Source organism: Sphingobacterium sp. UBA7038, assembly GCF_002494055.1.
Taxonomy (GTDB): Bacteria; Bacteroidota; Bacteroidia; order Sphingobacteriales; family Sphingobacteriaceae; genus Sphingobacterium; species Sphingobacterium multivorum.
On sequence record NZ_DLAV01000012.1, the window covers coordinates 57,672 to 115,342 of the forward strand.

The 57,671-nt window shown below is 42.6% G+C and carries 32 protein-coding genes (2 of these 32 cut by a window edge); 3 read left to right on the forward strand and 29 right to left on the reverse strand.

Annotated elements, in window-relative coordinates; all coding sequences use genetic code 11:
* Positions 1-2,373: the 5' portion of a SusC/RagA family TonB-linked outer membrane protein gene (locus B3H30_RS06595; protein WP_046674242.1), read on the reverse strand. It extends 612 nt beyond the left edge of the window; 2,373 of the gene's 2,985 nt are visible here — the first part of the coding sequence; its start codon is at positions 2,371-2,373; its stop codon lies off the left edge, out of view.
* Positions 2,374-2,806: 433 nt separating this feature from the next.
* On the opposite strand from B3H30_RS06595, the gene B3H30_RS06600 reads away from it, so the two are divergent.
* Entirely contained in the window at positions 2,807-6,763 is a 3,957-nt protein-coding gene (locus B3H30_RS06600) for a hybrid sensor histidine kinase/response regulator transcription factor (RefSeq protein WP_254667730.1), read from the forward strand.
* 220 nt (positions 6,764-6,983) lie between these two features.
* Here B3H30_RS06600 and B3H30_RS06605 read toward each other — a convergent pair whose 3' ends face one another.
* From B3H30_RS06605 to B3H30_RS06685, 17 genes are all read right to left on the reverse strand, one after another.
* Positions 6,984-8,309, reverse strand: coding sequence for an MFS transporter (locus tag B3H30_RS06605; RefSeq protein WP_112374269.1), 1,326 nt, complete (start codon positions 8,307-8,309; stop codon positions 6,984-6,986).
* A gap of 100 nt (positions 8,310-8,409) precedes the next feature.
* Positions 8,410-10,719, reverse strand: a complete 2,310-nt coding sequence (locus tag B3H30_RS06610) for a family 65 glycosyl hydrolase domain-containing protein (RefSeq protein ID WP_070567638.1) — start codon at positions 10,717-10,719, stop codon at positions 8,410-8,412.
* Positions 10,720-10,819: 100 nt separating this feature from the next.
* The gene (gene pgmB, locus B3H30_RS06615; RefSeq protein ID WP_286833750.1) at positions 10,820-11,467 is read right to left on the reverse strand and encodes a beta-phosphoglucomutase; all 648 of its coding nucleotides are present in this window, start codon (positions 11,465-11,467) and stop codon (positions 10,820-10,822) included.
* 33 nt (positions 11,468-11,500) lie between these two features.
* Entirely contained in the window at positions 11,501-13,360 is a 1,860-nt protein-coding gene (locus B3H30_RS06620; RefSeq protein WP_115047572.1) for a glycoside hydrolase family 13 protein, read from the reverse strand.
* Positions 13,361-13,366: 6 nt separating this feature from the next.
* The gene (locus tag B3H30_RS06625) at positions 13,367-14,386 is read right to left on the reverse strand and encodes a SusE domain-containing protein (protein WP_070567640.1); all 1,020 of its coding nucleotides are present in this window, start codon (positions 14,384-14,386) and stop codon (positions 13,367-13,369) included.
* Positions 14,387-14,551: 165 nt separating this feature from the next.
* Positions 14,552-16,147, reverse strand: a complete 1,596-nt coding sequence (locus B3H30_RS06630; protein ID WP_070567387.1) for a RagB/SusD family nutrient uptake outer membrane protein — start codon at positions 16,145-16,147, stop codon at positions 14,552-14,554.
* 11 nt (positions 16,148-16,158) lie between these two features.
* Positions 16,159-19,128: a SusC/RagA family TonB-linked outer membrane protein gene (locus tag B3H30_RS06635; RefSeq protein WP_070567389.1), complete on the reverse strand. Its 2,970-nt coding sequence runs from the start codon at positions 19,126-19,128 to the stop codon at positions 16,159-16,161.
* A gap of 11 nt (positions 19,129-19,139) precedes the next feature.
* Positions 19,140-21,725, reverse strand: coding sequence for an alpha-amylase family glycosyl hydrolase (locus tag B3H30_RS06640; RefSeq protein ID WP_070567391.1), 2,586 nt, complete (start codon positions 21,723-21,725; stop codon positions 19,140-19,142).
* Between the two features lie 195 nt (positions 21,726-21,920).
* Entirely contained in the window at positions 21,921-22,931 is a 1,011-nt protein-coding gene (locus tag B3H30_RS06645; RefSeq protein ID WP_286709858.1) for a LacI family DNA-binding transcriptional regulator, read from the reverse strand.
* 201 nt (positions 22,932-23,132) lie between these two features.
* Entirely contained in the window at positions 23,133-24,416 is a 1,284-nt protein-coding gene (locus B3H30_RS06650) for a Gfo/Idh/MocA family protein (RefSeq protein WP_070567396.1), read from the reverse strand.
* A gap of 109 nt (positions 24,417-24,525) precedes the next feature.
* Positions 24,526-26,367: an alpha-L-fucosidase gene (locus B3H30_RS06655; protein ID WP_083296005.1), complete on the reverse strand. Its 1,842-nt coding sequence runs from the start codon at positions 26,365-26,367 to the stop codon at positions 24,526-24,528.
* 53 nt (positions 26,368-26,420) lie between these two features.
* Positions 26,421-27,386, reverse strand: a complete 966-nt coding sequence (locus B3H30_RS06660) for an SGNH/GDSL hydrolase family protein (RefSeq protein WP_083296006.1) — start codon at positions 27,384-27,386, stop codon at positions 26,421-26,423.
* A gap of 29 nt (positions 27,387-27,415) precedes the next feature.
* Positions 27,416-30,058, reverse strand: coding sequence for an alpha-L-fucosidase (locus B3H30_RS06665; RefSeq protein WP_070567400.1), 2,643 nt, complete (start codon positions 30,056-30,058; stop codon positions 27,416-27,418).
* A 27-nt stretch (positions 30,059-30,085) separates the two neighbouring features.
* Positions 30,086-31,846, reverse strand: a complete 1,761-nt coding sequence (locus tag B3H30_RS06670) for a RagB/SusD family nutrient uptake outer membrane protein (RefSeq protein ID WP_286709860.1) — start codon at positions 31,844-31,846, stop codon at positions 30,086-30,088.
* 17 nt (positions 31,847-31,863) lie between these two features.
* Positions 31,864-35,367 carry a SusC/RagA family TonB-linked outer membrane protein gene (locus B3H30_RS06675; protein WP_286778387.1) on the reverse strand — a complete coding sequence of 1,168 codons (3,504 nt, stop codon included), beginning with the start codon at positions 35,365-35,367 and terminating at the stop codon, positions 31,864-31,866.
* 253 nt (positions 35,368-35,620) lie between these two features.
* Complete coding sequence (locus B3H30_RS06680; protein ID WP_286833757.1) at positions 35,621-36,847, reverse strand: FecR family protein; 1,227 nt, start codon at positions 36,845-36,847, stop codon at positions 35,621-35,623.
* An 85-nt stretch (positions 36,848-36,932) separates the two neighbouring features.
* The gene (locus B3H30_RS06685) at positions 36,933-37,532 is read right to left on the reverse strand and encodes an RNA polymerase sigma-70 factor (RefSeq protein WP_075991620.1); all 600 of its coding nucleotides are present in this window, start codon (positions 37,530-37,532) and stop codon (positions 36,933-36,935) included.
* A 156-nt stretch (positions 37,533-37,688) separates the two neighbouring features.
* Between B3H30_RS06685 and B3H30_RS06690 the strand changes: the two genes are divergently transcribed.
* Positions 37,689-38,837: an alginate lyase family protein gene (locus tag B3H30_RS06690; protein WP_145327667.1), complete on the forward strand. Its 1,149-nt coding sequence runs from the start codon at positions 37,689-37,691 to the stop codon at positions 38,835-38,837.
* A 59-nt stretch (positions 38,838-38,896) separates the two neighbouring features.
* Here the strand turns inward: B3H30_RS06690 and B3H30_RS06695 are convergent, their stop codons facing one another.
* The 7 genes from B3H30_RS06695 to B3H30_RS06725 form a co-directional block, all read right to left on the reverse strand.
* Positions 38,897-40,402: a glycoside hydrolase family 32 protein gene (locus tag B3H30_RS06695; RefSeq protein WP_208734162.1), complete on the reverse strand. Its 1,506-nt coding sequence runs from the start codon at positions 40,400-40,402 to the stop codon at positions 38,897-38,899.
* 66 nt (positions 40,403-40,468) lie between these two features.
* On the reverse strand, positions 40,469-42,073 hold the full coding sequence (locus B3H30_RS06700) for a glycoside hydrolase family 32 protein (protein WP_145327668.1): 1,605 nt from the start codon (positions 42,071-42,073) through the stop codon (positions 40,469-40,471).
* Positions 42,074-42,150: 77 nt separating this feature from the next.
* Positions 42,151-43,263 (reverse strand): hypothetical protein, encoded by a 1,113-nt coding sequence (locus B3H30_RS06705; protein ID WP_075991618.1) that lies wholly within the window; start codon positions 43,261-43,263, stop codon positions 42,151-42,153.
* Between the two features lie 43 nt (positions 43,264-43,306).
* Positions 43,307-44,989, reverse strand: coding sequence for a RagB/SusD family nutrient uptake outer membrane protein (locus tag B3H30_RS06710; protein ID WP_286833761.1), 1,683 nt, complete (start codon positions 44,987-44,989; stop codon positions 43,307-43,309).
* Positions 44,990-45,033: 44 nt separating this feature from the next.
* A complete protein-coding gene (locus B3H30_RS06715) occupies positions 45,034-48,159 on the reverse strand; it encodes a SusC/RagA family TonB-linked outer membrane protein (RefSeq protein ID WP_286833764.1) in 3,126 nt (1,041 codons plus the stop codon).
* 86 nt (positions 48,160-48,245) lie between these two features.
* Positions 48,246-49,196: a carbohydrate kinase family protein gene (locus B3H30_RS06720; protein WP_070567649.1), complete on the reverse strand. Its 951-nt coding sequence runs from the start codon at positions 49,194-49,196 to the stop codon at positions 48,246-48,248.
* A gap of 198 nt (positions 49,197-49,394) precedes the next feature.
* Entirely contained in the window at positions 49,395-50,717 is a 1,323-nt protein-coding gene (locus tag B3H30_RS06725; RefSeq protein WP_070567416.1) for a sugar porter family MFS transporter, read from the reverse strand.
* Positions 50,718-51,009: 292 nt separating this feature from the next.
* On the opposite strand from B3H30_RS06725, the gene B3H30_RS06730 reads away from it, so the two are divergent.
* On the forward strand, positions 51,010-53,763 hold the full coding sequence (locus B3H30_RS06730) for a hybrid sensor histidine kinase/response regulator transcription factor (RefSeq protein ID WP_083296011.1): 2,754 nt from the start codon (positions 51,010-51,012) through the stop codon (positions 53,761-53,763).
* Between the two features lie 29 nt (positions 53,764-53,792).
* Here B3H30_RS06730 and B3H30_RS06735 read toward each other — a convergent pair whose 3' ends face one another.
* From B3H30_RS06735 to B3H30_RS06750, 4 genes are all read right to left on the reverse strand, one after another.
* Positions 53,793-54,563: an ABC transporter permease gene (locus B3H30_RS06735; RefSeq protein ID WP_286833765.1), complete on the reverse strand. Its 771-nt coding sequence runs from the start codon at positions 54,561-54,563 to the stop codon at positions 53,793-53,795.
* Positions 54,556-55,461, reverse strand: coding sequence for an ABC transporter ATP-binding protein (locus B3H30_RS06740; RefSeq protein ID WP_070567420.1), 906 nt, complete (start codon positions 55,459-55,461; stop codon positions 54,556-54,558). The genes B3H30_RS06735 and B3H30_RS06740 overlap by 8 nt, the downstream gene beginning before the upstream one ends.
* Before the next feature lie 5 nt (positions 55,462-55,466).
* A complete protein-coding gene (locus B3H30_RS06745; RefSeq protein ID WP_286833766.1) occupies positions 55,467-56,738 on the reverse strand; it encodes an erythromycin esterase family protein in 1,272 nt (423 codons plus the stop codon).
* 220 nt (positions 56,739-56,958) lie between these two features.
* On the reverse strand, positions 56,959-57,671 hold the final stretch of the coding sequence (locus B3H30_RS06750) for a RagB/SusD family nutrient uptake outer membrane protein (RefSeq protein ID WP_286776988.1). It continues 904 nt past the right edge of the window; the window shows 713 of its 1,617 coding nt (coding positions 905-1,617); its start codon lies off the right edge, out of view — the gene reads right to left on this strand; its stop codon occupies positions 56,959-56,961.

Consider the following 57,671-nt stretch of genomic DNA (forward strand, 5'->3'; position numbering starts at 1 on the left):
ATTGACCATTCGTTGTCCCAATACACCAGAAAAACCTTGTCCGCGGAGTGCTCCTGTCTCATAATAACCAACAAGGCCACTTACACTATTCTTAAGAAATGTTGCATTACCTGTCAAATCCCAAGTCCAATTGTCATTTTTAATAATTGTACCTGTCAACGCGACCTCTACCCCTTTATTGACAATCTCACCGTCCAAATTTACCCAAATACGTCCCGCAGGAGCTGGCTGTGCAAGCGTTTGCTCAAATAGCGCATCTGTGGTCTTTTTATTAAAATAATCAATGGATCCATATAGACGGTTGCCCCAGATTCCGAAATCTATACCCGCATTGATCGTCGTCGAAGTTTCCCATTTCAAGTCAGGATTTCCATAGTTAGCCTGGCTTACACTCTGATTACCGAAGACCAATCTATTCAATGAGGCACCAGAAGGGAATTCTTGGTTACCTGTTTTTCCCCAACCCAATCGCACTTTCAATTGGTCAAAGATACCGGAAGACTTTAAAAACTCTTCCTGATTAACATTCCAGGCTACGGCCAACGAAGGGAACATGGCGTATTTGTTGTTTGAACCAAATTTCGTTGAACCATCCCTTCGCACTGTTGCAGTGAATAAATAACGGTCTAAGTAATTGAAGCCGCCCCGTAAAAAAAGCGATTGCAATTGGTTTGTTGGACTTCTATACGACGATATTTCACGCGTGGAAACAGGCGTATATTGTAGATAGTCAAAATAATCTAACCCCAGGTAGCGAAATCCACCGCCAAAGGAAATGTTATTATTATAATTATAATCCAAATACTCGTAGCCTGCTACTGCATTGACACTCCAATCTGAATTGATTTGTTTATTGTAGGAGAGCATATGCGTCATTTGCAAGTTGGTTTCCCCGTTATTGGAGATAAAAGCCTGCTCATTGTTCACAGCAGAAGGATCAATAAGCCCGGCGCGGTACATACCCTCGCGGTTTCCTGTTTGTCGCATCGCACTATAAATAAAGCGATACTCTAAATCATCTGTAATTTTATAATATGGCGCCAAATTGACCACCATTGTATTGGTTGTCGCCAAGTCCTTAAAGGCTTCAATGCTTGTCAATGGATTTCGTGTGGTTGAACTCACAAAGGTCAAATTACCTTGCTCATCGCGTAATGGTCGCGTTGGATTCCATTGCAGTGCTTGGGAAATCACATTTCCTTCAGAACCTACCATCGCATTGATCGGTGCGTATTTATTATCCATTTGCGTCAAAAAGACTGCAAAATCCAATCCCAATCGTTTGTTTTCCAAAAAACGGAAATTCCCGTTAAAATTGGCTGTATATTTCTTCAGTTGTGAGCCACGAATAATACCATTTTGGTTTAAATACCCACCCGAAAGACGGTATTTACCATGTTCGGTTCCGCCCGCCACGTCAGCATAGTAATTTTGCGTGATGGCTTTTCTTGTGATTGCTTTAAAAGCATCCTCATTACCACCAAAATCAGCATTTGCCACTTCAGATGGTGTATAATATTTCAACGCCTCTCTGAATCGCGCTGCATCCAATACATCAGGATATTCCCGCATGGTAGAAACACCTGCAGAGGCTCCCACAGAAACCTCGGGCTGTCCTACTTTACCTCTTTTCGTGGAAATAATGACTACACCATTTGCCCCACGTGATCCATAAATTGCCGTAGCCGAAGCATCTTTAAGGATGTCCATACTAGCAATGTCACCCGGATTTAAGTAAGTTAAAGGATTTCCTCTGTCGGAAGAAAAACCTCCTCTTCCTTCGGGCAGAGGGGAGTTGCCCGACATCGGCACACCATCGAGCACAAATAACGGGTTGTTACTGGCGCGGATCGATGAATTCCCACGAATACGTACTGTGGTTGATCCCCCAGGTTGCCCCGTATTGTTAATCACCATCACCCCTGGTGTCTTTCCTTGTATGAGTTGGTCGGGACTGGTCATGATCCCCTTATTGAAGTTTTTTGCTCCAATAGTGACCATAGACCCCGTTAGATCTTTTTTACGGGCCGTACCATAACCGATCACAACGACTTCATCTAAGCCCTGACCGGCACTAGGTTCAAGCGCTACCGTGATATCGCTCCCCACAATAGGTACTTCTTTTAAAGTATATCCGATAAAGGATACTTCCAGCGTTTTAGCTTCACTGGGAATAGTCAATGTAAAGGAACCTTCCGTGTCTGTTGTGGTAGCCGCGGTACCCCCTTTTACTTTGATCGTAGCTCCTGCCAATGGACTTTGAGTCTCATCTACAACCTTCCCCTTCAAGACTTTCGTCTGGGCAACTACAATAAAAGATACAAGCAGAAATGTGAGCGTCATTACGCATTGTGCAAGTAGTTTATTTTTCATACGCTTTTTGATTGGTGGTTTAATTGATTTTTTATCGTGTGCAATAGATACACAGCTGATAATAAGTGATTTTTAATGGTTTATTTTTAGTCCTAAAACTCATTTGAAATGAGTATGGTCTTTCCCGATTATTGCAAATACGTAACGATCAGTATCAAAATCGTTAACGCCCAAATGGAATACCAAATCATCGTGAAGATATTGCCGCACCTGTAAAAACAAAAACCTAACAAACTGAAAAACAAGGATACAGGATATACCTGTCATAATTCTAGGGCGAAACATACGTTTATATTTGGTTATTATTGTTTTATAAAAATGCGCAAATCCTTGTATCTCGTCCAATCAGAGCGTCTCAATTTTATATCAAAGCGTATCAGTAAAACTCTTTTTTATCTTTTAATTGCCTATTTTTAGTTCAACGTAATCAGTTTTGAAAAGAATAACCACCATACTCCTTTTGTATATCTTGCTGGCAGTTATCAACCTGCAGGCACAATCGATCTATTTTAAAAACTATCAGACCCACGATGGCCTTTCCAATAGTACGGTCAAATGTATTACACAAGATATTCAGGGTTTTCTGTGGCTAGGAACGAGGAATGGCCTTAATCGTTTTGACGGTAATCAATTTAAAATATTTCGACACAATGCTTCAGATTCGACAAGTATCGGAAGTTCTTCTATTTTAAGCCTCCTCACAGATAGCAAAGGTGTCCTATGGGTGGGTACCACACGGGGTGCCTATCGTTACGATCCCATAAAAGAAGATTTCAAACCATTCAAGCTCATATCCATCGGTGAAGTAAATGCCATACACGAATACGCAGGCTTTATATGGTTGCTTTCCAATGGAAAACTGTACCGTTACAATTCTTATACAGGAGAAATATCCCCATTTGATCTCAACAAAAATACCCTAGTAGCGATCACCAGCAGTAAGAAAGGTGGGTTGTGGGTAACAGACAATAACAGTACAATACTACGGTATCAGGTTAATACGGGTAAATTTTTCCCTGTTGATCTTAAAAAGATCGATCGACAAACACTAGCGAATACCAAAACCGTATATGCGATCAACGATTCATTGCTAATGGTCGGAACAATCAATTCGGCTTATTTGTTTGATTTCAAAAATGGCACATTAAAAAATCTATTTGCAAGTCATTACCCCAACAAAGTCATTCAGGCAAACTGTATTATTCAACAAACAGAGTCGACATACTGGATTGGAACTGAAACCGGAATATACACCTATGATATTCACACAGGCCAGAGCCAACACATCAAAAAAGACCTGCTCAATCCATTTGCCATTTCTGACAATGCTGTCCTGAATTTCTATCGGGACCGTGAAGACAATATCTGGTTTGGAACATTTTTCGGTGGCTTTAACCAATACAGCAACCAATTCGACAATTTCAAGAAGTATTTGTCCGGATTTGGAAAATCAGCCCTATCAGGTAATATTGTACACGATATCAAAAAAGATCGCTATGGAAATTTCTGGATCGGAACAGAAGATGGCGGATTGAACAAAATAGATGCCCAAACACAACAAATCCAGCATTTCATTGCCAACGGAAAAAAAGGCAGTATTGCGCATAACAATGTCCATGGCTTGGCAACAATCGGCGACGATCTTTGGGTAGGATCCACCACACATGGACTTGACATTCTCGACGTAAAGACTGGAAAATTAAAAAAGCACTATGACCGCATCGGCCAAGGTCCCTTACAAAGTAGCTTCGCCGTATGCATTTATAAGTCCAAAGACAATACGATGTTTGTTGGCACAGACCGCGCTTTATACGCCTACAACAAAAATAAGGACAGTTTTGATCTCCTTCCTATTCAAGCATGGATACAAGGCATTTATGAAGATGAATATGGTATACTCTGGATCAATACCTATGGCAGTGGGATCTTCCAGTATAACCGCAGCTCGGGAGAAATACAGCATTTGCTGTCCGAACAAGGTAAACAAAATACACTCGTCAATAATTACGTCAACGGCCTATTTGAAGACAGCAAAAAGAATTTATGGTTTTGCACCGAAAGCGGCCTTTCGAAATACCGCCGTGATGGACGTTTCACCAACTACCTGACCGAATCCGGTTTACCTTCTAATCAAGTATTCAAGGTCTTGGAAGACGACAACAACAGCATCTGGATATCGACCGGCGGTGGACTGGTCCGGCTGGACGAGGGTGTCCCTCGAAGGGTCATCTATACCTCCAGAGATGGGCTTCCCGCAGATCAGTTTAATTATAATTCGGCTTTTAAAGATAGCGACGGAACTTTATATTTCGGGACTATCAAAGGAATGGTAAGCTTCAACCCCACAAAATCCATTAAGAACAGTTTTATTCCACCCATATTCATCAGCGGCATTCAGATCAACAATGTCAGTGTGCCGGTTAGTGAAAATGGCATACTCAAAGAATCCATCTCCCTATCAAAAGAGATACACTTAACCTACGACAATTCCAATATCAGCTTCCATATAGCAGCCTTGAGCTTTGTTTCCCCAAAGAGCAATCCCTATCGTTATATTATGGAAGGTTATGATAAAGGCTGGACCGATATTACGGGAAATCAAAAAATATATTACAATAAACTTCCACCAGGTACGTATACGTTTAAGTTCAGGGGTGCAAATAACAACAGCGTCTGGAATCCGACAGAAAAAAAACTGCTCATCATTGTTTCGCCCCCCTGGTGGCAATCAAGCTGGGCGTACTTACTTTATTTTGTGAGCTTTGGTACGATTATACTGCTCGTATTACGGTATTATTTTCTACTTATAAAGGCCAATAATGCTCAAAAGATGGATAGCTATGAACGAAAAAAAGAACAGGAAATTTATAATCTCAAACTGGAGTTCTTTACCAATCTGGCCCACGAAATTCGTACGCCACTCACCCTGATCAAAATGCCCCTTGAGAAAATAATAAACCAACAAAAATTTACCGATAGCGACACAGCCAAGGATCTCGCATTAATTGAAAAGAATACAGCGCGTTTAATTCGCCTGACCAACCAACTACTGGATTTTAGAAAAGCAGAAACCAACAATATGAGCCTTATTTTTACTAAAACGGACATCAACACACTCCTATCCGAAGTATTCCACGACCTAAATTATCTTGCAAAAGATAAACAGTTGCATTATGAGCTTAGCCTGCCACGTATCAGTCTCGCTGCTTATGTGGATGAGGAAGCTCTCCGAAAAATCTTTACTAATCTTATTCACAACGCCATCAAATATGCAGATGAAGAAGTCTATGTTAGGCTCCTCCCTTTTAATAGCGATGATATTATGTTCAATATCGAATTTAAGAATGATGGTGAGCTTATTCCTTATGAAAAAAGAGAAAAAATATTTGAACCATTTTATCGATTGAACGAATCCGATAAAGATACGGGGACAGGTATTGGCCTTCCCCTATCCCGCTCCTTGGTCGAATTGCACCAAGGAACCTTGTCACTTGTCTATCTGGAAGAAAACCGCAATATATTCCTGCTGTCTGTACCGATTTTTCAAGAACAATCACTGGACATCAAATCTTTTCAGGAAGATAATGACGATCATGTATTAAATGATAAACCAGACGAGCAGGAGGAAGAAAAACCGGTGATTCTACTCGTCGAAGACAATAAAGAAATTCTCGCCTACCTCAATAAAGAATTAAAAACCAGCTATATAATCCTACGAGCTGGCAATGGTGCCGAAGCGCTCGAAATATTAGACCAGGAGAATGTACAACTGGTACTGACAGACATCATGATGCCTATTATGGATGGCCTAGCTTTATGCAGACGTATCAAAACAGATATTCTCTATAGTCATATTCCCGTGATCTTTCTGACCGCAAAAAATGCATTGGATTCCAAAATTCAGGGATTAAAAAATGGTGCCGATGCTTATATCGAAAAACCTTTTTCGCTTGAATTCCTCATGGTACAAATACGCAATATTCTCAAGAACCGAAAAATTATCAAGAATTACTTCACTAACACCCTCAGCTCCAACTTAATAGATATCAACGTTTCGGGTCCTGACAAAGATTTCATCAGTCAGCTCAATACGGTTATTTATGAGAATATTTCAGCGATAGACCTTAATGTGGATGAACTGGCCAAACTGATGCATATGAGTCGTCCGACCCTTTACCGTAAAATCAAAGGACTCTCCGACCTAACACCCAATGAATTGATCAATATTTCACGATTAAAAAAAGCGGCAGAACTGCTTACCCAGAAAGAATACAACATTACCCAAGTATCAACGATGGTAGGTTACACCGTGCAATCCAATTTTTCCAGGGACTTCCATAAACATTATGGTATGTCGCCGAGCAACTATATTCTTGAAAACAGTAAATAATGTATACGTGTTCAGCAAATGATGGTGCATTTTTCAGCAATTGATACGCACAAGTTTTAGTAAATCGAACGAAATTATCCCGCTGTGTAAAAGCGAGCCGTGCTAACTAAAGCAAATTAGTATACTTAAGGAGATGATGAAAATCCAATTGCAGGAGCTGGGCCAAGTGAGCAGAAAATCGTAGACGTAAGCTCTATTTACTACGTCTACGATAATGATCTTAGCGTTTACTCTTGGGAACAAAGAATGCAGCCAGCAGCATAAATACACCGGCCAACAACAAGCCATAAATGGATTGGCTATGAAAAAAATATTTGATGATCATTCCTCCAAAAAATCCACATACAATCTGTGGTAAGGTAATGAAGAAATTGAAAAGCCCCATATAAACCCCCATTTTCCCTGCAGGCAGGTGATCGCTCAAAATGGCATAAGGCATCGCTAAAATACTTCCCCAAGCGATACCAATACCGATCATGGGAAGAATCAGCAGATTAGCATCTTTAATCAGAAACAATGAAATCAACGAAAGTCCTCCAATGGAAAGCCCAAGCGCATGCGTTTTTCCACGCCCGAGCTGTTTGGCTATCCGCGGAATAAACAAAGCATATAGAGCCGATACCCCATTGTAAATACCAAAAAGCACGCCCACCCAATTGGCCGCCTCCATATAAAGATCCTGCCGATTTCCTTCCCGCAGGTAAAAAACCGAATCTGCAATCGCAGGAGTTGTATATACCCACATCATAAAAAGGGCAAACCAGGAAAAGAATTGAACCCAACCGAGTTTGCGCATGATCAATGGCATCTTACCAATATCGCTGGCAATAGCGCGCAAACCAAATTTTGGCGCTGTCTCCTGTTCAACCACCAGGGTATCGGAAAATGACCGTAATTCCTGTGGCGTATATTCCTTCGTTTTAAACACCGACCACAACACCGTTAGAAGCAGTACAAAACCACCAAAGTAAAAAGAATATATCACATTGTTTGGCACCTGACCAGCTTCGGAAGTTCCCTGCACATGAAAATATTTTGTCAGTATAAAGGGAAGTAACGATCCCAATACGGCTCCAATACCGATCAGAAAGGTTTGTACGGAGAATCCAAGACTACGTTGGTTACTCGGTAGATTATCGCCAATTAAGGCTCTAAAGGGCTCCATTGTCACATTGATGGAAGCATCCATAAACATTAATAGTCCTGCTCCTATCCAAAGTGGTGCTAGCAATGTGGTAAATACTGCTGCATTCGGCATCAAAAACAGGGTTATGGTGGTCAGCAGTGCACCCACCAAAATATAAGGCCGACGACGCCCCAATTTATTCCAGGTTCGATCGCTATAATGCCCGATAATTGGCTGCACAATCATCCCCGTAATCGGAGCTGCAAGCCAAAACAGCGACAGGTGTTCTACATCAGCACCAAATGTCTGTAGAATACGGGAAGCATTGCCGTTTTGTAAGGCAAACCCCATTTGTATGCCCAAAAACCCAAAACTCATATTGATGACCTGGCTAATGCTTAATTCAGGTTTATTTCCCATAATAGGCTATCAAAATTTAAGACAAAATACAATTTAATTATCACTTAATCCCTATTTTCAGCAGGATAAGATTGGTTCTTACGCTGCTGAAAGCAGGGGCTTACCGAACCTGAAACACCTGCTTTTTGCTTTGTGCAGCCAGAATGAAAGCTTCTGCCTCCGTCTGGATATGGGCCGCAGTGTCACTGTCATTTTCGATCGTAAATCCATCCGACCGTACCGTAATCAACAAGGTCGCACCGCGAAATAAGACACGGAATTTATACCCTTCCCACTCTTTAGGCAACATTGGATTTAAATACAGTTTTCCGTCCTTAATCCGCATTCCTGCAAAGCCCTCTACGATTGTCATCCAGGTACCCGCCATGGAAGTGATATGTAAACCGTCTTCGGTATCGTTATTATAATCATCCAGATCCAAACGAGAGGTCCGCAGATAGAATTCATAGGCTTTTTCTGGTTTATTCAACTTAGCAGCCAATATCGCATGGACGCAAGGAGAAAGCGAGCTTTCATGTACCGTAAACGGCTCATAGAATTCATAATGTCGCCTTAAGGCTTCAAGATCAAACTGGTCTTCGAGAAAGTAAAAGCCCTGCAGCACATCGGCCTGTTTGATGTAACAGGAACGTAGAATCCTATCCCAGCTCCAACGCTGGTTGATCGGTCGTTGAGCCGGATCAAGTTCGGCCACAGGAATTAACTCTTTGTCGAGGAAACCATCCTGTTGCAGAAACACCCCGCGCTGCGCATCAAAAGGATAATACATGTTATCGATAATATGCTGCCATTTTTCCTGTTCCTCCGCTCCTATGGCTAACTTCGTTTTTAATGCGTCAGCAATGTCGGAGTTCAGCTGCGCCAGCTTGTTTAAACAGTCCAGTGTATATTCTAGGCACCAGGAAGCAATCCGATTGGTATACCAGTTGTTGTTCACGTTGTTTTCATACTCGTTTGGTCCCGTCACCCCCAACATGACATATTGCTGGCGCTCAGCGCTCCAATTAACGCGCTGTGCCCAGAATCGGCTTATCGCAATCAAGACTTCCAAGCCGTGTGACCAGATGTAGTCCTGATCACCGGTGTAACGGACATAGTTATAAATCGCGAATGCAATAGCTCCATTGCGATGAATTTCCTCAAACGTAATTTCCCATTCATTATGGCATTCCTCACCATTAATCGTCACCATGGGATAAAGTGCAGCTCCATTGGTAAAGCCAAGTTTAGCGGCGTTTTCGATGGCTTTACCCAATTGCTGATGACGATAAATCAACAAGTTACGCGCAATATTTGGAGATTGTGTTGCGAGGTAAAAAGGAATACAATAAGCTTCAGTATCCCAATAGGTGACACCGCCATATTTTTCTCCGGTAAAACCTTTCGGACCAATATTGAGTCGCTCATCTTCGCCGGTATAGGTCTGGTTGAGCTGAAATATATTATAGCGTATAGCCTGCTGCGCAGCAACATCACCACTGATTTCAATGTCACTTTCTGCCCAGATCGCTTGCCAAGCTGCTGCTTGTTTCTCCTTTAGTTGCTCATAGCTCAGTGCATCTAGCTTATGTAAATTGACCGAAGCAGCCACTTCTAGCTCTGCCGACACATGGTTCTGTGATGTAACAATGGAAACTCGCTTTTCAACGCGACAAATTTGAGATTCGCTTAGCTCGGTCTTATAAATTTCTGCTATACAGCCTCGACTTGTCACCGTATCTTGCACTTCGACAACGGCTGTAGGTCCTGTCACGGTAGTTGTAAGCAGGGCGTACACCTCAAAGCCAGTTTTCTTGGTACGCGCCGCCACAAAGGTATTTTCACCATCTCTTCCCTGCGCTGTGCTTTCCCAAAATTGCTCGTCGTAGTTACTGTCTCGATTGACAACTTCAGCATTTAAATGCGAGCGGACCTCCAAAGCAATCGGACCGGAAAGTGCCTGTATGTTGTACTGTAATGAAGCTGTTTCCGAAGCAAACAGATGATACATCCGGCTTGCTTCAACCTTCAACTGTGCCCCATCGGGCATTTCCACAATAAAACTGCGGTATAAAACCCCATTTTGCATATCCAGGCGACGTTCAAAAGATTTGACCGCAACTTTGTTTAGGTCGAGAACCTGCCCATTCACTAGAATATGTAGGCCTATCCAATCGATGGAATTGATGACCTTGGCAAAATATTCGGGATACCCATTTTTCCACCAGCCCACGCGTGTTTTGTCAGGATAATAAATACCCGCTAGGTACGATCCCTGTAACGACTTCCCGCTGAATTCTTCTTCAAAATTAGCCCTCTGCCCCATCCGACCATTACCAATAGCGAAGATACTTTCCGAAAATTCATTATGTTCGGGACGAAAGGTGTCTTCGATAATTTGCCAAGGGTTATGTTTGATATATGTTTTCATCTTTATATTTTTTTCAATGCGCGACGGATACTCTGCCTCAATCATTCTGGTCTTCTTTGCCAATATGATCTACGCCTTGCTTCCATCACTTGAATTGCTCTTAAAATTTATCGACTAAGGCTCCTAAATCGGCTACCACTAAATCTGCTCCGTTAAGATGTTCAGCCTGCCCAATCCCTATGACCTGCATGCCGGCTGCCCTTGCCGCATCGATCCCCGCCTGGGCATCTTCCAGCACGAGACAGCATGCCGGCTCAATTCCCAAAGCCTCAGCTCCCTTCAGGAAAACTGCTGGATTAGGTTTAGACAGTTGCACCACATTTCCATCAATCAATACGTCGAAATAGCTGATAATCCCCGTTTTTTCAAGGATGCCCTTCGCGTTCTTGCTGGCTGACCCCAATGCAATCTTAATTCTCTTTTTCCGGAGTTTTTCTAATAGATCCAAACTACCTGAAAGCAAGTGGTCAGGGCTGAGTTGTTCAATCAGCTCCAAGTACCATTTGTTTTTAAGTGACAGCAAATCCGCTTTTTCAGCATCGGATATTTTCGCCCCCGCCCATTTTAAAATAAGCTCGAGGGATTCAATGCGACTGACCCCTTTCAACTGTTCATTGTCAACAAGAGAAAACGAATAACCCAAGCCTTCTGCCAATCTGTGCCAGGCTTGAAAATGGTAGACCGCCGTATCCACCAACACACCGTCCAAATCAAATATTACGGCTTTTACAGTATTATAATTAATCATCGAAAAATGAATTCTATAGAATTTTAAATTGTGTTAAAACTTAAGCTCAAACACTTTAGTCTCGTAAGCGTCCAACTTCAAGCTATGGTCAACTGGATTGGTCTCTTGCTTTTGAATAATATCGAAATAGGACTTCACCTGGTTATTTCGTTCCCTAAAGCGATCGAGTTTAAGTTCCTTCGCGACATCATTGCAATTCATCACGACCATAACAGTTTGCTTTTCGTTGTAACGGAAATAAACATATACGCCATCTTCGGGCACATATTGCATCGTTTTACCGGTTTGCAGAACGGTATGTTGTTTTCGGTAATTGGCTAAGGTCTGCACATAACTCCACATATCCTGCTCGGCTTTCGTTCTTCCGTCAGCTGTAAATTTATTCGATTTGTCACCTATAAAACCACCCTGAAAGTCTTCCCTTAGCAAGCCGTCGGGATTAGAGAAATTCTTCATCAGAATTTCAGCTCCATAGTACAACTGTGGGATACCCCTTGTTGTCATAAGCCAAGCCATTGCTGATTTATATTTCTGCACGTTTTCGCCTACAACGGAGAAAAAACGATCCTTATCGTGGTTATCCAAAAAAAGCACATTTTGCTCTGGATGTGGATATAGAAAATCTGAGGCCAGGGTCGAATATAATTTATTGGCTCCGGCAGTCCATTCTGTCTTTTGGTTGAGCGCATCACCTATGGCATAATTAAGCTGAAAATCGGTTACGCCCATCAACTTGGAATCCACGTCCTGACCAACTCGTTTTCCGCCCAGAAAATAAGCCTGATTGGCAACCCCGTGTACCCATGTCTCCCCAAAAAAGGTAAACTTTGGATACTCCTGCAGAATGCGATCGGTCCATTTAGCCATAAAATCCAGATCATTGTACGGATAGGTATCTATTCGGAATCCGTCTATTGCTGCGGTCTCTATCCACCAGATATGGCTTTGGGTCAGGTAATTTTGAACGTATGGATTCTGTTCGTTCATATCGGGCATGGTGGGAACAAACCAACCTTTGACCATTTTCTTTTTGTCATCTGCCGAGGCATAAGGATCAAAAACAGCCTGATCTTTGTAGGATGTCTGCGTATAGGAAGGCCATTCATTGAGCCAGTCTGCCATCGGTTTGTCTTTCACCGTCCAATGATAACTTCCAATATGATTGGGCACCACATCAAAAATCAATTTCATCTGACGCCGGTGGAGCTGTTCGCCTAATTGCACATAAGTGTCATTGCTGCCAAAGCGAGGGTCTATATGATATGTTTCGGTATTGGCATAACCATGGTACGAGGCCTGTGGCATGTCATTGGTCAACACGGGAGTCAGCCACAAGGATGTAACACCAAGATCTTGCAGGTAATCCAGTTTCCCGATAATACCTTCCAAATCGCCACCATGACGCAAGTACATTGAATCCCGGTTCAAGCTCATATCCAACATACCTTTCACTTGATCATTTGCCTTATTTCCATTGGCAAAACGATCAGGCATAATCAGATAGATCAAATCGGCACTGTTTACTCCTTGCGCTTTTACTTTTTGATCTCTTTGCTTCAACTCATAACGATAAGTCAGTTTTTTCTTTCCTTGACGAAAGGTAAAAGTTGACCATCCCGGTTGGGCCGAAGCAGCCACCTTGACATCCAAAAACAGGTAATTGGGATTTTCTACACGATTGATTTTGACTAGTTCGATGTTCTTATCTTCGATCTGAACTTCACTTTTTCCTATCTCAGGTCCATAAACCACAAGTTGTAGCGTCGGATTTTCCATTCCGACCCACCAGTTTAAGGGTTCGACACGTTGAATGGATTGCCCCATCAAGGGGCTCCATCCAAGCACAGTTAGCGCTACCAATAGGGTGGTGATCTTCATATTTCTTTTTAACATAATCTGCTATTTCTTCGTCAACGTATAAGTATTTGCATTGAAATCCACGACAATATCATAGGTACCGGCATTGGCAACGGCGATATTTGCACCGCCAGCAGCCAAGGTGCCATTAGTCCCGCCAAAATTGGTTCCCCAATCGTGGTTTTTACGGAATTTGATCTCGCCTGCAGTCAAGCTCACTGTGAGCTTCCATACCTGATTGGCATTGTCGAATTTCATATCCGTATCGGCATCCCAGCCCTTAGGCGTGGCGCTACCAATAATGCCCCAGCTATGGTCTTTATAAGAAATCGTGTTAGCTGTTGTGTTTACTTCCAATTCGAGATTACCGGCACGTGGAGCCTTGATGTCTTGACCACCATTGTAAACGATCTTACCTGGCTCTGTTTCTCCATATGAATTGCTCCAATTTCGCTCAGGAGTCAGTTTAAAGGTCAATTTTTCTTCTGGAAAATTGATGATACCGGTATAGATCCCATTACTCGTCGGCGAAATCAACGATTCAGCATTGGCTTCAACCCAGTCCTCATAAGCCCCTATGGCATATAAATAACTTGTTGAAGCGAAGGGGATCGCCTTCAGACCAGCTAAAGCAGAATACACCACCGTAATTTTAGCGTTGATACTTGACTTTATGCGCACGTCAAATTCAGAAGTGGTCCCTGTTGACACACCCAAAGCAAGTAAATAGCTATTCAGCTCATAACCCGTAAAACCTACGGTGCTCCGACCACTAGGAATAACCACTTCCTTTACAGTTTTAAAATTGTCACCTTTAAGCCCAAACTGAAGGACATTGGTCACTGCAGCCTGAAAACCAAAGTCAGGCTGAATCATATTAAGGTGCAGTACCGTATCCTCTGCGTTATCTTTTGACAAGGTTACATTCGTTTTATCGAGGCTTAAAGTCGCCGGCTTTATGTCCTCCCCGCTAGCCAATATAGCGCGCGTCTCGTCTTTTTTACAACTTTGGAACGCCACGATAAATAGCAGCATGATTCCGATATAGTGTCTAATTTTCATCTGTTTAATTTTTGTTTTCAATAGCTGATGAAAGCCCAGGTAACTGACCATTCGCCAATGCGTCGAACAATAGATATTGCCCGGTTTCATCTGTCAACAATTGTCTTATTACAGGTAAGGCTACATTGACCGGAAGAGACTCGCCGTCTTCCTGTCCGATGCTGATTAATTATAGCCTGGATTCTGTACAAGATTGGAGTTCGCAATAATATCCGAAGCAGGAAGTGGGAACAGCGTCCTATACCCGGCAACTGCCTGACCTGCAAGCACACCACCTTTAAAAGGCCAGAGGTAATTATCACCCGTAAATTTGCCATAGCGGATTAAATCCGAACGTCTAAATCCTTCCCAGTATAATTCTTTCACACGCTCATTGAGAATATCATCCAAAGAAAGATTCATTAAGTTCCCACTGTTGTTTCCATAGGCACGTACACGCAGTTTATTGACATAGTCCAGCGCCTTGGCCAAGCTGCCGCCAGAGCCGCCACGCAATGTCGCCTCAGCATAGATCAAGTTCATCTCTGCCAGACGGATCAACGGGAAATCCACCGAAGCAACGAAACCTTCAGCTGCCGGAGGAGCAGTTTTTCCGTCCTTGTTCACATTGCGGAATTTGGTAACCGCCAGTCCTTGCTTATAGACGGCGATATCTTCAATTTTAACGCTTGTATTTAAGTGAAACATTGCCCTCTTGTCCGTTGCTCCGCTGTAGTCTCCGAAAATCGTTGCGATATTGTCGCGTGTCCGATTTCCGGCCCAACCGCCGCCGGGTACACCGAAAGAAGTGGGATCCATCGTTGCGTCAATAGCTGCATTGATCAGATAAGTTGTACCACCCTTGCTCTGTGTTTTGGTTCCATCATAAGGCAGATAGAAAATAAATTCGGGGTTGTTCACATCATTATCCGCGTAAAAGAGCTCCCGATAATTTGTCCCCAAACTATAGGTCGAGTTCAGTACTTTTTCTGCGTATGTAATCGCTTCGGTATATTTCTTATTACCGGCACCCAGGTAAACTTCAGCGTTGAGGTATAAACGAGCTAACAGCCCCCATGCCGCAACTTGATCGACACGACCATATACATTCTGTTTGGCACCTTTTAGCTGGCCTGCAACTTCCAACAGCTCTTTCTCTACATACGCAAAAAGTTCAGGTCGTTTGATCTGAGGCGGCGATACTTTTCCGACAGGAGTTTCTTCGGTTACAAATGGTGGATTTCCAAACAAATCAAGCAGCACCCAATAATTATAAGCACGTAAGAATCTTGCTTCGGCACGATAATAAGCGATTTCTTTTTTATCGGCATCTGAAATACCGCGTTCGGCCAATTTAGCATCTGTACTTTCTCTTAAAAATTCATTGACAAGTGTGGCACTATAGACACAGCGGGTATAAAGACCACGGAGCATGGGATTGCTATCGTCAAAATCGAGGTAATCCAGTCCGCTAATCCCCGAATCATTGAGCCAGGCACAGGCGGCCTCATCGGTTGTAAGTTCCTGTGCGTTCCAAAAGAGGCGTAAAAAATCCGATGTACCGGCATCCAATCCTCCCAGATCAGAGTTATTCGGCCCCGATGTACTGGTTAAGGTCAATGATCCATATAATCTTGCGAAAGACGAGGTATAGCCTTTAAAATCACTGTAGGCTACATCTGCAGTTACGTCGTTGGTCGGTTTTAGATCCAAATCCTTATGGCAGCTGCTCAGTGCTATAGCCAGCAAGCATACACCTATATATTTATTTAATTTTTTCATTGTTATATCGTTTAAAAACTCACATTTACACCCAATACATAAGTCCTTGGCCTCGGATAAAAGCGATCGTCTATACCGTTCGATATCTCTGGGTCAACACCTTTATAATTGGTGATCGTAAATACATTTTGTACAGTTGCAGAAATCGACATTGAAGCGTTACTATTCCGGATAAATTTTCCAAGGTTATAACTCAGGTTGACATTATCCATTTTCAAAAACGAAGCGTTCTTAATGTAGTAATCACTTCGGAGCTGTTTGAGCAGAAAATTGGTATTAAAGAAATCCACAGGTGCATTATTGATCACCAAAACGGCCTGATCGTTGATATTTGCCCCGCTTCCCAAATTAGAGGAAACATTGTCGTAGACATAATTATCCAAATTTGCGCGCAATACCGTTGTTGCCGACCATTTTTTATAGCTGTATGCCGCCGTAAAACCCAAAAGATATTTCGGTAACGGTGATTTATACAGATAGCGATCGTTATCGCTGATAACGCCATCTCCATTACGGTCAACATAGACACCTTCGACAGGATGCCCCTGTTCATCATATACCTGTTGGAAAACATTGAAACTGTTTGGCATGAAATTAACCTTATGCGCCTGGATATTTCCGCCTGTACCACCACGGATACCACCGGTCTCTACAATAAAGTTTGGATCATCACTCTGTGTCAGATTGGTTACTTTACTCTTATTATAAGTTAGGTTAAAACCGATGTCCAAGGTCGAATTATCCGTTTTTAGCGGGACGAAGTGTACATTAAACTCCAGCCCCTGGTTTTCCATGTTACCCACGTTGGTCAACAGGAAATTGCTAAAGTTAGAGCCTACAGGAACGGGAATCGTGCTGAGCAGGTCTTTGGTCTTTTTCGAGTAATAATCCACGCTACCATAGACCCGATTGTTGCTAAAGCCAAAATCGACTCCAGCATTATAGGTTGTTGTATTTTCCCAACGAATGTCTTTATCGTAGGCCACAGGTGAATTTAAATAGTAGTATTCATCACCAAAGCGATACATCGACTCGTTGCCGCTGATGGTATAATTAGGCAAATAAGAATAGTTGGCGATGCCATCTTGCTGCCCGGTTTTTCCATAACTTAAACGGAGCTTCAGTTCGGACACTGCAGCTATATCTTTTAAAAAGCCTTCATTTTTGGCGCGCCAGGTGAATCCTACAGAAGGAAAATATCCCCAACGGTTATCAGGACTAAAACGGGAAGAACCATCCGACCGCAAGGTTCCCGACAGAACATACCGGTTGTCATAGGTATAAATCAGACGCCCATAATAAGAGATCAACAGATTTTCGGGTTTATCAAAAGGCCGAGTAGGTTCATTTAGGATCTTATCACCTTCCGCATTTGTACGGTTAAAATTGTAAACCTTACTACTATTTTTATAGTAGCCATAGCCCAATGTCGCGTCTATCGTACTTTTGATTGTAGGTAATTCCTTATCATACTTTAAATAAAACTCCAGCGTTTTATTGTTGATATCGGTTTTATATTGGGTTCTTTCACCCCCTTCATTAAAATTACGTGCAGCTATCGCTGGTGTAAATGTGTTCCCTTTCGAACGCGCCAGATCGTATCCAACGTTTAAGTTGGCATGCAGCTCCGGCAGGAAATGAAAACTATAATCCACCTTTGCATTTCCAATACTTCTAAACACATCGCCATTATCTTTGCGTAAATCCAACAAGGCTAAAGGATTTCGTGGTGCATTGGGATTAGGTTTCCCCCCTTGAATCCACTCATAATACCCGCCAAAACTATTTTTATCATCCACATAAACCGGTTGAGTCGGATCAAACTGAATAGCAGAACCAATTGCATCCTGTGTCGCAAATTTAGATTTTGACCAGGTACCACGGACATTTACATCCAATGAAAGATGATTGTCCAGAAATTTTGGTGTTAATGCCAATGCAGCAGTAGTTCGTTTTAAGTTATCATTTTTCAATACCCCATCCTGGTTCATATAGCCCGCAGATATACGGTAAGGCATATTGCCCGCTTTGGAAGCAATATTAACGTTATTATCCGTTGTAAATGCATTGCCATAAATCACATCCTGCCAGTCGGTATTTGCTGTTCCCAACAACTTTTTCATGGCATCACTACCATTTGTATTGACGTAATCGCGGATTTGATCGGCGTTGAGCAACTTTACTTTATTGGCTACGGTAGCCAATGAATTCTGTGTAGAGAAGTTGATTTGTGTTCCTGAGCGACTGCCTTTTTTTGTCGTAATCAAAATAACCCCATTCGACGCTCGCGAACCATAGATGGCTGTTGCATTGGCATCTTTCAAAATTGTAAATGTCTCGATATCATTTGGGTTAATCAAACTTAATGGGTTAGCTACCCCAGATACAGAACCACCTGCCAATGGAATTCCATCTACGACAATTAACGGATCGTTACTGGCGTTCAATGAAGCTCCGGTGCGGATACGGATGGTGCTTCCTGCGCCCGGCTGCCCCCCACTTGTTGTAATCTGTACGCCTGGAACTTTGCCCATAATGAGTTGCTCCGGCGAGGAGATCTGTCCTTTTTGAAAATCTTTTGCAGATACTGTACTGATTGAACCCGTCAGGTCACTTTTCTTTTGTGTACCATAACCAATCACCACAACCTCTTCCAGTGCACTGGTATTGGATTTAAGGTAAAGGTTTAACGGATGCTGTCCATCGCCGACCTGGATCAAGGTATCCAGGGTCGCGTATCCGACCATACTTACTTTCAGACGTAATTTCCCTGTTTGTAGTCTATCCAAGCTAAAATCCCCATTCGCATTGGTAGACAGTGATTTTTGAATCTCCTCGAAGCGCAGTGTAGCACCGACCAAGGAACTCCCCTTCTGGTCCATTACTCGCCCTTTTAGCGTTGCCTGTTGCGCGAATGCCGAAGCACTTACACCGAGTAGCATGCTCAGAGCCCAAAATGGACGTGATAGCTGTTTGTTCATAAAATAACTGTTTATTTATTTAGTTTTGTTTTGCTTATCAATTGATACTGCCCAGGTAGGAGACTCAATTTTGACTGGCCAGACCAATTGAGCTCTTTTCCCGTAAAATTATCGACCCACTGCCCCTGCAACGCTGCCGGCAAGTCAAAGTCCACACTTTCTACCCCAAAATTGCCAAGTACCCCTACTTGTTGTCCTTCCTTTTCGAGAACAAAATATTTAACGGCATCTTTCATAGCCGAGGTTATAATTGTCCCGTTTTGGAAAATGCTATTTTTGGTTTTGAAACGCGTGAGTTTGGCGTAAGTCTCAAAGAGTTTTTTGCGATCATCTTGTTGTAGATAACTCCACAACAATGGTTTTTCGCCCGTGCGCCCATTTTCATCGATAGACACATCATAGCCGTATTCGCCAAACTGCCAGATCATCTTAGGTCCGGGCGAAGCCAATAAAAACACGGCGGCCTGTTCCATACGTTTTAATGCCGTGCTGAGGTTCTTAATGTTATAGCTACCTGACGAATTGCCGTAATTCAGGCATTTGAACAGCAGCCGCTGTTCGTCATGGCTTTCCATATAAGACACAAACGAGGGTTGTGTCATGCCGTGGCTCGAAGGGAATAATCTGCCTAAATCCGAGCCGTTGTTGGCATTCCAGCCCATCGCCGCCTCATTGAAGACCCCATTCATGTTGTTCCATAGCAACATCCCCGATTGCGCAAGTTCGGCCTCTTCCTGATCTCCGCCAAGATGTTCGAGAATAATATAACACGAGGGATCGATGCTGCGAATATGCTGCTGGTATTGCTTCAAGATAGCCACACGTGACGCATCGTAAGCATTCCATGCACTTAAATCACTTTCTGAGGTACCCGAATTTTTCTGTGTAAACCCTTTAGATAAGTCAAATCGAAACCCATCAATCTTGTACTCCTGCATCCAATAGGTCAAAACATCCTTGACAAAAGTCTGCGTGTAACTACTTTCGTGGTTAAAGTCAAAGCCAACATTGAACGGATGCTTGGCAACCGTATTGAACCAAGGGCTATTGCCAGCGACGTTGCCCTGCTCAAAATAAAGCTGTACTAGCGGGGACTGACCAAAAGCATGATTAAAAACAACATCCAAAATCACGGCAATACCATTTTCATGACAAGCATCTACGTATGCTTTCAAGTCGTTTTTTAAGCCATAATATTTATCCAAAGCGCGGTGGAAAGAAGGGTTATAACCCCAGGTCGAATTCCCCTCTGATTCCTGTACAGGCATTAGCTCGACCGCATTTATACCCAGCCTTTTTAAATAAGGCAAAGAATCTTTCAATGTGGTATATTGATGTTGTTTGACAAAATCACGGACCAAGAGTTCGTAAATAACTAAATCACCTTGAGCTGGCTTATTAAATAGCGTGGTTTTCCATGAATAAGACTTGGCTGGGAGATCCAATACCCCAACTACTCCCTGCGCAGCAGCGGGATAAGCAGGTACAGCCGCCGCGGTCAGTCCGAGTACGGCATCGTTTTGCGGATCAAGAATCAGCTCAGCATAGGGGTCGGCGATATTCAGTTGACCGTCCACCAAAAACTGATAAGTCTGTTTTTTAGAGAAATCCAGATTCGATACGGTAACCCACCAGGTTTTTCCATCCGGTGTCTGGCTCATCGCATAGGCTGGTAATGCTTTATAGTTATTAAAATCGCCCAAGACATACACACTCGTTTTTAATGGTGCTGTGAGCGCAAAACTGACCTCTCCTTTTTCCCTGTTTATGGTTGTTCCGTTTGCATTGACGCCTATCGGGAGTGCAGCGATGGTAGGTTTTGATTGCACAAATAACTGTGCTTTACTGAAATATATTTTGCCCCCGGCCTCAAGACGTGCTTCAAGCTCGTGCAGGCCATTGCTCTGTAGGCTGAGCGATTTTTCTAATGACAGCCCAGCAGAAGATTCAGCAAGCAATAAACCATTATCCCAGATACTGATTTTTCCGGACTGCGTTGCCTGTACTTTTAACTTCAGATTATCCCCAACGGTGTACATCTGCTCCAGGGTAATTGGATCTGTGGGTTGCAGCGTAGGCGAAACAAAACGAATGGCCTGTGTATTGCTCGTTACAAGAGGAAGAAATAGATCTGAATTATTTTTGTTTCGTTGGACCAGCGACCCATCACCATTGCGGACTAAAAGTGCCATCTGACCAAATTCTCCGCCATTAGTCAGGTTAAAAAATTTGGAGGGGGTAAATGTGAATGAATATAAACCAGCAGAAATAAATTTAAGTTTATAAGCATTGTCATTCTTTGACCAATCTGTTGCTACATGTTGCCAGCTGCCCCCATTGACAGGAATCAATCCGGCGTGTAAGTAAAGGTCGGTAGTACTACCTTTTAGAGCCGCATTTCCTTTCGAAAGATCAAATTGAAACGTAATTTCCTGATCCCAATAGATAAATGGGGCGGAAAGATTGAGCAAACCAGATCCCTGCTGTTCAATAACAGGAGGTTGCTCGACATCCACGATATCTTTCTTATTTGCACATGATGATAATAGGACAATCACCCAGAGATACCCTATTAAACGAGAGATATGCTTCCCCATCGATAATTAGCTTTACTTGGAATCTGAAATTGGGAACGTTCCCGAAATCAAGGTAAAAAGAAATCGCTTGTGGCGATTTGCTGGATTTCCCTATCCAATATTTTATACAAATTGATTATTTAAATACTTTCGGGAATGTTCCCGAAAGTATTCAAAGCTAAATAATGTGATTACAAAAAACAAATATTTTTTTTCTTATTTCAGGCTAGATTTTTGAAAAATAAGCTGGGAATCAAGGTAAACCGAATTAGCAAACTTTCTATTTTCAGGGTCTTCCATCTTATCCAATAGGTATTTTGTTACTAATTGGCCCATTTCATAGGCTGGTTGTTTCACTACGCTCAGTGCCGGGTCAATCAGATCGGCGATATCCAAACAAGAAAAACAAATGATTTTAAGATCTTCCGGAATACGAATTGCGAGCTGCTTGGCGACCCGTATACTTGAAATAGCAAGACGTTCTACCGAGGCAAATATGGCATCGGGTTTCTCCTGTTCGATCAGGTAGGCGATATCTTTCATATTCTGATCAGCATCATTGACCGTATCCAAAATAAGCGCTGGTCTGATCGGAATCCCCACTTCCTGCAGCGCCTTTTCGTAACCATCTTTACGTACCTTACCGATGGAGACATTCGGATTGATTGCAAGATAAGCGATCCGCTTACAGGCATTATCGATCAGGTGTTTGGTTGCCAGGTAGGCTGAATCAAAGTCATTACCTGTAATATACCCCCCCTTCCAATCGTCATAAGCACGGTCAAAAAACATGACCGGTATTCCCCGTTCCGCCAAAAGTTGCAAATGCGAATGGTCTTTCCCCTCACCCGAAGCCGAAATGATAACGCCATCCACCCGCCCATTGGCCAGTGAACGTACGATTGAGGCTTCATTTTGCACCTGATGATCCGTCACATAAATTAAGGTATGATAGCCCTTGGAACGCGCCACAGCCTCAATTCCTTTGATGGCTTGCGAGAAAAACTTATTGCCAAATTCGGGAATAATAATCGCAATGGTCAGACTTTTATTTGCCTTTAGACTACTCGCATAAACATTTGGTGAAAAACCGATTTCTTCGGCCATAGCCAGAATCCGAGCTTTTGTCGTTGGATTAATGTCCACATTATCCCGAAACGCACGGGAAACGGTCGATTTTGACAAGCCGAGCTTTTTGGCCAGATCTATTATTGTTAATTGCGACATATCAAGATTCCCTTTGCTGTTCGAATGTAATAATTGTTGGATACAAATAAAGCAATTATCTGTCCAGAATAGCAAATTTTCTTTTTGTCCTCTTTATTTTAAATACAAGTCTACATTGTTGTAGAAATATTGATCTATAAACAAAACAGGCTTAGCAAATATGCTAAGCCTGTTTTTATCATTAGTCGACCATTTTCTTGATTAGAACTTTCTAAAATCCCATTCTCCGCGATAAGGGCGGCTACGCATGAGGTTAGCATAATCATTGTCGAACTGTTCCTTTTGTGGATTCCATTTTAAATCCTTTTGAAGTTCATAGGCAATGTTGATGGCATTGCAAACAGAGCTCGTTCGATGGCCTATTTCAACATCACAGATCGGCTTACTTCTTTTTTTGATCGCGTCTACCCAGTCCTGATAGTGATTATCACTGTAATACAGGCGACGATCTGTGGAGCTCAATTTAAGATTGGCCAAATTCTCGGGATTCGAACGGATAAATTCGCGGCTTACTTCAATCTTACCTTTTTCACCAATAAATTGAATCGCGTTATGTACGCCCCATTGCACATGGTTTACCCGAACTCCATTGGCATAGTTAAAGGAAAGCCCGCTATTGCTATTTGCTGCTTTAGGTGGATTGAATTGCACCGGGCCAGATTCGTCCATGCCCAACGCCCATTGCACAATATCAAACATATGTGCTCCCCAATCGGTAATATAACCACCGCCGAAATCACGGTAACCACGCCACCAAGCCCATTTATCATCCTCAAGCGGTGGGCTTAAAATCGGGTTATAACCGCGGTAAGGTGAAGGTCCTACCCACATATCCCAATCCAAATAATCCGGTGCTGGCATAGCTGGTAGGTCGCATTGTTTGACCGGTTCGCCCACAGACACATTAATTTCTTTTATTTTGCCGATATAGCCATTGAGCACCAGTTCTGCGGCTTGTCTAAAATTATAGGAAGAACGCTGCATGCTACCTGTCTGAAAGACACGTTTATATTTGCGGGTTGCATCGACCATTGCTCTCCCCTCGGCAATGGTAAGCGCCAGGGGTTTCTCACAATAAATATCTTTGCCGGCCTTAGCTGCATCAACAGCAACCTGTGCATGCCAGTGATCTGGTGTTGCAATAACAACAGCATCAATATCTTTCCGATCCAATAGTTCGCGATAATGGTGATAGGCCTTGATCTCAGTCTGTGCTTTTGACAATTCCGTTTGCTTTTTCCCTGTCGCAGCAATAAATGCGGCCAACTTCTTACGGTCCACATCGCAGGCCGCCAGACTTGCGATTTCCTTGCAGCGATTGAGACCGTTCATCAAAGTATAGGATTGTTTTCCGACACCGATAAATCCAAGATTGATACGATCACTTGGTGCAAGAAATCCATTTCCGCCTAACACAACGCGCGGGACAATTGTGAAAGCCAAAGAGGATACAATCCCCTTGGCTATAAAATCTCTTCTTTTCATTTTTTACTGTTAGTTTATTTTTCTGCTCGTCTTTATAGACACTTATTCGGTCCTCGGCGGCAAAATTGTTTATGTATGGATGATTTGTCTAGGCTTTCTCAAAAATAGTTTATTCTTGAACCGGAACCAGTGTAATTGACGCAATCTCAGGTAATGCATCGCCATCAATTGCCGTAGCCTGCAGCAGCACTTTTGTACTTGGCTCTCCGATCACTTGCTGTGATACTTCTATTGTTCCCATGACCGCTTCCTTAAATGCAGTTCCATTTTCATTTATAAAGGCGAAAGGAATCTTTTGTCCAAGAGCGGTTAGCAAAATTTTGCCCTGATGTTTAGGATTAGGTAGATAATTGAGGAGTACTCGGTATTTACCCGGTTTCTGAATTTTAATATCCCAAATTACTTGATCGGCAAGATCTTTCCATTGACCAATGGCGTTCGGGCGGTTTGGATCATGGGTATGTGCACCAATAATTTTTAATCCCTTTCCTTCCTGTAATTTTGCATTATTTGCGTTCATCACGATACGTCCATCTGCCTGTGTTTGGGTCAGGCTTTCCTCAACAATTGGCTTTCCCTGGATTTCGACCACAATAACCTTCGGTCCTTTCTTATTGTCGAAGATATCGACAGGAATTGCTGGTCTTCCGTTTTCTAAAGTGGATTTTAAGTTCATTTTAGGTGAAGCTAGGGCGTAGACAGCCGTCACTTTATTTTTGATGGGCAGATTTATTTTTCCATCGGCCGGACGATCAAAAACATGCAGATACAGCTTCCCATTTTTTTGGGTACAATACCCCCAATCCAAGGCTTGGAAAGGACTCGCGGTGGTACCGTAAATAGATTCGCCATTGACCTTCATCCATTCCCCGATTTGCTCCATAATCCGCACCGCAGGTTCAGGAATGGCTCCGTCACCATCGGGTCCGACATTTAACAGGAAATTTCCCCCTTTACTCACCGTTTCCACAAATAATTGCATGATCTTGGGAAAGCTTTTCCAATTTTGGTCATGGGCGCTATACCCATAACTTTCATTCATGGTATGGCTTACCTCCCAGTACATACCCGGCAAACCTGTTGGTGGAATATATTTTTCGGGAGTTCCGATATCACCGTTCTTATTTTCGAGTCCGTTCCAAAATCGATTATTGATAATAATATTAGGCTGCCATTTGATCAGGTCTGTCAAAATATGCTTTGTCCCCCAGGCTTCCCCCTCATGCTGTTTACTGCTGAAATCGGGCCACAGCACGTCCAGCCGCCCATAGTTTTGTGCAAGTTCCTTGATTTGCCCATAGAGATAGGCTTTGTAACGTTCATGATCTGGCTGATGCTTATTCACATTCGGGTTCAGCTGAAAAGCTTCATAAGAATCGGGATGCTGCCAATCCAAGAGCGAATAATAAGCTCCTACTTTCATTCCCTCCTGACGGAAAGCATCCATAATTTCGCGGTAAAGATCTCTTCCTTTCGGCGATAAATTTGCCGTACCCGTAACATCATTTTTCAAAGCATAAGGTTGCTGGCTATTGAACAGGCTAAAGCCTTCGTGGTGTCGGGAGGTCAGTACCATATACTTCATTCCCGTTTTTTTCGCAAGGCGTGCCCAGGACTTTGGGTCAAAAGAACCTAAAGTAAATTTTGGTTTCAGTACTTCGGCATACTGCTTACTGGGAATTTTCCCCCAGGTTTGTATCCATTCGGCATAATGTTGTGGATATTGTTTCCCTTCAAAAGAACCACCTGCAGCACTGTACAATCCCCAATGGATAAATAACCCAAAACGGGCCTCTTTAAACCATTCCATACGTTTATCTTGCGTCTCCTGCCAACCTGCAACACCTTCATACGGTGGCGATTTGGTCTGTGAAATAGCAACATCGGTCATACACAGCAACATTCCCACAGCTGCTGCACACTTCCATTTAAAAAAATTGATTTTCATCATGATATAGATTTATACATAAAAGTTCATTTATTCAGATTGCAAGCTATCGCCGATCAGAAACCCAACGCTTTAATTTCATCCTGAATAACAGCATATGCTTTGCTTGCATCTTCTACTGGAATTCCCTTGGATAGTCCAGGTCGTTTATGACCTGTATAGGTGAGCCATGCGTCTTTCATCATCGTCTGCCTTTTCAAAACAAGCGTATATAACTGGCGAAGTTTTGGTTGACTGCGCAAATTGTCATCCCATGCGCTTTCAATCGGGAAATCAGGCATCAGGTGCTGTACTATTTCCTTAGCCATTAGCCAATGCCCCAACTCTCCGGGGTGCACCCCATCTGCGGCCAGTTTAAACTGAGCGTCTTTCTCGATCTTAGCTTCCAAGTAACGACGCATGGGAAAATGCAGGTCTATGATTTCCCAGGACTGCATCTTGGCATAGCCGATAAGCCATTCGGCATAACGATCCAATACTTTATTGTAGCCATTGAGCCGAAGCTGCGGATCATCATGCACTGGAGGTGTCATCCATAGGATGCGTTTGACGCCCTGATCGACCAAACGTTTGTGCAAACGGATAATTCCATTTTTATAGGCTTCAAAACGGATAGCATCAAAAGGGAGATAAATGCCGTCATTCATACCGTAACAAACAAAAACAACCTCAGGTTTTATTTTATCAAGCACATTGTCCAGTCGATCAAATAGACAGGGGCGTGGAAATTTTCCATCGGCATGATTCGGTTCACTGAGTCCAGAAACGGTCTCACTTGGTAAGCCCGAATTAATAAACTGAGGTTTCCTTTTCGGGTGACTGCTCAGGAATAGACTTTCTGTCATAGCGACATATTGCCCCGCGTAAGTAATGCTATTGCCTAAAAAAAGTACTTTTTGTCCATCGTCCCAGCGAAAATTATCCGTTTTTTTTTGTCCAACCGCTTGCACATACCATATACTAAAGCAGAGCAATAATGGCAAAAAGCGTATTTTTTTTGTTTTTAATAATAGATTCAACATCGTTATAATTGATAAAGCTAATAGCGGGATTAGCTTAGTTTTATTTTTAGCGCATAGCCCAAGCTGCTGTTTTGTATCTTCTTGGGTAATTTCAATTGCAATCCATGGTTATCCTGCTGGAAATCGATCCGACCAAACCCTAGAATTTCCACTGATTTCACTTTAGCCATATTTTGGTTCAGGGACTGTACGTTGACGATTCCATCTTTGGGTACTACAAGAGCCATCGCATATACAAAATCATTCTTCTGTGTAAACCAAAAATCCAAGGCTGTAAAAGATACTTTAAATCCTTCCCTTTCCCGTTGCTCGGTATCTGTTATCCGAACTGTTGTTGGTCCCTCATGCGAAATGGTCCAAGGCGATGTCCCATAAACCGCTTCGGCATTGCGCCGCAACCATTTCCCTAAGATAGCAAGATTTTTCTTTACCGGTGTGGCTACATTTCCTTGTGCATCTGGACCAATATTAAGCATATAATTTCCTCCTTTACTGACAATTTCAAGGAGCCAATACCTTAATTCATCCACATTTTTCCAATCGTGGTCATAAGATTTATAGCCCCAGGAATGGTTGAATGTTCCAATGGCTTCCCAAGGTCTGGTAAAACGCTCAGAAGAGTCAGGAATCCGATTATCCCCAGGAATGGCATAATCGCCCATACCATTGCCAATTCGCTCGGAGACAATAACACGTGGATTACAATCATACACAGTTTTATAGAACCGAAAGCTCTGTTCTGCAGTCATCAATCCCGGCATATCAAACCAGATATATTTCAACTGTTTAAACCGCGTCAAAATTTCCTTTACCTGAGGAATTGCTTTTTCGTTGAGATACGAAGCGAAAGAATTTTCGCTGGGATCCCAAAGATTGACACCGAAAGCATCGGTTTTGGCATGAACAAGATCATGCTGTGCCTTTGTTACCGCATATTGCCCGTCGCTACCATCCCGCCAGTCGATATTCTGTGAATAATAGATACCAAAATCGAGTTTATGCCGAAGACAAGCATCATAAAGTTCCTGAATGATGTCGCGTTTAAAGGGCGTAGCCTGTTTGCTATTGAATGAACTAACCGTTGAACCATATAGGGCAAATCCGTCGTGATGTTTACTCGTCACAACAAGATACTTCATCCCTGCAGCTTTGGCCATTTTAACAATTTTATCGGCATCAAAAGATTGCGGGGAGAATTGATCAGCCAATTTTGCATAAGTAGACCGAGGAATTTTTGCAACCAGTTGAATCCATTCAGCAACACTCGGGCTACCCAAATCTTCCATTTTTTGCCCATTCCATATACCTGCCGGAATAGCATACAGCCCCCAATGGATAAATAGACCAAATTTCTGCTGCTGAAAATCTTTTAATGCCTTTGCCTTCTGTCTATTCATCTCCCCCCATTCGTTCATCAATTGTGTAAGCTGATGGTTTCGCTTGTTCCAGCGCATTAATGCTTCTAGATAATAATAATCTGCGTACACTAGCGGGACGTCAATCTCCCCTTTATGCGGAATACTGCCTACACTATGTTTCAGCACAAACAAACCGTTTGCTCCAACCGCACTGGAGTACTGCGGTGAACCCAATGAGCGCAAGATCGCTTCGGCGACATCCAAATATTCCTGTCGTTGTCCAGTTCCCATGTAGTCAACCAGTTCCAGCAATGCCGAAGCAGTAACCGCTGCTGCCGACGCATCCCGTGGAATAGTCTCAAAATCTGCTTTGCGATAATTCCAGTTTGGGACAAATCCAGCTTGATTTACATCGAAGTCCCATTGTGGCACCTTATCTTGAGGCAGGCGCGGATGCTTTATATAAAACTCAGCCATTTTTAGCGCAGCCTGTAAAAACTTAGGGTCCTTCGTTTCACGGTACATCACGACAAACCCATACAATCCCCAGGCTTGCCCTCTAGCCCAAGCTGAATTGTCCGAAAAACCCTGTGCCGTTTCCCGGCTCAATACAGCACCGGTATTGGGGTCATAGGTAACCACATGATAAGAACTGTAATCTGCGCGATATTGATTTTTCAGCGTCGTTTCGGCGTGTCGAATAGCGGCATTACGATAAACAGAATCCCCGGATAATTTGGAAGCTAAAAAAAGAAGTTCCAAATTCATCATATTGTCGATAATGACAGGGAATTCATACCTATGTTTACCATCCCAAGAGGAAAAGGTATCCCAAGACTTAATTGCACCAACCTTCGGATTGAAACGTGTCAATAGCGATTTGGCGCTCTGGATTAAAATTGATTTGAATGTAGTATCACCAGTTAACCGATAGGCATTTCCATAACTACAGTTCATCACGAAACCAATATCATGGTGCTGCGTATTATATTGATTTTGGCGTAATGAATTCGTCCATTTTAGTGCAGCGTCCCGCCATTGATCCTTGCCGGTATACTCAAAGACATACCAAAGGCAGCCTGGCCAAAAACCACCCGTCCAGTCCCGGATATCAGTAAAAGTTGTTTTCCCCTTGGGATCTGCCGATCGTGGATACTTACGCAGATCGCTATGATCTTTATACAACAAAGCGTACTGTCGCTGAGCCAAATCAAATCCTTTTTTTACCATATCGCTTGTATCCGCACGTAGAAAAAAAGGATGAAAAAGGCTCAAAAAATAAATAAAGTATAGGCTATATCTAAAAAAAATCATGTTTAGGTTCATTTTATATCCATAAAACTAATCGATCCAACCTGGGTTCTGCACCAGGTTCACGTTCATCTGTATTTCTGAGGTCGGGATAGGCCATACGTTCAAAAAGTCACCCTTATAGCTATAATTCCCAACATTTGTCCCCCAAACCTGCTTACGTCCATTGCCTGCTTGAAACACCTTCTCTTTCCAGGTTCCCCAACGCAATTCGTCAAAGTAATTGATTCCCTCATTCGGGAACTCAACCCGACGTTCATTACGAATACGCAGGCGTAAGTCTTCCTTGCCACCGACGGCAGTTGAAGCATTAGCATTTAAAAGTGCTACACCTGCACGCTGACGAACTTCGTTAACTTTTGCTATAGCTTCATTTAGTTTGCCCTCTTCATTCAAGGCCTCGGCCCACATCAATAAAATATCAGCATAGCGGAAAATCGGAAAATCGATAGGACCATAATTGCGATCCACAATCTCATTGACTCCTTCAGCGACAAATTTTCGATAGAAATAGAAGAAATTGATCTGTGTATCGCTCTGAATATCGCCGTCTACCTGTGCCTGCCCGCGAAATGGCCAGCGCATAAATTGAAGACTTTCAACATTCGTAAAATTATAGGCACCCCTAAAAGTCGAATAAGGCGTCACGACATTGGCCTGCAAACGGGGATCACGATTTTCATAGGCTTTTTTTATACGCTCCTCATTGCCTTGCGGTAGGTAAAGACTCATCTTTGCACCTCTCAACGTTGCAGCAGCTTTCTCGGCCTCCGTGAGATTGTTGCGCAGAAAAAACACCTCCCTTTCATTTTCGGTTAAACTACTGTATCCTGGAATAATTTTATCCCATTCAAACTTAGAACCATCGTTATTTTCATAGAGATCGACCAAATGTGGTGAAGGCATGTAATAATTCCAGCCACGCGAATAGACCGAGGGCCAGCCACAAAACAATTGCATATTATTTCCATAGCCTGATTCACTCCGATGCTGAATAGAAAAAATCATCTCAGGACACTGTTCATTAGCTTCTTTAAACAAAGCTTTATAATCTCCGAAGAGTGAGTGGCCAGCATCTTTTACTTTTTGAAAATCTGCCGAAGCTTTTGTCCAATCTTTTCGATAAAGATAAACTTTACCCCGTAAGGCATAAGCTGCCGCCTTTGTTGCATGTCCATAATTCGCATTCCCCGCAGGATAACGATCAGGAAAATTAGTTTCTGCGATACAATCGTTCAAATCAGCTAGGATTTGATTCCAGACATCATCTTCCGAACTACGTCCTTTGACGGCTTCGGCTGCAGTAAACGGCTCAAGGTAGATGGGTACCCCTTTGTAAAGCTGATTGAGCCGAAAATAAAAGTAAGCACGTAGAAATTTAGCTTCCGCAATATATTTCGCTTTCTTTTCTGCTGTAGAAGGTGACTTTAGGGGAATATTCTTTAAGGCATCGTTTGCTCGTTGAATACCTTCATATTGAATCTTCCAAACATTCACAAATAATGGATCGCCGGCGGTGATGGTACCTGTCAATAAGGGTTCATCAAAACGTGCCTGCCCAGTATAGGAGAAACGGTCAAACTGATAAAGTTCATAAGGTGAGATCAGTCCTCTATGCCCCATTAAGAGTCGAAAGGAACTATAGATCCCCGCAATCCCTAAATCAGTTAAATTGTCGGTTGTCCACATCGTTGCGGTGGAGACCGATGAATATGGGGAGGTATCCAAAAGATCTTTTTTGCAACCCAATATACTTGTTAGCAATACAATTGCTATTATTTTTTTCATCATTTTCATTGTCATTCGAATTAAAAGGTAAGATTCAAACCCAGTGAATATTGCCGCATTGAAGGGTAATTTGTTGTTGAACCTATCTCAGGATCTAAACCAGGATATTTCGTAAATGTCAGCAAGTTTTCACCCGCTAAATAGATCCGTAATTTTGCAATTGATAGACGGTTTGCCAAGCTTTCTGGAAGCGAATAACCCAATTGTAGGTTACGTAGTTTCACAAAAGAAGCGTTATACAAATAATAATCACTGGTACGTCCATTCTGTGCATCTGTCACTCCTTTTAAGCGTGGATAATAACCAGCTATCCGGTTGTTGGGATCGGAAGGATTTGCGGCATTATAATAGTAATGGTCATTTGCGACCAATGCCGGTACCGATTTTCCCTGCGCAACGATGGATGAATTGAGATAGAGTTCATTCCAGTAATACGACATATCTGAAGAAGCGGACCAAATCATGGATGCATCAAATCCTTTATAGGCCATATTGATACTGAGGCCGTAATTGAATGCTGGAGTTTCTCTTTTGCCCATAAACTTTTGATCATAGACGTTCCCGTAGATACCATCATCGTTCATATCCGAATAGATCAAGTCACCATACCATATCTTGGTAGGGTCTATGCCATCGGCAGGCTGAAATGAATAGCCAGCAGCGACCATAGCCTTCAACCATTCCATATCCTGTTCCGTCCGGATCATACCGTCGCGTGGCCCTCCATTTTTATCGACAGAACCATCCGCTAAAAAATGGCTTCCCGAACCTCGGTATACATTGTACAAGTAAAATTCATTGATTTCGTGCCCTTCTAAAATACGCTGGTTGACACCGTTGGAAACCATACCGATATTGGACTGGTAAACACGATTACCCGCCGCATCCGTTACATAGCCCTCCGACAATGCTCCTTTATATTTTTCCACCCGATTGGTATTGTAGGCAAAGTTGGCCGAAATTCCATAGTTAAAACCGTTGATTTTATTTTGGTATCCCAGCGTCAATTCAATCCCCCGCTTGCTAACTTCGGCAATATTCATGGTTGCTGCAGTAGCAGTTCCAGTTGTCGCCGGAATGGTCGGAACATATAAGATTCCATCGGTATAAGCACGGTAGGCATCAAATTCGACCGTTAATTTATTTTTCAATGCCGTGGCTGTAAAACCTACATTTGTTGTTGTGGTCGTTTCCCAGTGTAAAAGATCGTTTCCTAGTTTAGTCTGTGCCAAACCACGAACAGCCTGATTATTGAATGAATAGTTTACCGTACCATACGAGGGAAGATGATCGTAATTACCCGGAGAGGCATTATTTCCGGTTTTCCCCCACGAGGCCCTTATTCGCAAGTCATTCACAAAAGCTTTGAGTGGACTCATAAAAGATTCTTCCGAAATACGCCATCCCGCAGAGAATGCCGGAAAGAGCCCCCAGCGTTTGGCGGTTCCAAATCGAGATGATCCATCGTACCGTACCACCGCTTCCGCAAGGTATTTATTAGCGTAAGCATAATTTGCACGACCAAAAAAGGACCGCAAACCGTAGTCAAGCTCATCACCGGTAATGGAACTCATTGTCGTCGCCGAATTAAATGTTGTCAGGTCTGGATGCACAAGCCCAAGTTTGGCCGCTCCGATATTATATTGGTTAAAATACTGTTCATTATACCCCAAAATGCCGCCCACATCGTGTTTACCAAAAGATCCTGAATAACGCAATACATTATCAACGATCACATTGTAGCTCTTGGTTAACCCATACTGGGTGGTTATTTGTCCCGCAGACAGCGCCGCAGTACTTAATTTGTTGGTTGCAAAATTCCATTTCTCATAAGGCACCTGATGCGAATTCGTTTCGGTATAGGCATGGTTATAATTTACCCTGGATTCAAACTCCAAGCCTTTCATGAGATTTAACTTCGCAAATATTGTGGAATTGAATCGATTGACCTGGTTCTTTCCCCCCATCCCATTTAGAAAAGCCAGGGCATTGTTTGCAGTAGCCGATTCTTCGGCAGCAGCCGGGAAACCATAGACCCCGTTGTAAAAAGGATAAACTCCTGGCACGGTTTGGGTCAGGTAAGAATATGCTGTGACCACATCGGCGACACTCAAATTCTGCATATCGCCAAAGGTCTGAGTACCCACAGTTAAAAACTTGGCAACTTTAGACTGTAAGTTAATACGCAGACGTATCTTGTCTGCTCCTGTTTCGGGCATTGTCCCCGGATTGTTGAAATAGCCCACTGAAAAGAGGTATTGCGTCTGTTCGCTGCCGCCATTTAGCGAAAGATTATGATTTTGTAAAAGTTTGCGTTGTCCAAAAAGCACATCACCCCAATTGGTATTTGGATATGCGACTTCATTTGGAATACCAAATTCTGTTAACCCTGTTGGATTTTTCTTCGCTTCTTCCCAGAGGTTGATTGTTGCATCGGTATAAACAGCCGCTTGCCCTAAATTTTTGAAGCCTTCATTAACAAGGCGCATATGTTGTGCGTAATCGGTAATAAATTCGGGTACATTATTGGGGCGCAACATCGAAACCATGCCCGTATAAGACACATTATTTTTTCCCTTGGCTCCCTTTTTTGTCGTAATTAAAATAACGCCATTAGACCCCAAGGATCCATAGATCGCTGCTGTTGCCGCATCTTTTAAAATCGAAATTGATTCCACATCGTTGGGATTGACAGCATCCATAGATCCGACAATACCATCGATCACAACCAAGGGGGACGTATTGTTTAAAGTTCCCTTTCCACGAATCAGTATACTAGCACCGTCTGCACCTGGTTTTCCGGTTGTGGCCTGTACGTTAACGCCCGCCGCGAGTCCAGCCAATGAAGAGCTAAGTGTGGAGGTTGACCTATTCTCGACCGAACTGCCGTTCACGGTTGATACGGCACCAATTACATTTGCGCGTTTCTGGCTTCCATACCCTACGACGACCACCTCATCCAGACCACTTACCTCCTCCTGAAGTACAATGGTTAATTCATCATTTCCAGTGACACTTTTTTCCAAACGTTGATAGCCTACGTTTGAAAATACCAAAGTGCCATTTGGCGTTGGTAACTGAATTGTAAACCTTCCATCCTGGTCCGTGACCGTGGAAATATTAGCTCCCTTCACTGTAATGGTGGTTCCTACCAGGGCTTGTCCTTTACCATTAACGACTTTACCAGCAATGCTCCGCTGCTGGACTTCTTTGCGTTCGGTATTTGGCGGATTTCTTTTGGGTTTTATCACGATCACCTCATCTTTTTTGATCCACTCCAGATCCAAAGGTGCTACGATAGCATTTAATGCATCTTCCAATTTGGCATGCTGTATATTGACTGACAAACGTGCCTGAGCCAATGACTTGCCGGTTAAGAAAAAATTAACACCACTCTGTTTTTGGATATCGCGCATCACCTGATTTAAGGTAACATGCTTTGCGGTTAAGTTTATGGTCTGCGCATTTCCCTCTGCAAACAGCTGCATCGCGGTCAGTAAAGAAATGAGTACGATCAATTTCATAATCAGTATACTTCGTAAAGTTAAACTCCACGGGTGTAGCCTAACAAATGGATAAAAAATCATATGTTTGTACGGTTTGTATGTTATTTATAAATGGTTATCAAAAATTTGCCTTTGGGCAACACTTGTAAGTATATGCATCCAATTCAAGGCAGTGCCCCCCAGCACTGCCCTTTTTGTTTTGCTTATACCCTTTTCCGGATTAAGTGGAATCCATGATCATTTCTTTTTTCATCTTTATTTAGGGTTTTAATTACAACGGTCTAACATATAGGATATTCTTTTCATCGCTTTTGCTCAGCTCAAAACGCAACCCACCTTCTTCCAATACGTCAAGTACGTCGCGGAGCGGCTTGCTTCGTTTTATACGACCATAGAAATGTGTTTGCGGTACCTCGCCCTTATACTTCACTTCGACATTATACCAGCGACCAATCTGCTGCAGTGCATCCGAAAGCGGTGTTTCGTCAAAATAAAACAAACCTTCTTTCCAAGCGGTAAAGGGTGCTGTATCCACATTTGCGAGCTGTATTTTTCCGTTATTGGTATTGGTCGATTGCTGGCCTGGCAGCAGGTATATCGCTTCTGAATATCGTTTATGGTTCGATAATTTAACCTTCCCATTGACTAAAGTCGTTTTAATCACGGTATTATCGGGATAAGAATTGACGTTAAAGGCAGTCCCGAGCACCTCAATTTCCTGTCCTTTACTCAGCACTTTGAAAGGTCGTGCGCTATCTTTCGTCACTTCAAAAAAGGCCTCGCCTTCCAAACGAACTCTTCGTTCATTTTTGGCAAAGCTCATCGGATATTTTAACGAAGAGCCCGCATTGAGCCATACTTTTGTGCCATCGGGTAAAGTAACCTGGTATATCCCCCCTAGCGGAGTGGCTAACTCCAATACAACCTTACTTGGATCTGCCGCCATCCCCTGTTTATCTAATGCCGCAGCAGCGATAGACTTTCCATTTTCGTAGGTAATACTTTCTCCCATCACAATTCCCGATGCCTGTTTATCGAGTTCTAAAAGTGTGCCGTTCGCTAAACGAAGGGTAGCACTGTTTCCACCAGGCTTTACAACAACACCCGTTGTGTCTTGCATCCTCACGAGGTTAATGTCTGCCTGAACAGGACTGGTCTGTTGCTGCCATAATAGCATTGTAAAAATAAAGAGCAACAGGCAAGCCGCCGCAGCCCAATAGGGCCAAACGATTGAAAACTTAGGTTTATCGCGCTCCTCTGTGCCTTGCTGAATTTGCTTTTTGATATTTCCGAGCACTATTTTTTGCCTGGATTCACTCATTTTCCCTGCAGCAGAAGGCTGAAGCAAACTAGCGACTATAGCCTGATCGATGGCATCCTGATCCCCGATGTCGGTAGCAGAAAGCGCATGCTGTAGCCATTCGATCTCCTCAAGCGAACAGTTCCCTTCTTTATATTTTTGAAGTAATTGGTCTATTTTAGATTTATTGGTCTCCACTGAGCTGTATTTTTAATAGTAAATACACACTTCGTAGCATAAAGGTCTGCTCCGGAAAAAAAAATAATTTGCAGCATGTAGAAAATTAATTTGCAGCATGTAGAAGCAGAATCATTAGTAGGGCCGAGAAGCCATTGTCCTGCAATGCACCATGTCGGATAAATTTATTTGCTTTAACAATATGGTCACGAACAGTAGCAATAGAAATATCCATTTCTTCGGCAATCTCCTTATAGCTTTTACCTTCAAGCTTAGATAACCTAAATATTTTTTGGCGTTGTTTGGGCAATCTGCTCAACAAGTCTTCTACCAGGACCATGGCCTCCTTGGAATCGAGCACCTTATCAATGGTATTTTCAGATTCCAATGCGCCATAGGCGAGCTGGACTTCAGATTCCATCTCCAATTTCAGGCGTCGTTTGAAATTAAATGTGATGTTACGCGAACAGGTAAAAAGAAATGCTGCAAAAGATTGTTCAGGATCTATTTTTGACCTATTTTCCCAGATACGCAGAAAAACATCCTGAAGTAAATCTTCGGCACTAGTTTCATTTTTCAGAAACTTAAGGATATTGGCATAGATAATCTGGCTATAACGATGGTACAAGATATCAAAAGCCTGCATATCTCCATGATGGAGTTGGCACAAGAGTTCCTTCTCAGGCAGATTTTGATTGATGTCCATAATTGATTATTCTAGCCATGAAGTTAATTACTTCGCTGCAATAATTCAAATGAAATTTCTGAACACCAGTAAACTTATGTTATTTTTTTCTTAATTTGCAGTAGCTAATCCCCCCATAGCGATCAAACCAATCGATAAACGTATCCATTTAGAACCATGCAAAATTTCATATATCTATTTTTTGGCTTACAGGCCCAAACCACTCAATTTTTAAAAATAGGATTGACCTTGTCTATAGTCGGCCTATTTATTTGGCCTTCACATAGTCATGCACAATCCTTAATGCACCCAATTACCCAGGTCAATTATGTAAAATCACAAATCAACAAAAAATCCGAACCTGTATATACTGCATACACGCAGTTGATTAGGCTGGCCGATTCTCTTTTATTGACTGACCATGATGCTGTTGAAGATTTTAGTGTACCCGGCTTTTACAGCGATAAAGAAGGCCAACGTGCTATGGCAAAAAAGCTCCATGCGGATGCTTTTGCTGCCTATTGTACGGCCTTGGTCTATACCTTAAACGGGGAGCAAAAATATGCATCCAAGGCCTTATATTTCATTAACTCCTGGGCCACAATCAATAAAAAATACAGTCAGTTTGACGGACCAGTTGTGCTTTCTTATGCGGGAGCCGGATTGATGATTGCTGCCGAATTACTTAAAAACGATCCCCTTTGGGCGAAGAAAGATCATGATCATTTTAAGGTCTGGACCATCGATGTCTTTCAAAAAGCGACACATTTCTTACGCGAAAAATCCAATAATATTGCGGATTGGGCGAGGTTTGCGAATCTACTTTCGGCAAACTTTCTTGATGACCAAAAAGAGCTTTCTTTTACAATAGCCTTAATCAAGGCTGATCTCTTTGAAAAGATCGCAGCTGACGGTCATCTTATTGAGGAAGTAAAACGGGGTGAGAAAGGTTTATGGTACACCTACTTTTCATTAGCACCATTGACAGCCTCCATGTGGTGCATACACAATGCCACCGGAGAAAACCTATTTACCGCCACGAAGGACGGAAAATCGGTCACGCAGGCCCTTGACTATTTATATTATTACAATCAACATCCAACTGAATGGCCTTGGTTTAAAAATCCGGACGTTGACATCCTGGACCGGACAGCAGGAGTTTGGCCCTCCAATCTCTTTGAGGCCATGAAGGATATTTATCATACATCGAAATTTGATCCTTATCTTTCAATGTACCGTCCAATAGTTTACAAAAAAAATCATTTTGCGTGGACTTTCCCCACACTAATGCCAGCACACTTGCACCTCGAAAATAAGACCAAGTAGCGAAGTATAAAGCGATCCTTGTCTTATCAAGGATCGCTTTAATGGCAAAAATCCAGCTCTTATCTCTTAAATGCAGAAATACCGATTTCCTGAAACTCCAACTTTTTATCTCCCACGATACGCAGCTTGGTTATCGGCTTGTTCGGAAAAAATAAACTGGTCATTACCGTTAGTCCCTCGTCTGCAAAAAGTTCCACAGAGCTCACATCAACATACAAACTGAAAGAAAGTGCTCCCTTATTTAGCAACCGTTGTGCCAAAGCCGTCTTTGGAAATTCTCCATTAAAAGACACTTCACCGGACTTAGAACGATCGATATAATAGGCATTTTGATCTTCACGATAACCAATAACCAATTCGTCGCCATATTCATTCGATAAGATGACTTTAAAAGCCTGCCGTTTCAAATCTTTAAGGTCCAAACGGTACGCTTGTGGGAGATGTTGCTCGAACGAAACTTCCTTCGTTCCACCGCCATGGTATTTTTTTAGCGGACGAAATGCGGTTTCAATTTCTTTGGGCACAGTACTCGCAACGTAGAATGACTGTCCAACTTTTCCTAAAGTTAAAACACGAGGTATGGTTGAGGAAGAACGCCATTTTGTGGTAGGAACCACATTGGCATATTGCCAGTTGCTCATCCAGCCAATCATCAGGTGCCTATCCCCTAGGTTACTCCAGGTTACGCCGGCATAGTTATCGGGTCCCCAATCCAACCACTTTATTTTAGTATCCGTTGTTCGGAACTGATGCCCATCAAAGTCACCCACAAAATATTGTGTCACCGAGCCACCGTTGGGTCCACCTGGATTGATGCTCACCAGCAAAACCCATTTTGTAGCTCCTTTGTAATCCATGGGGATAAGATCAGGGCATTCCCAGACACCACCATGGGCCCCCACCTCTTTGCCAAACTCACTTTCCTTCTGCCATATTTTCAAATCTTTGGAAGAATAGAAAGTAATACAATCTTTTGTAGCCAAGGTCATAATCCAACGCTGGCTATGCACATGCCACATCACCTTTGGATCTCTGAAATCCCATATACCAGGGTTTGGCAATACCGGATTGCCTTTATACTTTGTCCAGGTAAGGCCCTTGTCCAAACTATAAGCCAAACTTTGATTTTGATGCAATCCTGTTTTTCGATCCTCTTCCTGATGATTGTGATGGGTAAAAATGGCGACCATAGCACCTTTTCCAAAACCTGCCGTGTTATCTTTATCGATTACAGCACTACCGGAGAAAATAGTCCCCAAACTATCGGGGTACAATGCGATCTTCTGCTCGTCCCAATGGATTAAATCTTTACTGATCGCATGGCCCCAATGCATAGGCCCCCAAACGGGTTTTTCGGGATTATGCTGAAAAAAAAGATGATAATTACCGTCCAGATAAACCAGTCCATTGGGATCGTTCATCCAACCCTGCTGTGGTGTAAAATGGTAAAGTGGGCGATACTTCTCTTCGGGATCTCCTTGTTTATGCTGTCCCGTCTGTGCCAGACTTGTACCAAAAACACCTAGCAGGAGCATTAAAACACCGTATTTCTTTAATTTTATCATTTTTCTTTTGTTTACATTTTTAATTAGGTTCTTGTTCGCTTCAATAGGCAAATATCGTCTCAATTGTTAGGAAGATTTTTCTATTTTCAACCCATTCACTTTTACTGTTCCTTGATCCGCAAAAATAGTCCAAGGGTTTTGATCCATTTTATAGATCCGGTTGGTAAAAGCAACACGGTCATTCACATATACGATACCAATCGATTTTTCAATAATAATTTTCACGTTAAAAATCCGGTTGGTCGGTACTGTAAGTGGCGTAAAATTGAGTTCTGTTTTGCTTCCGCCGCCATCGCGTGCCTCCTTGTTCATAAACAGTGCCGGCATATTCCAACGATTGGATGAAGTCAGATCAAAAGCAATGCTATACACTTCGGTCGGATCATCACATGCGCCAAATGAAAAACCAAATTTGCTGGATTGGGAAGCATCAATGGTCATTGTCACTTTCACGGATGAAGTGTTCCGGTTAAATTGTGCATAACTTCTTCCGCCCGATTGCGCTGTCAAACTATAGGTTTTATTCGATTCGGAAACTTGACCAACATTGCTCAGTTTTTCAAAGGCGACTTCCTTATTGAATTTACTGTTTAGGGCTTCCGGAATTTTAGGATATAAACGTCCTGAAGCTCCCTGAACCAACTGGTGTGAAATTAAATTTCCAGCCCAGGGCAGTTCGTTGTTATTATTTACTGTTTGCCCGGTTGAACACCATCCCGAAAGATAACGTGTCGTACCGTCGCTAGCCGTTTTGCCCGCATAGAGATAGCGTCCGTCGAAGGTTTCATGATGTCCTTCGCTATCCCGACAGATCGTCCAGGGGCCATCCGGGGAATCCGCAACACGATAAAATGTCTTGCGATGTTCATCCCGGTTGATCCGCGAAAACAAGAGATACCATTTATTGCCCATTTTAAATAGGTCCGGGCATTCCAATAGTTCTGCATCTGTTTCGATTCCATATTTCTCCACTGTCCCTGTGGTCGCAACGAGCGGTTCAATCATAGACCAACTGCTTAAATCTGTCGACTGATAACGTGCCAGCGTTCCTTTTCCGTCTTTTCGTGTCGTGACTAACATGACGTAGGCATTGCGGCCTTCATCCCAATAAACCTGTGGATCACGAAAATTATTTTGATCATAGCCCGCTGCAGCCTGCAGCGCCATTGCTGGTTGCTTGGTCCAATTCATTAAATCAGTTGACGTAGCCAACATAATCTTTTCCGCAGGCGTAAAAACATTGTTATGCCCCGTATAGAAACAGTAATACAATGTTCCTTTTTTAATAAAACTTCCTGTTCCGATCCATTCATCCTGACTCCCCACAGCACCCGACGACAAGACTTCGGTATAGCCCTCAAATGTTCCATAGTCACTTGTCCGCGTACTATAAATCGGATGCCTGTTGGCATTTTCATACAGATAAAACAAGTAGAACTTGTTATCGTTGGCATTGTAGTAAGGCATGGGATCGCCCACAAACCCCTGCTGGGGTCTGTAGAACCTTTGATAGGGGCCCGCCTCCTGCCCCGAAATACAAGCCGTAGAACTATCCACAGGCAGTATTTCCATGGGCCTATCCAGCCCTATCGAACTCTCGTCCCCATTCTTGCAACTTGTCAACAAGCTTAGCAAGAATACTGTCGGAAGCAAATATATCTTTGGTCTCATGATTTAAATCTTTCTATTAATCCCTGGATTAGCTATCATTTTTGCTTTTTATAATAACTTGTTTTGTTTGTATTCGATTACTCTTTAGGTAATGCCTTCAATTCGTCCCAGTACATCCGTTGGGTAGGAAATGCCACGGGCTGTCCATTAGGATGCTCATGTGGCATTACCAGTATATTGTTAATGATAGCCTTTCTTCCGGCAGGAATCTGAAAAACCAATTCTTGCCACTCACCGACATGATCTTTCGAATAATTGGCACGCAACCAATCTTTATTCTGTTCGCCATCCGATTGAATTTCCAATTGCACATCACCAGCTACATCTTTCAATACCATCATCGAGAAACGCCCGTATTCTGCCGGATTGATCGTCACTTTATTTGCATTCCAGAGCGCTCCACCGTGCCAGCCTTCACCAGTTTTATTGTCCCGTACAAAAGACGCACAGAAGGGTGTTGCATTAATTCCAGTGGTTTTCGGATTGGGATAAGGTGAATCTACCGTACTCACCCCTAACCCGTCGAAATGTGGAACGCTGGTTTCACCATTATAAATCATAAAGATTTGTTTGGGTTCTGTACCCAATAGGGCAGTTACCGTGTATTGGAAAGTCTGCCCCATATACGCAAGGCTGTATTTTATGGGGGAACTTAAATCTACGGGCCCACTCTGATTGGGCGTTATGCTTGCTCCGGCTGTAAATTCTATCGCAGGTGATAGATTCTTTAGGTCTGTCCCCAGGGGTAGGTAAATTTTAATGCTTTTATTTTTCTGATCAATGATCCCTACTTTTTCTCCGATGCGGAATGCCGTTATTTCTGCTTTGATTTCTTTGACGGTTACCTGGTAGGTATTGAAAAGATTACCATTAAAAACGCGGTAAGTAATCGGTGTTGTGCCAGAAAATGAAAAATTTTGGGCGATGCCTGAAGCTGGAGAAACCTTTGCATTGCTGGGCAATTCAATTGTCGGAGCCACCGCCGAAAGATCTGTACCTTCAGGAACCATAACAAGAATGGTACCTTTTGCCTGATCTACTTTCCCAATGGTATTGCCGACCTTGAAAGAAAGTACATCTACATCTGCACTCAAATTGAGTGTACTATCCGCATCACGCTTGCAGGCAGCGAGAAGCCCGATAAGCAGGATGGTAATCCCTACTTTTATATAATTGTTTAATGTGTTCATTGGAATAATTGGTTATACTAATCGTTCAACAATAAATGCCTGTTTAATAGCCTGGATTTTGTTTGTACAGATACTTACTTAATCTGATCTGTGCTTCGGGAATCGGCAGATATTCATTCCTATCTGCTGTAAAATGTGCCGAGGAATAATAAGATCGACGTGACTTTTCTACATCATAATAGGCATTCATGGCCTGGTCTGCAATTCCCCAACGTACCAGATCAAAGAATCTTCCATTTTCCATTGCAAGCTCCAAACGTCTTTCCCAACGTAACGCCTTCCGGGCATTTTCTTCGGTCCATACAATATTATCTCCATTTTTGTACGTTTCGATCAGCGTTTTATCATTTGCATATCCCGTAAGTGAGGTGCTATTTTTTGCGCGCGTACGCACTTGATTGATCAATGGCAGTGCTTCAATCGAACGATGCAGCTCGATAAGCGCCTCTGCCCGCATCAACAGCATATCGGCAAAACGCAATACAATTCGATTCTTTGTATTCGCATAGAAGGGAACCATAGGGACAAAACAATCACAGTCGGGATCTACATTTTCTTTTAACGAGGCGTAAACAGCATACTCCGCCGGATTACGATTCCAGCTTTCTTCGTATGTTCTTTTGCTACTATACTTGTACGGTAAGCCCGGAATTGCAACTGTATGGAATAACCTCGGGTCGTACTTCTCGGAGGTATTAAAGCTATTCAACGCATTATAATTATCCAGAGGTAGACCTTTACCCGTTGTGCGAAACGCATTGACAAGGCTTTGACTCGGTTTATTGAAATCACAACAGCCCAGCCCCATAGGTACAGATAGTACATCAGAAAAGTTAACACGCCCAAATTTTGTCCCGTCATCTTTTGAAAACTGAACTGAAAACAGCGCTTCTGTCCCATTTTCATACTTGCCCGGCAAGAAGTTAAATGCAAAGTCGGTTTCCAGCGTATGGTTCGATGAAAGCACAATATCCGTATTTTGTACAACCTTTTCCAAATCTCCCGCATCGATACCCGTCACCATATTACGTTCGGCATTGTCTTGACGGTATCCCTTATACAGGTAGGCTTTGGCGAGATAAGCCGCAGCGGCGATACGATTGGCCCGACCGACCTCCGTTTGCACAGCAGGAAGATGATCTACCGCATACTGAAAATCCGCTACAATCTTTTGCCATAATGCATCGTTGCTTAGAGCTCTATTCGATACGGTTTCATAGCTGTCTACTGGTACATTTTCATCGATATAAGGCACATATTTGAAAAGGATCTTGAGCATAAAGTAAAAATGCCCCCGAAGAAAGCGTGCTTCACCCAGTTTTTCTTCCTTCCCATCGAAATTGTCCATTTCCTGTATGGTCTTGATTGTTGTATTGGCACGCGAAATTGCAACGTACAACTGAAACCACAATTTATCCAACTCCGCGAAATTGGTTGTAATGTTATTTGAGACCTCAAGAAAATGAAAGGTCTGGATATCCTGTGGCCCCGATCCGCCTTTATAAGCATCGTCCGACCGAACCGTACCGTAGGGCCATAAGCTAAAAGGGACGTCATAATGATCATTGCCCAAAGCGGCATAGGTCGCTGTCAATAATCGTTCTGGCTCCTTAACCTGATCGGAGCTCAGCACACCATTGGGTGTTTGATCCAAAAATTTGGTACATCCTGGAAGTAGTCCAGCAAGAACCATAAGTATCGCTATTTTAGTGGTTATTTTTTTCATCCGTATAAATTATTTATAAGTGTATAGCCTTATTTCTCCCCTTTTTAAAATCCAATATTTACCCCAGCTGTCCAGGTCGTTGGAATTGGATACCCCCAACCTACATTTTCAGGATCTACACCTGTAAAATTCTTTGACTTAACGGTAAATAGGTTCTGACCGGTGACATAGATCCTTAGCCGGCTCATACGCAGGCGTGAGGCTGTTGCTGTTGGCAAGGTATAGCCCAGAGACAGATTCCGGAGTTTCATATAAGATCCATTCTCGATAAAGTAATTTGACAGGCGGCCCTCGTCATTGTTGTTTGTCGTTTGTAAGGCCGGAATCGTCGACGTTGGATTTTGTGGGGTCCATGCATTCAGCAACCGCAGGCCTTTGTTGGAATTGACGTCATCCACACTCCAGAAGTCTGTTTGTTTTTTCAGCCAGTTTTCGACATCTATCCCCTGTACCCCCTGAAAGTATGCCGACAGGTCAAACCCTTTATATTTCAGCACAATATTGAGACTATAGGAAAAATCAGGATGTGGACTACCGATCCAGGTACGGTCCATATCCGTAATCTGTTTGTCCGCATCATAGACGTTGACGTAACGTAAACGCCCTATCCCCTTACCGGTCTGATTGACGTGCGCATCCACTTCGTCCTGATTCTGAAAAATACCGTCGGTGACATAGCCATAGAATGATCCCAGCGGCCGGCCGATAATATTATCTCCCTGACGACCTCCATAGGAGTTTTCTACCGCTTCGGGCAAATGTGTCACCTTGTTTTTATAGGTAGAGAACACAGCCATCACATCATAATCCAGTCCAAACGATGTTTTATTACGATATCCAGCCGATAGGTCCAAACCTTTATTTTCCATGGAGGCACCATTCGCCCAACGGTAACCGCCCTCTCCAACCACACCGATATAGGCTGGATTGATCAACATATCTTTGGTTGCTTTGACATACCAGTCAATCGAACCATAGAGACTTTGATTAAACAATGAAAAGTCTAAGCCTATATTCGTCTGCGTTGTGGTTTCCCATTTCAGGTCATTGTTTTCTGTTTGGATTTTGCGATATCCCGACGGTAATTTTCCCGTTCCTGCGCCTGAGAGATCGTATGCTGTGCCATCCACGATGTTCCATGTCGGATCAGCAACACCATATTCGGGAACGAAAAGCGCATAGGTAGCCAGATTACCTATACCTTGGTTACCTGTCTGCCCCCATCCAACACGCAGCTTGAGGTCCGAAATATAGTTTTTCGTACTTGCCATAAAACGCTCGGACGAAATCCGCCACCCCGCTGTTACCGCCGGGAAAGTTGCAAAGCGGTTATTTTTACCGAAGCGGGAAGAACCATCGTGCCGCACGGTGAAGGAAGCTAGATAGCGGTCATCATAGGAATAATTGGCCTTTCCAAAATAGGATAACAGCGAGAATCCCGTAGAGCCACCGCCTACTGCCGCTGTGCCCGTACTCACACCTGGCCACATATACTCAGGTGTCTCTATGGCAAAGGCGCCATCTCCGGCAGTATAGGCATTAAAATTGATATCATTCTGACGGTTCATTTCCATACCGGCAAGCACATCTAAGGTATGTTTATCAATCTGTTTCCGATATGTCGCCGTATTGGACCAAGTCCACTTCATTCCATGGGACTGTTCCATATTAACCCCACTCCGGCTGCTATTCATAAATCCCGAACGATAGGATACTTCCAAATTACGTTTGTAAAAATTACTGTAATCCAGGCCATAACTGGTTCGAACATGCAGATCTTTTATCAGCTGTAGATCGGCATAGGCATTCCCAAACAAACGCCAATAATTGTATTTATTATTTCTATTGTCGTAAAGTACACGCATGGGATTATGACGGTCGTTCATTCCTAATGCTGGTCCCCCCCAGCCCATTCCATCTACCGTATGCACGGGGATAATCGGTAAAGCTTTCAACGAAAGGTCAAGTACATCGCCGGGGACCTGCACTTCACCCGTGTTGTTTACCGTAAAATTCTCTCCAACAACCAGTTTCCCATCAAACAGTTTATAGTCAGCATTCATCCGGGCGGATATTCGCTGGAAATCCGTGTAACGGAGTGTGCCATTGTTGTGCAAATAACCTAAGGAGAAAAAGGAGCTGGATTTTTCTGTTCCGGAGCTCAATGTCGCATTGTATGACTGCTGCAATCCTGGTTTCGAAACTTCCTTAAACCAATCGGTATCTGAAGCATACATGGTGTGCTCACGATCAATATACTTGGAAACAAAAACAGTATTGAGCTGAGGCACGCCATTCGCATCGTTATTCCATTCAAACTGATAACCAATATTGTTTCCATTTGGATTGCCACCGCTGTTGATCGTTGCCTGCCATAGGGCACGACCATATTGTTGTGCGTCGAGCACTTTCATGCGATTATTAAAATGCGTACTGGTGGCGTAGGCGTCTACTGTAAGTTTAGGGGCACCTAGCTTTCCTTTTTTCGTAGTGATGACAATAACACCATTGGCTGCACGCGAGCCATAGATACTCGCCGAAGAAGCGTCCTTTAAAACCTGAATGCTTTCGATATCATTCGAATTGAGTTCGTGCATTCCGCCCTGTGTGGGGGTTCCATCAATGACATACAAGGGATCCTGACTACTATTGATCGAACTGATTCCGCGCATACGCACTGTTGCCGCTCCACTTGGACTACCATCCGAAGTTACAGTCATACCGGCTACCCTTCCTTGCAGGGATTTCATTGCGTTATTTTCTGGAGCCTTCATCATCTCAGCAACATTCACAACACTCACTGCACCAGTCAAGTCCTTCTTCCGTTCGGTTTGATATCCCGTAACGACCACTTCATCCAGTCCTTTTTCGGTGCTCGTAAGCTGAATATCGAGGAACTTTCTTCCGGCAACAGCAATTGTCTGCGTGGCATAGCCGACATAACTTATTTCTAATGTGCCCTGATTGCCCGATGTCTGGAGGACAAATTCTCCCTTTTCATTTGTCTTGGTAGCTATTGTGGTTCCCTTCACCACTAAAGATGCCCCCACTATAGGTGCTGCTGTTCCACTATCCGTAATTCTTCCCCGGATTTCAGTCTGCTGCGCAAATGCGACAACAGAAAAAAGTGCCAAAGACGGGAGCAGCATTGCTTTCTGTCTTGTAAACATAATTGGTTATGCGTAAATGGTTAATTATTTAGATTGATTATTTTATGATGATAGCGTGTATACTGCTTCTTTAAGAAGCAGTATACTTACTGTTGCTTCTGGCCTCCATTGAAGATCGGATGCAACCATTGGAATCGATTGATGACCTCATTGTTATATTCAGGACAAGCCCCCCGGCTCTGCGTCACAAACCCACTTAAGGTCGCCGCAAATTCCAGTACTTCCTCCAGCTGAACACCCTCCTGCATCTGAAACCTTTTGGTGAGGAAAGCCGCCAAAAACGAATCACCACTTCCGATTGTATCTTCTACCTGAACTTTCAAGGCCGGGAAATGATAACTGATATTATCTTTTTTATAATGATACACAGCTCCATCTGCACCATAGGTTACAATTGCCTCCTGAATTGCAAAACGGGCCATGATCAAGTCTACACGCTGCTGATCGGTATAGGCTTCCGTAGCGCCATTCCAGTCGGAAATAACATGCAGTTCCTCGGCATTCATTTTCACAAAATCAGCGTATGCCAACAACTTATGTATTTTTTCAGGACCAAAATAAGGTGTACGCAGGTTGACATCCATCACCCGAAAGCGGGCTTTTTCAAGCAATAACAGCAAACTTTGGAAGCTTACTTCATCCCGACAGGCTAGACTTCCATATACCAAAAAATCCACCGTTGCAACTGCTTCCAGAACAGCACTATCTACTGCTATTCTGTCCCAAGCTACCGGATAAACGATATCGTAATGCACATCGCGTTTAGCATCGATCGAAACCTCTACGGTTGAGGTAGGCAATAACTCATCGTACTGGAAAAAATCGGTCGGAATGCCCAGATCCTCACATACCTTACGTAGTTCATAACCATTTTCATCACGCCCTATGCGTGTTAGCATACGCGTCGTAACGCCCAGTTTATTGAGGTGATAAGCCACATTCAAAGGTGCACCGCCCAATTTTTTACCTGTAGGAAGATTGTCCCAAAGTACCTCTCCAAAACAAATACCCTGTATTGATTTTTCTCCGTTTTTCATATTTCTTCTTTTTTCACAAAGCTTCGGCCGAGCGCCAAAAGCCATGTAACGAATTGATTATTATATTTCCCTTTAAGTTCAATGTTGACAATAGATACACACGACTTGCTATCATAATGTCATTGATTAAATAGCTTTCGATAGGCGCCAGTCGCGCCATGGCTACTCCGACGCCTATTCGTTTAGTCCAGCTAAAGACTAATGTAGATTGATGGTATGCCCAAGGTCTTCCAGTGACTTCCCTTTTGTCTCCGGCATAAACTTAAGCACATAGATAAGCTGTAAAACCATAAATAGGGCAAAGATCAAGAAGGTACCGCCCCCGCCGAGCATTTCCGTCAATGCAGGAAAACAAAAGGTAATAATTGCCGCCATCACCCAATGTGTCAAGCTGCCGAATGTCTGTCCTTTAGCACGGACATCATTCGGAAAAATTTCCGAAATAAACACCCAAATCACAGCGCCTTGCGAGAATGCGAAAAAGGCAATAAAACTCATCAGATAGATGGTGATCGCAAAACCCGTCGTTTGATTGGTATAAAAAGCATGGGAAACGAGTGCCAAAGAAACAATCAGTCCAATGGAGCCCACCAACATTAATTTTTTTCGACCGACCTTATCGATGAAATTGATCGCTAGCAACGTAAAAATAAAATTGACAACCCCGATCCCAACTGTTGAAAGCAATGAACTCTGTGAGCCCAAGCCGGCCATTTCAAATACACGGGGGGCATAGTAGATAATTGCGTTAATACCTGAAACCTGATTGAATAGCGCAAAACAAAAGGCCAATAAAATAGGTTTGACATTTTCGCGAACGAAGAGTTTGCCCTCCCCTGCTGTATTGTTTTTGGACTCCTGAATTTTTGAAATCTCCAGCTCGTAACCATCCGAGTTGATTTTTTTCATAATTCGTTTTGCTTCAGCTAAATTACCCCTGTGCAGCAGTAACCATCTTGGACTTTCCGGAATAAGGAAGATCAGACCGAAGAATAATAACGACGGAAAACACTGTACGCCTAACATCCAACGCCAGGACTCCTCCCCTACCTGACCGATAAAGTAATTGGACAGATAGGCAATCAGAATCCCCAATACGACGTTGAACTGGAAAAGTCCGACCAATTTTCCACGCGATGCCGCCGGAGATATTTCCGATATATAGATTGGTGCAGTTACCGAAGAGACGCCAACGCCTATACCACCCAAAAAGCGGAATAAAATAAATGTCGTCCAGTCATTCGCCAATGCGCTGCCTATTGCTGAGATAAAGTAAAGAGCTGCAACCGCAAATAAAGTATTCTTACGCCCCAACTTATCTGAAGGCAGTGCACCCAGCGCTGCTCCAACAACTGTTCCGATCAATGCAATGGCCATGGTCAATCCATGCTGAAACTCACTTAAATGCCAGTGTTCCTGCACGGCCTTTTCTGCTCCTGAAATAACCGCTGTATCAAATCCAAATAAAAATCCGCCTAAAGCCACTACAAAGGACCAAGCTAGTACCGTGTTTTTGTTCATGTGATGATCTATAATTGATTAATCCAAATTTAAACCTGGTTTCATCTTAACTTAAATTTGAGCTTCGCAAAAACATTTATTTATGTAACATTTTTTAAAAAACATTAAAACACTAAAAATCTGAAACTTACACTAGTATTACTTTTTAAAACTTTCACTTTTTAAACAGAAAATTTAGAAAATGATACATTTTTGAAAGTTTCCATATCAGTGTAAAGAATACACTAACAAAGACGAGGTTAGCCTAAAAAAACTAAATAATGTATATTCGGATATTGAAGGGAAAAAAATCATGGGAAAATATTTCATTTATGGTGGCATATTGATCCTGCTTCTTTTTTGTGGATGTCAACCAATGGTCCAGAAGAAAAAGCGGATTATTGCTTTTTCACAGTGTATCGGAAATGATGCCTGGCGACAAACCATGCTCGAAGAAATGAAAAGGGAACTTTCCTTCAATCCGGATATTGACTTTCTTTATCGAGATGCCCATGGCGACAATAATGTCCAGATTAATCAAATTCGGGAATTAGTCAAACAGGATATCGATCTTCTGATTGTATCGCCAAATGAGGCCGAGCCCCTTACCCCTATAGTAGATTCGGTATTTCAACGCAATATACCCGTCATCGTAACTGACCGTAAGACATCCTCAGGCCAATATAATGCCTATGTGGGGGCAGACAATCTTGCTATCGGAAAACTGGCGGGCCAGTATAGCCGCACCATTTTACAAAACAATGGTTCGATCGGCCTGGTTACTGGATTATCGGGCACTTCGGCTTCAATAGAGCGTGAAAAAGGCTTTATGCAGCAAATTGGAGATGCCACAGCGGTGCGGGTGAGCGGCGTCATTCACGGCGGCTGGGAGAAAAATAAAGCCTATCTGGAAATGCGTAAGCATATAAACGTCATGAGCCAGAGTGATATCATCTTTACATTCAATGATCAGATGGCCATGGGGGTAAAAAAAGCGTTGGACGAAGCCCAGATCAAAAAGTATATTAAGATAATTGGTGTTGATGCTCTTCCTGGTCCCGGAAATGGCCTTGAACAGATCATACAGGGCAAAATGTTTGCTTCCATACTCTATCCTACTGGCGGGGCCGAAGCCATTCGAACGGCCTTGGCTATCATCAACCACCAAAACTACCGCCGCGAGAATATACTCGCAACCTCTGTTATCGATAAGACCAACGCGGAGTTGCTTGCCCTGCAGTCGGATAAAATAAAACAACAGCAGCTCGATATTGACAAAAGACAGGAGTTCATTACGGAACAGAATAAGATTTACCAAAGCCAAAAGTCCGTTCTTAATGTATTGGTCGTTAGCTTGGTGCTAGCTGTTGTCTTTGGGGGAATTTCTATTATCGTGATCAGAAGCAACTGGGAAAAGAACAAACATCTGGAAATCCAGAATAGCGAGATTCTTGCGCAACAAAAACAGATCGTCGAAATGAACAGTCAAATTCAGCAAGCGGCAGAAATCAAAAATAATTTCTTCACCAATATCTCGCATGAATTTAAAACCCCGCTAACCCTTATCATCGCGCCTATCGAGGACCTTGAATTACGAAAAGATCTTACCGAAGAGGTCAGAGAACAGCTGTCACGCATCAAACGGAATGCAAAAAAACTACAACGTTTGGTCAGCGACCTCATTGATATCCATCGCATCAGTAAATCGAAGATTAAGCTACATGCGGCCATCGTTTACATTGACCCATTTATTCAGCAGGTAATAGGTAGTTTCAAGCCCTTATTTAAGAAAAACAGGATCTCCGTCAGTTATGTCAACAAAACAAGCTTGAAAGAGGTTTGGATGGACGAATACCTCATGGAACAGGTCTTATCCAATTTATTGTCCAACGCGATCAAACATACGGCGGCAAGTGGCAGAATTGAAATTATATTGGAAGAAAACAATTTCAAAGACTATTTCTATCTACGGGTATTGGATAATGGCCTGGGGATTGCCCCAAGTGATATTGAGCACATTTTTGATCCTTTTTATCAGGGCGCCAGTAGCCGTAATGGCTCCGGAATCGGCCTCGCCTACACCAAACAGATCATCGAACTGCATCATGGCCAAATCACTGTGAGTAGCAAACCCGGCCATGGGTCGATCTTCACCCTACGTATGCCAATTGGGAACGGTCATTATGAACCTGCTGAACTGGCCGGTTTCGACAGTGGAGAAAAACCATTGTTTCAGCAACAAGATCTACTGGACACGACAGCAAAGGTGGTAGACAACAATCTTTCTTTTCGATCCAACAAATCGAAGAGCATTATGATCGTCGAAGATAATGATGAAATCAGAGACTATCTCCGCTCGTTATTGGAACAGGATTACAACCTGTTTCTGGCGAAGGATGCCCAGCAAGCCACTAGTATGATGAAGACACATTTTCCAGACCTGGTGATCACCGATATTATGCTTCCTGATGGAAGCGGACTGGATATTTTGAAAGACATCAAAGCCTTTTATCAGACCGCACATATTCCCGTCATCTTACTGAGTGCACTTGCCAATGAAGAAACCATGCTTGAGGGGAGCAAATTAATGGCCGATGACTATATTACTAAGCCATTCAATGCCGAACTGCTGCGGATACGTATTTCAAATATCCTTCAATCGCGTCATCAGCTTAAAGAAAAATATAGCAGCAACGTCGAACAGTTTGAGCGTACTCAAGCCGAACAGGTCAACGATAGCGACAGAAGATTCCTAAACAATCTCTCCGCCATTGTCGAATCCAAGTTATCGGATCAGCGGTTAAGCGTCGACGGGATTGCCAACGACCTCCATCTCTCACGCGTTCAGCTCTATCGTAAGGTGAAACAGCTGCTCGACTGCAGTGTCAATGAGTATATTGTGGAACGAAGATTAAAGAAAGCCAAAAGCCTGATGGCTGAGGGTCTAACCATCAACGAAATATTTAGTAGTGTCGGCTTTTCATCAGCATCTTACTTCGCGTCGGCCTTTAAAAGGAAATATGGACAGTCACCAAGCGCCTATAAAAAAGAATTTGACAAAAAATAGCCGATCAGGGGGCATGCACGAACGAAACGTTAAAACTGCCCCTTTCGTTTAAATAGATAAAAGCTGATCAATAGAAATACAATAACCATCACCATGTTGCTATAGTCTAGTCGTGCAAAGGAATCATTCTCGGATAAGATATTCATTACCGCATTATAGGCACCTGTATAAGGGATAAAATCTGAAAAACTCTTCTGTGCGACAAGCACGGAAAAGACCAACATAAACATGCCTACTCCAATTGGGTAGATAAAACTTCTGAACAATAGGCTCAGGGCAAGCTGAATCATAGCGATAGCTGAGAGCGTAATAAAAAGTTTCAAAAACGTATAAAAGATTACGACCCTAAAATCATAATTCTGAAACCCCAGTACGGGGTAAATCAGACTGAGCAGATAACCACTGATCAGAAATGCAGCGTAAGCAAAGAGTATTGAAAACAGTAAGGTCAACAGGATAAAGACGGCTTTGGAAAAGAAAATATTCGATTTACTGATGGGTAGGGTAAAGAGTATTTTATAATTGTTATTCTTATACTCGACATCACAACAGGCATAGACGAATAAAGCAACAAGGATGGGATAGAGCAGGTAAAAAAACTGAAAAACATATCTGCCAAGCAGAAGTTTCCAAGGGTTAGGAACCGCCACTGCCCCTCCTGAATCTATAACATCATAAACAATATAACCGGCAATCGCAAAAATGAGCAGCATAGGTGCGATCAAGACCCCAAAAATTTCCCTGTTACGAAGAAGTTTGTACTTTTCAGACAAAAAAGCAGTATAAAATGTATTAGCCATTTGCACGAGCGATTAGGTTTATAAAAATTTGTTCAAGGTCAGCACCACGGGATTCCAGCCCATAAATAGCAATCTGCTGTTCAACCAATGATTTGATCACAAAATCAAATTGTTGATCATCCCCTATACTGACGACAACATTTTGACCATCGATCTTAACGGTAGAAAAACCTGCATTTTGCAAAATAGAAACTGTTGCAGCAGGATTGGATGTCCGTAAGAACACTTCTCGGTCAACCTGTCCCAGCAGCTCATGCTTAGTTCCTTGGAAAATCATTTTCCCACCTTCTATGATACCAATGTGTGTTGCTATTTTTTCAAGCTCACTCAAAATATGGCTTGAAAGAAAGATCGTCTTACCCTGTTCATTGAGGTGACAAAACAAGTTGCGCATTTCCACAATACCCTGTGGGTCGAGACCATTTAATGGTTCATCCAGAATGAGTAATTGGGGATCATGAAATATCGCCATTGCAATCCCTAACCGCTGTTTCATACCCATAGACAAAGCATTCGTTTTTTTCTTTTTCTCCCGATGAAGATCAACCATTTCCAACACTTCATCAATGCGTTTATTCCCTTTTTTATGAATGATATCCAAATACTTTAAATTTTCAAAAACGGTTAACTTAGTATAATAACAAGGCGATTCGATCAGGTTTCCAACATTCGTATAGATACGTGTTCGATTTGTCCTAAGACTATTTCCCTGAATAAAAATCGCATCTGTCCGGTCCTCCAAAAGACCTAAAAGTAGCTTGATTGTTGTCGATTTTCCGGCTCCATTTCGCCCGAGATAGCCATAAATACCCTTTTCTGGTACCTGCAGACTGATGTTATCCAGGATTGTTTTCGCGCCTATTTTAAAGCTAAGTTGTTTTGTGAGGATACTTTCCATTGGTGTTACCGGTAAATTGGATCTTTATTGATATCGATATAGAAAATGCCGTCGATAAAGTCGTGCCACCTTCTATCTTCATCAATCCCTTGATTGATGACTGAACTAAAATTCTGTTTTAAAATACTATTGTTGGACAACTCCCGAAGATCTAAAAAGAAATAAGGCAATTTAGTGGCATGAAATACATTTTCCACCGCCAACTTACCCACTCTATCGACAACACGGCCAGTTTTATCGTATCGTCCATAGGAAGTAAAGTCCAGGCTATATGCTTGAGCGCCATATTTACGCTTTATATAAGTCCCAAGCGGCCGATAATCTTTATTGTATGGAGCAGAAAAGCTATGGATATTGGCACACCAGACGATAATCTTTTTGCCGGCGTAAAGCGAATCGATCTGATAGGTTAGATTTTCCGCCATCAGTGAATCTCTAAAATGCATGCTCTGCATCGACCCAGTTATAAAGCGCCAAGATTTGTCAAAGTTGTTTTTCATATCAGACAGATACCGACTATAGATCAAATGTTCTGAGTCTTTTACGCCGCTGCGGATCCTACGGTTCAACTCATCCAGTTCTGCCAGAAACTGTTTTTTTTCGTTCGCATTGAGCCGTTTACTGGCAAAAGGTTCATAAGTTAGATACTCCAGCCTGTTGCTATTTTTTTTCAATAAAGGATATTTGGTCGAATCTATGCTATTTTTAAGCAGGAAATCTTCCAATAATTTTACGCGTATATTTGATAAGCCCCTGCCTGAAAATTGGATATCAAATCCGCCGAGGATTATTGGACGCTCCGTTGATTTTGTTTTTTTATAATATGTTAAGAGGGGCTGATTTTCCTGATTTTTCCACCAGAAGTCAAATAGCCCAGTGCTGCCGATCGTTTTTTCCTGCGACTTATCCACTAGGGTGTCCATCTGTGCATTCATCATCCACATATCATACTGCCCTGCCTCATATAAAACAACATCATAATCCAGGTGTTCGTGGAGATAACGGATAATCCTGGCTTTTGCTTTAAAAGTTTCACCGTCATTGTGCATCATTTCGCCCAACATCAAGATTCTATTGTTTTTTAGCATAGCATCAAAAAACCTTAAATCCGAAAAATTACTATCGGTCATTGCGATACTTCTGACGTCTTGTTTATGACGATTTACTTCGGTCAATATTATCGTAGTGTTGGCTACGGGCATATCATCATAAACAAGTTTATTAAACGATAAGATTAGGATAATCGTTACCGCAAGTGCGCATAAAACACTTTTCATCTATCTCAGTTTATATAATTCATAATTGATCTGTCTACTGCGTATCGCGCTAAAGTAGGACATACTTAATATAAGATGATCATTTTTTCTTTTTCCACAAAAAATTACACAAAAAAATTAGAAATATAACATGACAATAAAAAGGCGGTTAAGTGAGTATATCACTTAACCGCCTTGCTTGCTTGCTTGCTTGCTTCGTAAAAAATATAGCGGCAGAAAATTAATACCCTACATTTTGTTTCAACGTTCCTTTACTGTTATCGATTACAGCTTGCGGAATTGGCCACAATTCATTTTTTCCAGCTTTGAACGATCTATTTTCAGAGAAAAAACGATCAGTTAACGAAGTATACGTAACTTTGCCTGTTTTAGGATCGACCGTACCTTTGGACAGCGCACCATTTACAGGACCATTCATTACGTCTTTGGCTATTCCCCAACGAATAATATCAAAGCGACGGCGTCCTTCTCCTGCGAATTCTACACGCAGCTCGCGACGTACCAACTCACGCAGTTTGCTCTGACCACTGTAAACTGCTTTATCTACTTTTGGCATCTTTGCGCGTAGACGAACCAGATCGATATTGTCATATACGCTATTATCAATGATCCCCAATTCAATCTTTGCTTCCGCATTTAACAAAAGCATTTCGGCATAACGCATCACAATAATGTTGGTACCCACGTTCCAAATGTTCGCATAACTGCTCGGATTTTGGATATATTTCTTATAGTTGTAAGCTGTGCTAGATGCATTATCTGGACCAGATGGATAATCTTCCGATTTCGGATTTAATGGATCGAAATATTTACCATTGTACAGTGCTCCTGGATAAACAATTGTTGCACTCAGGCGTGGATCTCTTTTTTCATAGGGATTGGCAGGGTCATAAGATTTCGACTCATCAATAGTCTGTCCATCGGCAGTTTCGT

What these genes read in the sequence shown, in the direction of transcription:
- B3H30_RS06605 (WP_112374269.1), bottom strand. Translation starts at nt 8,309, where the DNA reads ATGGGAAATAAACCTGAATTAAGCATTAGCCAGGTCATCAATATGAGT.
- B3H30_RS06610 (WP_070567638.1), bottom strand. Translation starts at nt 10,719, where the DNA reads ATGAAAACATATATCAAACATAACCCTTGGCAAATTATCGAAGACACC.
- pgmB (WP_286833750.1), bottom strand. Translation starts at nt 11,467, where the DNA reads ATGATTAATTATAATACTGTAAAAGCCGTAATATTTGATTTGGACGGT.
- B3H30_RS06620 (WP_115047572.1), bottom strand. Translation starts at nt 13,360, where the DNA reads ATGTTAAAAAGAAATATGAAGATCACCACCCTATTGGTAGCGCTAACT.
- B3H30_RS06625 (WP_070567640.1), bottom strand. Translation starts at nt 14,386, where the DNA reads ATGAAAATTAGACACTATATCGGAATCATGCTGCTATTTATCGTGGCG.
- B3H30_RS06630 (WP_070567387.1), bottom strand. Translation starts at nt 16,147, where the DNA reads ATGAAAAAATTAAATAAATATATAGGTGTATGCTTGCTGGCTATAGCA.
- B3H30_RS06635 (WP_070567389.1), bottom strand. Translation starts at nt 19,128, where the DNA reads ATGAACAAACAGCTATCACGTCCATTTTGGGCTCTGAGCATGCTACTC.
- B3H30_RS06640 (WP_070567391.1), bottom strand. Translation starts at nt 21,725, where the DNA reads ATGGGGAAGCATATCTCTCGTTTAATAGGGTATCTCTGGGTGATTGTC.
- B3H30_RS06645 (WP_286709858.1), bottom strand. Translation starts at nt 22,931, where the DNA reads ATGTCGCAATTAACAATAATAGATCTGGCCAAAAAGCTCGGCTTGTCA.
- B3H30_RS06650 (WP_070567396.1), bottom strand. Translation starts at nt 24,416, where the DNA reads ATGAAAAGAAGAGATTTTATAGCCAAGGGGATTGTATCCTCTTTGGCT.
- B3H30_RS06655 (WP_083296005.1), bottom strand. Translation starts at nt 26,367, where the DNA reads ATGATGAAAATCAATTTTTTTAAATGGAAGTGTGCAGCAGCTGTGGGA.
- B3H30_RS06660 (WP_083296006.1), bottom strand. Translation starts at nt 27,386, where the DNA reads ATGTTGAATCTATTATTAAAAACAAAAAAAATACGCTTTTTGCCATTA.
- B3H30_RS06665 (WP_070567400.1), bottom strand. Translation starts at nt 30,058, where the DNA reads ATGATTTTTTTTAGATATAGCCTATACTTTATTTATTTTTTGAGCCTT.
- B3H30_RS06670 (WP_286709860.1), bottom strand. Translation starts at nt 31,846, where the DNA reads ATGATGAAAAAAATAATAGCAATTGTATTGCTAACAAGTATATTGGGT.
- B3H30_RS06675 (WP_286778387.1), bottom strand. Translation starts at nt 35,367, where the DNA reads ATGAAATTGATCGTACTCATTTCTTTACTGACCGCGATGCAGCTGTTT.
- B3H30_RS06685 (WP_075991620.1), bottom strand. Translation starts at nt 37,532, where the DNA reads ATGGACATCAATCAAAATCTGCCTGAGAAGGAACTCTTGTGCCAACTC.
- B3H30_RS06690 (WP_145327667.1), top strand. Translation starts at nt 37,689, where the DNA reads ATGCAAAATTTCATATATCTATTTTTTGGCTTACAGGCCCAAACCACT.
- B3H30_RS06695 (WP_208734162.1), bottom strand. Translation starts at nt 40,402, where the DNA reads ATGATAAAATTAAAGAAATACGGTGTTTTAATGCTCCTGCTAGGTGTT.
- B3H30_RS06700 (WP_145327668.1), bottom strand. Translation starts at nt 42,073, where the DNA reads ATGAGACCAAAGATATATTTGCTTCCGACAGTATTCTTGCTAAGCTTG.
- B3H30_RS06705 (WP_075991618.1), bottom strand. Translation starts at nt 43,263, where the DNA reads ATGAACACATTAAACAATTATATAAAAGTAGGGATTACCATCCTGCTT.
- B3H30_RS06710 (WP_286833761.1), bottom strand. Translation starts at nt 44,989, where the DNA reads ATGAAAAAAATAACCACTAAAATAGCGATACTTATGGTTCTTGCTGGA.
- B3H30_RS06715 (WP_286833764.1), bottom strand. Translation starts at nt 48,159, where the DNA reads ATGTTTACAAGACAGAAAGCAATGCTGCTCCCGTCTTTGGCACTTTTT.
- B3H30_RS06720 (WP_070567649.1), bottom strand. Translation starts at nt 49,196, where the DNA reads ATGAAAAACGGAGAAAAATCAATACAGGGTATTTGTTTTGGAGAGGTA.
- B3H30_RS06725 (WP_070567416.1), bottom strand. Translation starts at nt 50,717, where the DNA reads ATGAACAAAAACACGGTACTAGCTTGGTCCTTTGTAGTGGCTTTAGGC.
- B3H30_RS06730 (WP_083296011.1), top strand. Translation starts at nt 51,010, where the DNA reads ATGGGAAAATATTTCATTTATGGTGGCATATTGATCCTGCTTCTTTTT.
- B3H30_RS06735 (WP_286833765.1), bottom strand. Translation starts at nt 54,563, where the DNA reads ATGGCTAATACATTTTATACTGCTTTTTTGTCTGAAAAGTACAAACTT.
- B3H30_RS06740 (WP_070567420.1), bottom strand. Translation starts at nt 55,461, where the DNA reads ATGGAAAGTATCCTCACAAAACAACTTAGCTTTAAAATAGGCGCGAAA.
- B3H30_RS06745 (WP_286833766.1), bottom strand. Translation starts at nt 56,738, where the DNA reads ATGAAAAGTGTTTTATGCGCACTTGCGGTAACGATTATCCTAATCTTA.